This is a genomic window from Micromonospora sp. NPDC005171 (assembly GCF_040608575.1).
Lineage (GTDB): Bacteria > Actinomycetota > Actinomycetes > Mycobacteriales > Micromonosporaceae > Micromonospora.
In genome coordinates this window covers 1-56936 of the sequence record NZ_JBEXIM010000029.1, presented here as the reverse complement: position 1 = coordinate 56936, position 56936 = coordinate 1, and the positions used below count along the sequence as shown (strand labels likewise).

Annotated in this window: 61 protein-coding genes and 1 riboswitch (1 of these 62 running past the window's edge); of the genes, 8 read left to right on the top strand and 53 right to left on the bottom strand. The window is 69.8% G+C overall.

Going from position 1 to position 56936, the window contains the following annotated elements; translation table 11 throughout:
• Positions 1-773, top strand: the 3' portion of a protein-coding gene (locus ABZU74_RS25890) for an ABC transporter substrate-binding protein (protein WP_355428744.1). 406 nt of this gene lie to the left of the window's left edge; 773 of the gene's 1179 nt are visible here — the last part of the coding sequence; the start codon falls outside the window, past its left edge; its stop codon occupies positions 771-773.
• Between the two features lie 216 nt (positions 774-989).
• Here the strand turns inward: ABZU74_RS25890 and ABZU74_RS25885 are convergent, their stop codons facing one another.
• Both ABZU74_RS25885 and ABZU74_RS25880 read right to left on the bottom strand, forming a co-directional pair.
• Positions 990-1847 (bottom strand): ABC transporter permease, encoded by an 858-nt coding sequence (locus tag ABZU74_RS25885; protein ID WP_355428742.1) that lies wholly within the window; start codon positions 1845-1847, stop codon positions 990-992.
• Between the two features lie 103 nt (positions 1848-1950).
• Entirely contained in the window at positions 1951-2982 is a 1032-nt protein-coding gene (locus ABZU74_RS25880) for an ABC transporter substrate-binding protein (RefSeq protein WP_355428739.1), read from the bottom strand.
• 270 nt (positions 2983-3252) lie between these two features.
• Between ABZU74_RS25880 and ABZU74_RS25875 the strand changes: the two genes are divergently transcribed.
• The 4 genes from ABZU74_RS25875 (at position 3253) to ABZU74_RS25860 (ending at position 8675) form a co-directional block, all read left to right on the top strand.
• Positions 3253-4038 (top strand): ABC transporter ATP-binding protein, encoded by a 786-nt coding sequence (locus ABZU74_RS25875; RefSeq protein ID WP_355428736.1) that lies wholly within the window; start codon positions 3253-3255, stop codon positions 4036-4038.
• A 2-nt stretch (positions 4039-4040) separates the two neighbouring features.
• Entirely contained in the window at positions 4041-4991 is a 951-nt protein-coding gene (locus tag ABZU74_RS25870) for an LLM class F420-dependent oxidoreductase (protein ID WP_355428733.1), read from the top strand.
• Positions 4988-5296: a cupin gene (locus tag ABZU74_RS25865; RefSeq protein ID WP_355428730.1), complete on the top strand. Its 309-nt coding sequence runs from the start codon at positions 4988-4990 to the stop codon at positions 5294-5296. Before ABZU74_RS25870 ends, ABZU74_RS25865 begins: the two co-directional genes overlap by 4 nt.
• A gap of 76 nt (positions 5297-5372) precedes the next feature.
• On the top strand, positions 5373-8675 hold the full coding sequence (locus tag ABZU74_RS25860; protein WP_355428727.1) for a hypothetical protein: 3303 nt from the start codon (positions 5373-5375) through the stop codon (positions 8673-8675).
• A 258-nt stretch (positions 8676-8933) separates the two neighbouring features.
• On the opposite strand, the gene thiC is transcribed toward ABZU74_RS25860, so the two are convergent.
• From thiC to thiE, 7 genes are all read right to left on the bottom strand, one after another.
• The gene (gene thiC, locus ABZU74_RS25855) at positions 8934-10526 is read right to left on the bottom strand and encodes a phosphomethylpyrimidine synthase ThiC (RefSeq protein WP_355428724.1); all 1593 of its coding nucleotides are present in this window, start codon (positions 10524-10526) and stop codon (positions 8934-8936) included.
• Between the two features lie 17 nt (positions 10527-10543).
• Positions 10544-11329, bottom strand: coding sequence for a bifunctional hydroxymethylpyrimidine kinase/phosphomethylpyrimidine kinase (gene thiD / locus ABZU74_RS25850; protein ID WP_355428721.1), 786 nt, complete (start codon positions 11327-11329; stop codon positions 10544-10546).
• The gene (locus ABZU74_RS25845) at positions 11326-12066 is read right to left on the bottom strand and encodes a thiamine phosphate synthase (RefSeq protein ID WP_355428718.1); all 741 of its coding nucleotides are present in this window, start codon (positions 12064-12066) and stop codon (positions 11326-11328) included. The genes thiD and ABZU74_RS25845 overlap by 4 nt, the downstream gene beginning before the upstream one ends.
• Positions 12063-12842, bottom strand: coding sequence for a thiazole synthase (locus tag ABZU74_RS25840; RefSeq protein ID WP_355428715.1), 780 nt, complete (start codon positions 12840-12842; stop codon positions 12063-12065). Before ABZU74_RS25840 ends, ABZU74_RS25845 begins: the two co-directional genes overlap by 4 nt.
• Complete coding sequence (gene thiS, locus ABZU74_RS25835; protein ID WP_355428712.1) at positions 12839-13039, bottom strand: sulfur carrier protein ThiS; 201 nt, start codon at positions 13037-13039, stop codon at positions 12839-12841. The genes ABZU74_RS25840 and thiS overlap by 4 nt, the downstream gene beginning before the upstream one ends.
• Positions 13030-14184: a glycine oxidase ThiO gene (thiO, locus tag ABZU74_RS25830; RefSeq protein WP_355428773.1), complete on the bottom strand. Its 1155-nt coding sequence runs from the start codon at positions 14182-14184 to the stop codon at positions 13030-13032. Before thiO ends, thiS begins: the two co-directional genes overlap by 10 nt.
• Positions 14181-14807 carry a thiamine phosphate synthase gene (gene thiE / locus ABZU74_RS25825; protein WP_355428709.1) on the bottom strand — a complete coding sequence of 209 codons (627 nt, stop codon included), beginning with the start codon at positions 14805-14807 and terminating at the stop codon, positions 14181-14183. Before thiE ends, thiO begins: the two co-directional genes overlap by 4 nt.
• A riboswitch (TPP riboswitch) is annotated at positions 14802-14911 on the bottom strand. (Overlaps the previous gene by 6 nt.)
• Positions 14912-15221: 310 nt before the next feature.
• Between thiE and ABZU74_RS25820 the strand changes: the two genes are divergently transcribed.
• Positions 15222-21041: a ThuA domain-containing protein gene (locus ABZU74_RS25820; RefSeq protein ID WP_355428706.1), complete on the top strand. Its 5820-nt coding sequence runs from the start codon at positions 15222-15224 to the stop codon at positions 21039-21041.
• 71 nt (positions 21042-21112) lie between these two features.
• Positions 21113-21661, top strand: coding sequence for a hypothetical protein (locus ABZU74_RS25815; protein ID WP_355428703.1), 549 nt, complete (start codon positions 21113-21115; stop codon positions 21659-21661).
• Between the two features lie 196 nt (positions 21662-21857).
• Here ABZU74_RS25815 and ABZU74_RS25810 read toward each other — a convergent pair whose 3' ends face one another.
• From ABZU74_RS25810 to ABZU74_RS25795, 4 genes are read right to left on the bottom strand one after another with little or no spacing between them, the layout of a single operon-like run.
• Positions 21858-22820 carry an aldo/keto reductase gene (locus tag ABZU74_RS25810; protein ID WP_355428700.1) on the bottom strand — a complete coding sequence of 321 codons (963 nt, stop codon included), beginning with the start codon at positions 22818-22820 and terminating at the stop codon, positions 21858-21860.
• A gap of 37 nt (positions 22821-22857) precedes the next feature.
• Positions 22858-23658 carry a nucleotidyltransferase domain-containing protein gene (locus ABZU74_RS25805; protein WP_355428697.1) on the bottom strand — a complete coding sequence of 267 codons (801 nt, stop codon included), beginning with the start codon at positions 23656-23658 and terminating at the stop codon, positions 22858-22860.
• Positions 23655-25334 carry an ATP-binding cassette domain-containing protein gene (locus tag ABZU74_RS25800; RefSeq protein WP_355428695.1) on the bottom strand — a complete coding sequence of 560 codons (1680 nt, stop codon included), beginning with the start codon at positions 25332-25334 and terminating at the stop codon, positions 23655-23657. The genes ABZU74_RS25805 and ABZU74_RS25800 overlap by 4 nt, the downstream gene beginning before the upstream one ends.
• A 41-nt stretch (positions 25335-25375) precedes the next feature.
• Positions 25376-25981, bottom strand: coding sequence for a methyltransferase (locus ABZU74_RS25795; protein ID WP_355428692.1), 606 nt, complete (start codon positions 25979-25981; stop codon positions 25376-25378).
• A gap of 102 nt (positions 25982-26083) precedes the next feature.
• On the opposite strand from ABZU74_RS25795, the gene ABZU74_RS25790 reads away from it, so the two are divergent.
• A complete protein-coding gene (locus ABZU74_RS25790) occupies positions 26084-27280 on the top strand; it encodes a hypothetical protein (protein ID WP_355428689.1) in 1197 nt (398 codons plus the stop codon).
• A gap of 12 nt (positions 27281-27292) precedes the next feature.
• Here ABZU74_RS25790 and truA read toward each other — a convergent pair whose 3' ends face one another.
• The 40 genes from truA to ABZU74_RS25590 all read right to left on the bottom strand — a co-directional run bounded on the left by truA (position 27293) and on the right by ABZU74_RS25590 (position 56790).
• Positions 27293-28123 carry a tRNA pseudouridine(38-40) synthase TruA gene (gene truA / locus ABZU74_RS25785; protein WP_355428686.1) on the bottom strand — a complete coding sequence of 277 codons (831 nt, stop codon included), beginning with the start codon at positions 28121-28123 and terminating at the stop codon, positions 27293-27295.
• 67 nt (positions 28124-28190) lie between these two features.
• Entirely contained in the window at positions 28191-28748 is a 558-nt protein-coding gene (gene rplQ, locus ABZU74_RS25780) for a 50S ribosomal protein L17 (RefSeq protein WP_196919806.1), read from the bottom strand.
• Between the two features lie 34 nt (positions 28749-28782).
• The gene (locus ABZU74_RS25775) at positions 28783-29805 is read right to left on the bottom strand and encodes a DNA-directed RNA polymerase subunit alpha (RefSeq protein ID WP_007465227.1); all 1023 of its coding nucleotides are present in this window, start codon (positions 29803-29805) and stop codon (positions 28783-28785) included.
• A 99-nt stretch (positions 29806-29904) separates the two neighbouring features.
• Entirely contained in the window at positions 29905-30531 is a 627-nt protein-coding gene (gene rpsD, locus ABZU74_RS25770; protein ID WP_030489600.1) for a 30S ribosomal protein S4, read from the bottom strand.
• 13 nt (positions 30532-30544) lie between these two features.
• On the bottom strand, positions 30545-30952 hold the full coding sequence (rpsK, locus tag ABZU74_RS25765; protein ID WP_030329919.1) for a 30S ribosomal protein S11: 408 nt from the start codon (positions 30950-30952) through the stop codon (positions 30545-30547).
• A gap of 87 nt (positions 30953-31039) precedes the next feature.
• A complete protein-coding gene (rpsM, locus tag ABZU74_RS25760; RefSeq protein WP_030329917.1) occupies positions 31040-31420 on the bottom strand; it encodes a 30S ribosomal protein S13 in 381 nt (126 codons plus the stop codon).
• 266 nt (positions 31421-31686) lie between these two features.
• The gene (gene rpmJ, locus ABZU74_RS25755) at positions 31687-31800 is read right to left on the bottom strand and encodes a 50S ribosomal protein L36 (RefSeq protein WP_043965539.1); all 114 of its coding nucleotides are present in this window, start codon (positions 31798-31800) and stop codon (positions 31687-31689) included.
• A 91-nt stretch (positions 31801-31891) separates the two neighbouring features.
• The gene (infA, locus tag ABZU74_RS25750; RefSeq protein WP_007073013.1) at positions 31892-32113 is read right to left on the bottom strand and encodes a translation initiation factor IF-1; all 222 of its coding nucleotides are present in this window, start codon (positions 32111-32113) and stop codon (positions 31892-31894) included.
• Between the two features lie 468 nt (positions 32114-32581).
• Entirely contained in the window at positions 32582-33133 is a 552-nt protein-coding gene (locus ABZU74_RS25745) for a DUF1707 domain-containing protein (RefSeq protein ID WP_355428770.1), read from the bottom strand.
• Positions 33134-33292: 159 nt separating this feature from the next.
• Complete coding sequence (map, locus tag ABZU74_RS25740; protein WP_355428682.1) at positions 33293-34144, bottom strand: type I methionyl aminopeptidase; 852 nt, start codon at positions 34142-34144, stop codon at positions 33293-33295.
• A gap of 87 nt (positions 34145-34231) precedes the next feature.
• A complete protein-coding gene (locus ABZU74_RS25735) occupies positions 34232-34885 on the bottom strand; it encodes an adenylate kinase (RefSeq protein WP_203148345.1) in 654 nt (217 codons plus the stop codon).
• Positions 34886-36214: a preprotein translocase subunit SecY gene (gene secY / locus ABZU74_RS25730; RefSeq protein ID WP_112584818.1), complete on the bottom strand. Its 1329-nt coding sequence runs from the start codon at positions 36212-36214 to the stop codon at positions 34886-34888.
• A 232-nt stretch (positions 36215-36446) separates the two neighbouring features.
• A complete protein-coding gene (gene rplO / locus ABZU74_RS25725) occupies positions 36447-36890 on the bottom strand; it encodes a 50S ribosomal protein L15 (RefSeq protein WP_030329906.1) in 444 nt (147 codons plus the stop codon).
• Positions 36890-37072 carry a 50S ribosomal protein L30 gene (rpmD, locus tag ABZU74_RS25720; protein ID WP_007465262.1) on the bottom strand — a complete coding sequence of 61 codons (183 nt, stop codon included), beginning with the start codon at positions 37070-37072 and terminating at the stop codon, positions 36890-36892. The genes rplO and rpmD overlap by 1 nt, the downstream gene beginning before the upstream one ends.
• Complete coding sequence (gene rpsE, locus ABZU74_RS25715; protein WP_074314587.1) at positions 37072-37686, bottom strand: 30S ribosomal protein S5; 615 nt, start codon at positions 37684-37686, stop codon at positions 37072-37074. Before rpsE ends, rpmD begins: the two co-directional genes overlap by 1 nt.
• 33 nt (positions 37687-37719) lie before the next feature.
• Complete coding sequence (gene rplR, locus ABZU74_RS25710) at positions 37720-38109, bottom strand: 50S ribosomal protein L18 (RefSeq protein WP_203148342.1); 390 nt, start codon at positions 38107-38109, stop codon at positions 37720-37722.
• Positions 38106-38648 carry a 50S ribosomal protein L6 gene (rplF, locus tag ABZU74_RS25705; RefSeq protein ID WP_124860508.1) on the bottom strand — a complete coding sequence of 181 codons (543 nt, stop codon included), beginning with the start codon at positions 38646-38648 and terminating at the stop codon, positions 38106-38108. The genes rplR and rplF overlap by 4 nt, the downstream gene beginning before the upstream one ends.
• Positions 38649-38664: 16 nt before the next feature.
• A complete protein-coding gene (gene rpsH, locus ABZU74_RS25700; RefSeq protein WP_007465270.1) occupies positions 38665-39072 on the bottom strand; it encodes a 30S ribosomal protein S8 in 408 nt (135 codons plus the stop codon).
• 116 nt (positions 39073-39188) lie between these two features.
• Positions 39189-39374: a type Z 30S ribosomal protein S14 gene (locus tag ABZU74_RS25695; RefSeq protein WP_007465272.1), complete on the bottom strand. Its 186-nt coding sequence runs from the start codon at positions 39372-39374 to the stop codon at positions 39189-39191.
• A 1-nt stretch (position 39375) separates the two neighbouring features.
• Positions 39376-39942 (bottom strand): 50S ribosomal protein L5, encoded by a 567-nt coding sequence (gene rplE / locus ABZU74_RS25690; RefSeq protein ID WP_354944330.1) that lies wholly within the window; start codon positions 39940-39942, stop codon positions 39376-39378.
• On the bottom strand, positions 39942-40262 hold the full coding sequence (rplX, locus tag ABZU74_RS25685) for a 50S ribosomal protein L24 (RefSeq protein ID WP_172899047.1): 321 nt from the start codon (positions 40260-40262) through the stop codon (positions 39942-39944). The genes rplE and rplX overlap by 1 nt, the downstream gene beginning before the upstream one ends.
• On the bottom strand, positions 40259-40627 hold the full coding sequence (gene rplN / locus ABZU74_RS25680; protein WP_007465279.1) for a 50S ribosomal protein L14: 369 nt from the start codon (positions 40625-40627) through the stop codon (positions 40259-40261). The genes rplX and rplN overlap by 4 nt, the downstream gene beginning before the upstream one ends.
• A 97-nt stretch (positions 40628-40724) precedes the next feature.
• Positions 40725-41003, bottom strand: a complete 279-nt coding sequence (rpsQ, locus tag ABZU74_RS25675) for a 30S ribosomal protein S17 (RefSeq protein ID WP_030489590.1) — start codon at positions 41001-41003, stop codon at positions 40725-40727.
• Positions 41000-41236 (bottom strand): 50S ribosomal protein L29, encoded by a 237-nt coding sequence (gene rpmC / locus ABZU74_RS25670; RefSeq protein ID WP_007465283.1) that lies wholly within the window; start codon positions 41234-41236, stop codon positions 41000-41002. The genes rpsQ and rpmC overlap by 4 nt, the downstream gene beginning before the upstream one ends.
• The gene (gene rplP / locus ABZU74_RS25665) at positions 41236-41661 is read right to left on the bottom strand and encodes a 50S ribosomal protein L16 (protein WP_053653940.1); all 426 of its coding nucleotides are present in this window, start codon (positions 41659-41661) and stop codon (positions 41236-41238) included. Before rplP ends, rpmC begins: the two co-directional genes overlap by 1 nt.
• 3 nt (positions 41662-41664) lie before the next feature.
• Positions 41665-42534, bottom strand: coding sequence for a 30S ribosomal protein S3 (gene rpsC, locus ABZU74_RS25660; protein ID WP_091402401.1), 870 nt, complete (start codon positions 42532-42534; stop codon positions 41665-41667).
• Entirely contained in the window at positions 42534-42992 is a 459-nt protein-coding gene (gene rplV, locus ABZU74_RS25655) for a 50S ribosomal protein L22 (RefSeq protein ID WP_007465297.1), read from the bottom strand. Before rplV ends, rpsC begins: the two co-directional genes overlap by 1 nt.
• A gap of 41 nt (positions 42993-43033) precedes the next feature.
• A complete protein-coding gene (gene rpsS / locus ABZU74_RS25650; protein ID WP_007465299.1) occupies positions 43034-43315 on the bottom strand; it encodes a 30S ribosomal protein S19 in 282 nt (93 codons plus the stop codon).
• Positions 43316-43327: 12 nt separating this feature from the next.
• Positions 43328-44167, bottom strand: a complete 840-nt coding sequence (gene rplB, locus ABZU74_RS25645) for a 50S ribosomal protein L2 (RefSeq protein ID WP_088950237.1) — start codon at positions 44165-44167, stop codon at positions 43328-43330.
• A 12-nt stretch (positions 44168-44179) separates the two neighbouring features.
• Entirely contained in the window at positions 44180-44482 is a 303-nt protein-coding gene (rplW, locus tag ABZU74_RS25640; RefSeq protein ID WP_007465304.1) for a 50S ribosomal protein L23, read from the bottom strand.
• Positions 44479-45129: a 50S ribosomal protein L4 gene (gene rplD, locus ABZU74_RS25635; RefSeq protein ID WP_007465305.1), complete on the bottom strand. Its 651-nt coding sequence runs from the start codon at positions 45127-45129 to the stop codon at positions 44479-44481. The genes rplW and rplD overlap by 4 nt, the downstream gene beginning before the upstream one ends.
• A complete protein-coding gene (rplC, locus tag ABZU74_RS25630) occupies positions 45126-45791 on the bottom strand; it encodes a 50S ribosomal protein L3 (protein ID WP_355428674.1) in 666 nt (221 codons plus the stop codon). The genes rplD and rplC overlap by 4 nt, the downstream gene beginning before the upstream one ends.
• A gap of 11 nt (positions 45792-45802) precedes the next feature.
• On the bottom strand, positions 45803-46111 hold the full coding sequence (gene rpsJ, locus ABZU74_RS25625; protein ID WP_007073037.1) for a 30S ribosomal protein S10: 309 nt from the start codon (positions 46109-46111) through the stop codon (positions 45803-45805).
• Positions 46112-46461: 350 nt separating this feature from the next.
• Positions 46462-47655, bottom strand: coding sequence for an elongation factor Tu (tuf, locus tag ABZU74_RS25620; RefSeq protein ID WP_030489585.1), 1194 nt, complete (start codon positions 47653-47655; stop codon positions 46462-46464).
• A gap of 212 nt (positions 47656-47867) precedes the next feature.
• On the bottom strand, positions 47868-49964 hold the full coding sequence (gene fusA, locus ABZU74_RS25615; RefSeq protein ID WP_196919810.1) for an elongation factor G: 2097 nt from the start codon (positions 49962-49964) through the stop codon (positions 47868-47870).
• 74 nt (positions 49965-50038) lie between these two features.
• Positions 50039-50509 carry a 30S ribosomal protein S7 gene (rpsG, locus tag ABZU74_RS25610; protein ID WP_007465317.1) on the bottom strand — a complete coding sequence of 157 codons (471 nt, stop codon included), beginning with the start codon at positions 50507-50509 and terminating at the stop codon, positions 50039-50041.
• A gap of 1 nt (position 50510) precedes the next feature.
• Entirely contained in the window at positions 50511-50885 is a 375-nt protein-coding gene (gene rpsL / locus ABZU74_RS25605) for a 30S ribosomal protein S12 (RefSeq protein ID WP_007465318.1), read from the bottom strand.
• Between the two features lie 508 nt (positions 50886-51393).
• Positions 51394-51774, bottom strand: a complete 381-nt coding sequence (locus ABZU74_RS25600; RefSeq protein ID WP_355428767.1) for a hypothetical protein — start codon at positions 51772-51774, stop codon at positions 51394-51396.
• A 665-nt stretch (positions 51775-52439) separates the two neighbouring features.
• A complete protein-coding gene (locus ABZU74_RS25595; protein ID WP_355428670.1) occupies positions 52440-52808 on the bottom strand; it encodes a hypothetical protein in 369 nt (122 codons plus the stop codon).
• Positions 52809-52902: 94 nt separating this feature from the next.
• Positions 52903-56790: a DNA-directed RNA polymerase subunit beta' gene (locus ABZU74_RS25590; RefSeq protein WP_355428667.1), complete on the bottom strand. Its 3888-nt coding sequence runs from the start codon at positions 56788-56790 to the stop codon at positions 52903-52905.
• Positions 56791-56936 lie beyond the last annotated feature (146 nt).

Sequence of the window (56936 nt, the reverse complement as noted above, 5' to 3'; positions counted from 1 at the left end):
CCGGCGCAATCGCCGCGCCAGCCGCAGAACGGCGTTACGTGTTCAAACTGGGCCCTAACGCCCCGGACAGCGCCGCCGCACTGACCACCGAACTGCGCCGCAACAACGTCCGCAAGGTGGGGATGCTGGTCAGCGACGACGACTACGGCCAGGAGGGCGCGACCGCACTCAAGAGCGAGCTCGACAAGGCCAACATCTCCCTCCGACAGCAGCGGATCAAGACCACCGACACCGACGTCAGCCAGCAGGTCCAGCAGCTCACATCGGGCAAGCCCGACGCGATGGTCTTCTGGACCCCGCCGGAGCAGGCGACACTGGCCGCCACCAGCGCCCAGCAGAGAAGCTTCCGTGGGTCGATCTACTTCGACGCGGGAGCGGCCGGGGACCTCTTCCTCGGCTCGGCGGCCAAGGCGACCGAGAAGGCCACGCTGATCTTCACGCAGACCATGGTGATCGACGACGTTATCGCGACCACGCCGGCCAAGGCGGCGCGGCGGCAGTGGTTCCAGGACTACACGGCACGCTTCGGTGGCTACAACGGGTCCTCGTCGTTCGCCGCGGACGCCGTCCAGCTGATCGCCGACGCCGAACTGCGCGCCGGTGGTGAGATCGGGAAGGTGGACCGCAACGGCATCCGGGACGTGCTGGAGACGTCCCAGATGGACGGCCTCTCCGGCCCGATCCGAATGACCCCGGACAACCACAGCGGCCTGATGCCGCAGGCGCTCACCACGCTGGTCGCCCGCAACGGTCGCTGGCGGTTGGCGGGGTAACGCTCGCTGGCCTTGTGGTTCTTTCCGGCGGGTTCGTCGGGGTGCCGGGTGGGGGTGTGGCCCACCGTGCCCGGCTCCGGGCGGTCAGGCTTGATCCCTCCGCCGGGCACGGTGGGCCACACCTTTTGCACCAGCAGCGTCGATGAGACGGGCCGGCCTCCCAGTTGGGGGGCCGGCCCGTTCGCGTTCCGGGGTTGACCTCTTTGGTGTGGATGGTCAGCGGCTGCTGGTGGTTTCTCGCACCCAGGGCAGCGCGATCCGCTCGATCAGCAGGAGCGCCGAGTACAGCAGGATGCTCACCAGCGCCACCAGCATGATCGCCGCCCAGGCGGTGGCGGCGTCGCCGATGCCGGCGTACTGCGTGATGACGTAGCCGAGGCCGCTCTCGCCGGCCTGGAACTCACCGATCACCGCGCCGATCGCGGCCAGTGGCATGGCCACCTTGAGCCCGACGAAGATCTGCGGCAGCGCGGCCGGGAAGCGCACCTTGCGGAACGCCTGCCAGCGGGAGGCGTTCCAGGACCGCACCAACTCGGCCAGGTCAGCCGGCGTGGTGGTCAGCCCGGTCGCGGTGGACAACACGATCGGGAAGAAGCAGAGCAGGAACACCATTGTCAGGATCGGCTTCTGACCCCAGCCGAGCGCCACCACCAGCAGCGGGCCCAGCGTGATCTTGGGCACCGCGTTCACCGCGACCAGCAGCGGCGTGAACATCCGCTCCACAGTGCGGGAGCTGGCCAGGGAGAGCCCGATCAGCACACCGGCGGCCACCGAGAGGGCGAAGCCGGTCAGGATCTCCAGCGTGGTGTCCCAGGTGTGCTCCAGCATCTGCGCGGGCTTCTCGACGAACGCGCTGAACACGTCACCGGGCGGCGGCAGCGCGACCGGGTGGACCAGTTCCAGTCGGGCGATCAGCCACCACGCCGCCAGCGCGATCAGGATGCCGACCACAGGGAGCGCCGCCCCGGCCCCGGCCCGGAGACCGGCACCTCGACCCGCGCGCCTCGCCTCGGGGCCGGCACTCGGGGGTGGGGATTCCGCCACCGCCGGGTCCGTTGACCGAACGTCGGTCATCTCTGTCCTCCTCGAAATCCCACGGCCCGCCGGGGTGCCGACGAGCGACGGGGGTACGCCCCACCGGAACGGCGGGACGTACCCCCTGATGACGACCGGACGATCAGGCCTTCGGCGCGAGGCTGAAGTCGATGATCTGCTCGGGGGTGATGTTCTGCTTCAGCGCGCCGGCGCCCTGCAGGATGGCGATGCTCTTGGCGACCCGACCGCTGTCCAGGGTGCCGATCGCGGTGCCGGTGTTGCCGGAACGGACGTACGCGGCCATCAGCTCCAGCTCGGCGGCGGCGGAGACCGGGTTGGTGGCGTCGACGTTCTTCTTCAGGATGTCGGCGGCCTCCTTGGAGTTCGCCAGGCTGTACTCCAGACCCTTGAGCAGCGCCGCGGTGAACCGCTTCACCATCTCGGGCTTCTCCTTGGCGATCTTCGAGGAGGTGATCAGCACGTTGCCGTAGAGGTCCTGCATCACGTTGCTGTACGGCAGCATGACGGCCTTCTTCTTGGTCACCCCCTCGATGGTCGGCTGACCGACGACGAACTGACCGATGCCGTCCACCGACCCGTTGGCCAGCGTGCCGATCAGGTTCTGCGCCTCACCGTTGACCCAGGTCACCTTGGTCGCGTCCACCCCGGCGAGCCGGGCGTACGTCGGGAAGAGGTTGCGGACCACGGACCCGGGGGTGTCGGCGAGCTTCTTGCCCTCCAGGTCCTTCGGCGAGCTGATGTTCTTGCCCTCGACGGTGGCGATGCCCGCCATGGTGCGCTGCTGGATCGCGGCCACCGCGGTGAAGTCCTTCGCCTGGCCATTACCGAGCTGGAGCAGACCGCCGGTGAGGTCGATCGGGCCGAAGTCGGCCTGGCCGCCGACGACGGTCTGGATCACGCCACCGGTGCCCTGACCAGCCTTGATCTCGACCTCGAAGCCGGCTTCCTTGAAGAAGCCCTTGTCCTTCGCCACCCAGGCGTAGGAGTCGCGACCGAAGTTACCGAACGAGGTGAGGTAGGTCACCTTGTCCAGCGCCTTGCCGTCGCCGCCCTTGGCATCGTCGGCCGAATCCGACCCGCTGCTGCAGGCCGAGACAAGGGCGAGGGCGGTGGCCAGCGCGGCCGTAGCGACCGTACGGGTCAGCCTTCTCATCAGTGCACCATGTCCTTTCCGACCGGGGCCGGCAGGCCACCGGAGGGGGTTGTCGTGACGGGCCGGCGGGAGGGGTGGAAGCCGGACGCCGCCGTCGTGGGGGGACTCTTCGCGGGCACAGCGTACGAGAAACCCACAGTTGCGACGCCAGGCGTATCGGGTTGCGGAACGGAAACAACCTGACGACCACCCCAGCCGGTGCCATACCTCGACAGGGCGGCTAGCCTTTGTCGGATTCCTGACCGTCGACTCAGCGGAGGTACGCCGGAGATGATCCGACTGTCCGGGGTGTCCCGTACCTTCGAGGGCCGATCCGGCCGGGTGGAGGCGCTGCGCGGCATCGACCTCGACGTCGCCGAGGGCGAGTTCGTCGCCGTGCTCGGCCGCTCCGGCTGCGGCAAGTCCACCCTGCTGCGGCTGATCGCCGGGCTGCTCCCACTGAGCGCCGGTGAGATCACCGTCGCCGGTACGCCGATCACCCGCCCCCGCCAGGACATCGCCATGCTGTTCCAGAAGCCGGCGCTGCTGCCCTGGCGCAGCGTGCTGGACAACGTCCTGCTGCCCGTGGAGGTCTTCGGCTGGAGCCGCGGCAAGCACCGGGAGCGGGCCCGGCAACTGCTCGACGTGGCCGGGCTGGCCGGCTTCGAGAAGCGGCTGCCGCACGAACTCTCCGGCGGCATGCAGCAGCGGGTGTCGCTGTGCCGGTCGTTGATCGGTGAGCCCCGGGTGATGCTGATGGACGAACCGTTCTCCGCGCTGGACGCACTCACCCGCGAGGAACTCTCCGGCGAACTCCAGCGCGTGCACATGGAGAACAAGCCGACAATCGTCTTCGTCACCCACTCGATCGACGAGGCGGTGCTGCTCGCCGACCGGGTGGTCGTCCTGAGCCCCCGCCCCGGCCGGATCCGCAAGGTCGTTGACGTGACCATCCCCCGGCCCCGCACCCTGGGCCGCAACGCCCACCTGGCCGACGTCGCCCAGGTCAGCGCCGACCTGCACGAACTGCTGATGGAACGCGAGCAGCCGGCCACCGCTGGCGCGGAAGGACACTGACAATGCGGGTGTCGGTCTTCACCGAGCCGAACCGTGGCGCCAGCTACGACACCCAGCTCCGGTTCGCCCGGCTGGTCGAGGCCTGCGGCTACGAGGGCTTCCTCCGCGCCGACCACTACCAGTCGATGGGTGCCGACCCGGGCCTGCCCGGCCCGACGGACGCCTGGCTGACCCTCGCCGCGCTGGCCCGGGAGACCGAGCGGATCCGGCTCGGCACCCTGGTGACGTCGGCCACGTTCCGCCTGCCCGGTCCCCTCGCCGTGATGGTCGCGCAGGTCGACCAGATGAGCGGTGGCCGGGTCGACCTGGGTATCGGCGCCGGTTGGTACGAGCGCGAGCACACCTCGTACGGCATCCCGTTCCCGGCGGTCGGCGAGCGCTTCGACCGGCTGGCCGAGCAGCTTGAGGTGATCACCGGTTTGTGGGCGACCCCGCCCGGCGAGACCTACAGCTACGCCGGCGACCACTACCGGCTGGTGGACGCTCCCGCCCTGCCCAAGCCGGTGCAGGTGCCCGGCCCGCCGATCATCGTGGGCGGGCGCGGGCCCAAGCGCACACCCGAACTGGCCGCCCGGTACGCCGACGAGTTCAACATGCCGTTCAAGTCCGTGGCGGACACCGCCCAGGCGTACGACCGGGTGCGCGAGGCGTGTGAGCGCACCGGACGGGCGGAGTCCGGGCGCGACCCGTTGGTGTTCTCCGCCGGGATCGTCGTCGCCATCGGGCGGACCGACGCCGAGGCCCAGCGTCGGGCCGCGCCCCTGCACGTGAAGAGCGCGCTGCCACCGGAGGACCCGGTGGTCGGCTCCCCCGCGCAGCTCGCGCATCGGATCGGTGAGTTCGCCGCGATCGGCGCCACGCGGGTCCACCTACGCCTGATCGACTTCGATGATCTCGACCACCTTGAGCTGATCGCCGCCGAGGTGCTGCCTCAACTGGACGGAGCACGATGACCGACGTGATCGACGGACCCGAACTCGGACCGGTGGGCCAGGAGATCGTGTTCGAGAACGACCGGGTCCGGGTCTGGCACATCCGGCTCGAGCCGGGCGAGCGGCAACCGCTGCACCGGCACGACCACCCCTACCTGGTGGTGGCGATCGAGGGCGCCAAGAACGTCGTACAGACCATCGACGGCACCCGGATCGACGCCGACGAGCCCACCGGCGGAGTGGTCTACCGGGACCCGGGCGCGGTGCACATGCTGACCAATGTCGGGGATACGACTTACCTGGCCCGGCTGGTCGAACTCAAGTAGACCCGCCGACGGCCACCGGCGTGCCGCGCGGCGCGCCGTTGGCGATCGGGTGTACCAGGTGCGTAACGTGCCGGACATGGCCTTTCGGACCTGGGGCAGACTGCTGCTCACGGCGCTCGGGGTGAGCGTGCTGGCCGGGGCCGGCCAGCTCGGCGTCGCGTACGGTTTCGGCATCGTCCGGCTGACCGGCGCATTCACCGGTACGACCGTCAACCAGTGGCCGGCTCAGCTTGTCTGGGTGGGCTGGTTCGCCGCGAACGCCGCCGTCGCCGGCGCCGTGCTGACCGGGCGACTCGCCCGTCGCGACGCCCCGGCGGCCAGCACCGGCCGGCAGTTGGCGGTCGGTGGCGCGGCGGCGCTCGGCGCCACGGTCATCGCCCCACTCTGCATGCAGCCCGCCCGCGCCGCGGAGCTGATCTCCGTCGACCCGGTCTGGGCGGTGGGCATCTGCGCCATGGTCGGTGCGGTGATCGGAGCGGGCGCGGCGATCGCCGTCCTGTTCCGGCCCGAGCTGGGCTGGAACGTGGCGGTCGTGGCCGGCGCGGTCTGGCTGCTGGCGCTGATCTCCGTTCTGCCGTCGCTCGGCACGGCCGGCCCACTGCCGACCGTCCGGCTCGGCGTACTGGAGCCGAGCTGGCTCGACGACGCCGCCGCACAGCGGCTGGCGCTGCTCCTGCTGCCCACCGTGGCGTTGCTGGCCGGCGCGGCGACCGCCGGGCTGGCTCGCTGGCGGGGCCAAGCCCCACTGGTCAGCGGGGCCACCGGGGTGGCCGGTCCGGTGCTGGTGGCGTTCGCCTACCTGACCGCCGGTCCCGGCGACGCGGTGGACCGCTACCAGGCTGCCCCCTATTACGGCTCGTTGATCGCGATCCTCGCCGGAGCTCTCGGCGCGGCGGCCGCCGCGCTGCTGCGGTGGCCGACGGGCACCCGTACCGCCGATCCACAGGCGATCGAGCCCACCGCCATCCTGCGTCCGCTGCCCGCCGGCCCGGCGCTGCCCGGCGCGGCGAACGACCGGGACACCACCGAACGCACCGACACGGAGACGACAAACGCCGGGCTGGCCACCGCGCAGCCTGGCGGCGTCGTTGCGGGTCCGTGGGGAGCGGGCGACTCGGATGGCGTACGCACCGTCCCGGCCCACTGGGACTGGCCGGAGACCACAGCGAGCGGCCAGCACGGTCCGACTCCCGCCGCTTCGACTCGGCCGGCGGCCTGGCTGACCGCGTCGACAGGTGAGTTCACCGCCGCAGGGCAGACTCCCCAGGTGTGCCGGGATGATGTCCCGGCCACGACCGAGCCCTCGGCCAGCACCGACGTCAGCGACGTCACCCCGGCCAGCGCCACGACCGGACGCGCCGACGCCGCGACCGCGACGGATGGCCGTGCGGTCGACGAACCGACCGGCAGCGCGACGACGGGCACCACCGGCAGTGCGACGGGCACGAGCGGCAGCGCGACGATGGGCACGAGCGGCAGCGCGACGGGCACGAGCGGCAGCGCGACGGGCACGAGCGGCAGGCCGACCGTGGGGCGCACCTCCGGCAATTCAGCCGCCACCGCCGTCCCGAGCAGCACGGATGCACCCGGTACCGGCACGACCAGCTCGGTTTCGCCCAGCGCGCCGGCCGGCTCGACCGCGCCCATCCCCACCACCAGCAGCACGGCCCGGACCAGCACAGCCGCGACCAGCACGGCCAGCGGCACGGAAGCGACCAGCACAGCCCCGACTGGCACGGGCGCCTCCAGCCCTGTCACCGCCGCCACGGCCACGGCCCCGACAGGCACGGGCACGAGCAGCACGGGCACGGGCACGAGCAGCACGGGCACGGGCACGAGCAGCACGGGCACGGGCACGGGAGCGAGCAGCGCGGGCACCGCCGACCATGGCATGGCCGAGACACCGCCGACGATCAAGCCGCGACGGACCCGTAAGTCGAAGGCCAACCCGGGCGCCACTGCCTCCGACGTGGCTGACGACACGTCCCCTGCCGATTCGGCAACCACCCTCGGGACGACCACCGACGAGACGGTCAGCCGCGAGACGACCACCGGCCGGGCTACGAAGGGCACCCGGCCAGGCGGGTCCGCCGGCAGCACCGGTTCCGACGCGACCACCGACACTCCGGTGCCCAGCCAGGGAAGCCAGGGCGGGCGGTCGAGCTCGGCCTCCGAGGTCACCTCGACTGCTGCCGCCGACACGGCGGCAGCCCGCACCACCGCTACCGGCGCGAAGCGAGCGCCGGCCACCCCCGTCACCGGCTCGAAGCGACCGCCGGCCGCCTCGACGACCGCCGGAACCGGCGCGACGCAGGTGCCGGCCAACACGGACTCCCCAACCACGGCAACCGACGCCACCCCGACTCCGACCGACGGGACCGGGACCGGGACCGGGACCGGGACCGGGACCGGGACCGAGGCGACACAAGCACCGACCACCGCGACCGGCCACACTGGCGCGGAAGCCACTGCATCCCCGCGCGTTCCGAAGGCCGGCACGGGCAGCAAGGCAGCGGCCGGCGCGGCCTCTCCCACCAGCGATTCTGCAATCGCCGGGCCTCGCGGCACGGACAGTGCGCGGACCACCGACGAGGGCGCTCCCACCGGCGGGTTGTTCGGGGCCACCGCCGCCAGTGACCCGGACGCCGGCCGCTGGACGCCCGCGCCGTCGAGCTGGCCGGTCACCTCGACGTGGACGGTGCCACCGCAGTCCTCCGAGCCGGGGGCAACGGCATCGGAGGGACCGAGCGCGCCCGACGAGTCTGCCGGGCCGACGCCCAGGTCCCGGCATCGGGCACCGTTGCCGGACCTGAGCCGGGCCGGCACCTGGAACGCGTTCGACACTTCTCGGCGTGGCGGGTCGGCAGGGCCGCAGGGCAGCTCGACGGCGCGCACAGCGCCGACCGGAGCCAGCGAGACGACCGCTCCGGCCGAGCGCCCGGGCGCGCCGGAGTTCCCGGGCCGGGGGGGCGCACCTTCCGGTGCCGCCACCGGCAGCGCCGCTACCGACAGCGCCACCGCCACCACCGACAGCGCCACCGCCACCGTCACAGGCACCGGCACCGGCACCGGCACCGGCACCGGCACCGGCACCGGCGATCTGACGCCTACCGACGCCACGTCGGCAACGCCGACGCCACCGAAGGTGGCCGAACAGTCCTCCCGGCGCGGGCGGCTCGGCGGGTTGTTCCGCCGCAACCGATCCCGCGCCGACGAGGAGAGCCCGAAGACGTCGGACGAAGCGGAGCCGCTGGCGACCCAGGACGAGGAATTCGTCGACTGGGTGGCCGGTCTGAGCAAGCCGGTGTCGGACAACGAACCCGAGCAGGAGAACGGCCGCCGGTCGTTGCGCTCCACCGGTCGACACCACCGCGACTGACCCGCCGCGCGACTGGTTCACCACGTAGCGCACAGCCGCACCGAACGGTCGACGCTGATCGACTCGGGTTCACTGATACCGGGCGGTCCCACGCAGCCGGACACCCCGACATCAATGAACCCGAGTCGATCACCCCACGCGGCACCCCGGCGCGGGCACGCGACACCCCGGCGCGGCACGCGACACCCCGCGCGGCACGAGACACCCCGCGCACCGGGCCACGCAGGCCGAACGCGCGAGGCCTGCGGCCGCCCGGGGTCAGGCGAGCGGTAGGTAGACCCGGCCGCCGCCGGAGACGAACTCCTCCGACTTGTCCTTCATGCCGCGCGCCGCGTACTCCTTGAGCTCTTGGGTGATCTTCATGGAGCAGAACTTCGGGCCACACATCGAGCAGAAGTGGGCGGTCTTCGCCGGCTCCGCGGGCAGGGTCGCGTCGTGGTACGAGCGCGCCGTCTCCGGGTCCAGCGAGAGGTTGAACTGATCCTCCCAGCGGAACTCGAACCGCGCCTTCGACAGGGCGTCGTCCCAGGCCTGCGCACCGGGGTGCCCCTTGGCCAGGTCCGCCGCGTGCGCCGCGATCTTGTACGCGATCACGCCCGCCTTCACGTCGTCCCGGTCCGGCAGGCCGAGGTGTTCCTTCGGGGTGACGTAGCAGAGCATCGCGGTGCCGAACATGCCGATCATCGCGGCGCCGATCGCAGAGGTGATGTGGTCGTACGCGGGCGCGATGTCGGTGGTCAGCGGACCGAGCGTGTAGAAGGGCGCCTCGTGGCACCACTCCTGCTGCAGGTCCACGTTCTCTTTGATCTTGTGCATCGGCACGTGGCCGGGGCCCTCGATCATCACCTGGACGTCGTACGCCCAGGCGATCTTCGTCAGCTCGCCGAGGGTGCGCAGCTCGGCGAACTGCGCCTCGTCGTTGGCGTCGGCGATCGAGCCGGGGCGCAGCCCGTCACCGAGGGAGAACGTCACGTCGTAGCGCGCGAGGATCGCGCACAGCTCCTCGAAGTTGGTGTAGAGGAAGTTCTCCTCATGGTGCGCCAGGCACCACGCCGCCATGATCGAACCGCCTCGGGACACGATGCCGGTGACCCGGTCCACGGCCAACGGCACGTACGGCAGGAGCACCCCGGCGTGCACCGTCATGTAGTCCACGCCCTGCTCGGCCTGCTCGATCACGGTTTCCCGGAACACCTCCCAGCTCAGCTTCACCGGGTCGCCGCCCACCTTCTCCAGCGCCTGGTAGATCGGCACCGTCCCGATCGGCACCGGCGAGTTCCGCACGATCGCCTCACGGGTCTCGTGGATCCGCTTCCCCGTGGACAGGTCCATCACGGTGTCCGCGCCCCAGCGGGTGGCCCAGGTCAGCTTTTCCACCTCCTCCGCGACCGACGAGCTGACCGCCGAGGTGCCGATGTTGGCGTTCACCTTGACCAGGAACGCCTTACCGATGATCGCCGGCTCGCACTCCGGGTGGTTCACGTTGAGCGGAAGCACCGCCCGGCCGGCGGCGATCTCGGCCCGCACGAGTTCCGGGTCGACGTTCTCCCGGATCGCCACGAACTCCATCTCCGGCGTCACCACACCGGCCCGCGCGTACGCGAGCTGGGTGGGCCGGCGACCGTCCACCCCGGCCAACGGCGTGCCCGCACCCCGCACTGGTGCCACGTCACCCCGCTCGGCGATCCACGGCCCGCGCAGCGGCGGCAGCCCCACCTCCGGGTCCGAACCAGGACCGGACGTGTCGTAGAGCCGCACCGGCGGCAGGTCCCCGGTCAGCCCCACCTCCGCGAACGGCACCCGGACATCCGGCCGCGAACCCTCGACGTACACCTTGCCTCGTGCGTGCATGACAGCCTCCCTGGTGATCAAGCGGACCAGCCGAAGTGGTTCAGCGGCCCGCGCCCCGCGCCCAGCTCCCAACCCCGCGCGCCGGTCAGCGCACGGAGCACGTACTCCTTGGCGGCCCCCACGGCGGCCGGCACCGGATCGCCCAGCCCGAGCCGCACCGCTATCGCCGCCGAGAACGAACACCCGGTGCCGTGGGTGTGCCGGGTCGTCACCCGGGGAGCCCGCAGCAGGGTGGTGACGCCGCCGCCGTGCAGCACGTCGACCGCCTCGCCCCCGTCCAGGTCACCGCCCGTGACCACCACGTACTCCGGGCCGCCGGCCGCGAGGGCCTCGGCGGCCACGACCATCGCGGCCACGTCGTCCACCGGGCGTCCGGTGATCGCCGCGGCCTCCGCGCAGTTCGGGGTCGCCACGGTGGCGTACGGCAGCAGCCGCTCCACCGCGCCCACCACGCCGAGCTGGTGACCACTCGTGGCGACAAGCACCGGGTCGACGACGAGCTGAGGCAGCCGACCGTCCCGGGCCGCCTCGGCCACCACGTCAGCGATCGCCGGGGTGCCGAGCATCCCCGTCTTGACCGCGCAGACGGCGAAGTCGGTGAGCACGCTGTCCAACTGTTCGGTGACAGTGCGCGGGGGCAGCGGCAGCACCGCGTCGACACCCCGGGTGTTCTGCGCGGTGACGGCCGTGAGGACGCTGGTGCCGTACGCGCCCAGCGCGGCGAAGACCTTGAGGTCGGCCTGGATGCCTGCGCCGCCGCCGGAGTCCGAGCCGGCGATGGTCAGCAGTGTTCGCGGGGTCATTGTTCTTCCCTGGTTACGGTTTGGGGCTGCGGCCGACCGTGCCCACTCCGGGCGGTCAGGCTTGATCCCTGCGTGGGCACGGTCGGCCGCAGCCCCCGTCGTGGGGACCTGGCTGACCCCGCGCCGGGTTCAAGAAGCTCAGGGGTGACCGCCTCGACATAAGCGCTGGTCAGGGTGGCGGCTGTTTCGGCGGGGTCTTTGGCTCGCATTAGTGCGCCCAGGACTGCTGCTCCGACGGCTCCCGCCTCGACGCAGGCGGTTACCTGTTCTGGTGTCTCGACTCCGCCGAGGGCGAGCAGGGGCACCGGGCTGGACTCGACCAGCTTTCGCAGGCCGTCCGGGCCCAGCGGAGGGCCGTAGCCGGGTTTTGTCTTTGTGGGCCAGACCGGGGAGATGGTGGCGTAGTGCTCGGTGGTCAGGCGGTTCAGCTCGGCCTGGTGGTGGCAGGAGCGGCCGACCAGGCCGTGGGGTGGCGGCGGGTACGGGCCGGCGGCGGGCAGGTGCACGGCGTCGCCGCCGAGCGGGTCGGGGCCGGCCACGATGAGGGTTCCGCCGACGTCGGCGAGGATCGCGCGCAGGTCGGCGGCGAGGGCGGCGCGTTCGGCGCGGGGCAGGTCCTTCTCCCGCAGCACCACCCAGCGCACTCCCCCGGCCACGGCTCCCGCCACCACCCGCTCCAGCCCGGCCCGCGCGACGAGCCGGTCGGTCAGCACGACAACCCCTGACGGCGGGGTCACAGCTCGGGTCTTCCCTCGTCGGGGGTGGAGGCGAGGGCGTGGAAACGGCGCTCGATCCGGCCCGCGCCGGCGGCCAGTCGGCCGGCCTCGACCGCGTACCGCATGGCGGTGGCCATCGCCACCGGATCGGCCGCCCGGGTGACGGCGCTCGCCAGCAGCACCCCGTCACAGCCCAGTTCCATCGCCAGCGCCGCGTCGGACGCGGTGCCGATGCCGGCGTCGAGGATCACCGGCACGTCCACACCCTGCCGGATGAGTCGAATGTGGTGCGGGTTGCCGATGCCCAGCCCCGAACCGATCGGCGAGCCGGCCGGCATCACGGCGGCGCAGCCCACGTCGGCGAGGCGACGGGCGAGAACCGGGTCGTCGCTTGTGTACGGCAGCACTGTGAAGCCGTCGGCGACCAACTCCTCGGCGGCGCGGAGCAGCTCCACCCCGTCGGGCAGGAGGGTCCGCTCGTCGCCGATCACCTCCAGCTTCACCCAGTCGGTGTCGAACGCGTCCCGGGCCAGCCGCGCCACCTTCACCGCCTCGGTGGCGGTGTGGCAGCCGGCGGTGTTCGGCAGCAGGCGTACGCCGCACCGGTCCAGCAACTCCAGCAGACCGCCGGTGGAGCCCGGCGCGGTGCCCACCCGGCGCAGCGCCAGCGTCACCAGCTCGGTGCCGGACGCTCGGATCGCCTGCTCCAACACGTGCAGGTTCGCTGCGCCGCCGGTGCCCAGGATCAGTCGCGAGGTGAAGGTCTGCCCGGCCAGCTCGAACGGCACGCCGCTCACCCACCCTGCGCCGCAGTGAGCACCTCGACCCGGTCGCCGTCGCGCAGCGTCCGGGCCGGCCAGCCGGTCCGGGGCACCACCTCGCCGTTGACCGCGACCGCCACCCCACGGGACTGCGGCACGAGGTCGCCGACCAGGTCCGCAACGGACGCGCCGGCAGCGACGCTGCGCCCGGCCCCGTTCACAGTCAACTCCACCGGTCCCCCTTCATCGTCGGTTCAGGTCCGCCCAACACGGCACCGCCGAAGCGGTCGGCCCGCAACGGCGCGAGCAGCGGGTCGGGTACGCCGCCGAGCACCAGATCGGCGACCAGGTCGGCGGTGATCGGGGTGAGCACGATGCCGTGCCGGTGGTGCCCGGTGGCGGCCAGGACGTCCGGTCGGTCGGGCAGCGGCCCGAGGATCGGCGCGTTGTCCGGGGTGCCCGGGCGCAGCCCCGCAACCGCCTCGACCAGGTCGTACTCGGCCAGTTCGGGCATCAGGTCGACCCCGGCGCGCAGCAGCCGCTGCACGGCGCCTGCGGTGACGGTGGTGTCCGAGCGCTCCTCGACCGTCGCGCCGAGCACCACCTCACCGTCGGCGCGGGGCACCAGGTAGACGTGCTCGCCGTCGGCGTACCCCCGGATCACGTGCCGGAAGCCCGGCGCGACGCCGTCGGGCGCGCGGAGCCGGAGGATCTGGCCCTTCACCGGCCGCACGGGCAGGCCGGTGAGCGCGGCGGCCCCGCAACCGGCGGCGACAACGGTGACCCTCGCGTCCACGTCGGACAGGTGCCGAACCGGCTGCGGCACGAGCACCGCGCCGGCCCGCTGCGCGGCCGTGCGCAGCGCCGGCACCAGCAGCCTGGGGTCGACCTGGTGGTCGGTGGGCGCGAGCGCGCCGCCGCGCACCCGCGGGGCGAGCGCCGGTTCGCGGTCGCGCAGCTCGCTGGGACGCAGCGGCGTCACGGGCAGGCCCAACCCCTGCTGGTACGCCCACAGCCGGCGCGCCTCGGCCAGGTCGTCGCCGGTGAGCCCGACCATCAGTGTGCCCTCGGCCCGGTAGCCGATCTCGACTCCGGTCGTCTCGGTCAGCTCGGCGGCGAACGCCGGCCAGCGGGCGGCGGACGCCAGCAGCAACCCGGTCAGCTGCCGCTCACCGAAGTACGCCTCGGCGACCGGGGAGAGCATGCCGGCGGCCACCGCCGACGCCCCCGAGCCGGGTGCCGGATCGTGCACCACCACCCGCAGCCCTCGCGCGGCGCAGCGCCAGGCGATCGCCAGCCCGATCGGTCCCGCCCCCACCACTGCCACGTCCGGCCGGACCCGGTCGCTCGACGGCGGTGACGGAGACCGGCCGGTCAGCACGTCAGGGCCTCGATCAGCTCGGCGGTCGCCCGGGCCGGGTCTGCGGCGGTGGAGACGGCACCTACCACCGCCACCCCGTACGCCCCGGCGGCGCGCAGCGCGGGCACCCGGGCGGCGGTCACTCCGCCGATCGCGATGACCGGGACGTCGACCGCGTCGACCACGGCGCGTACCCCGGCGGGTCCGATGGGGTCCGGCAGGCCGGTCTTGGTGCTTGTGGTGTGGCACGGCCCGACGCCGAGGTAGCTGGCGCCCGCCGCGACTGCCTCGCTCGCCGTGCCGGGCGCGCGGGCGGTGGCGCCCAGCACGCCGGTGGGGCCGAGGACCCGGCGGGCGGCGGCGACCGGCAGGTCGTCGGCGCCGACGTGCCCACCGGCGGCGCCCACCGCCAGCGCCACGTGCAACCGGTCGTTGACCAGGCAGGTCGCCTGGTAGGACGCGCAGAGCGCCAGCACCCGCCGGGTCAGGTCGTACGCCTCGCGGTCGGTGGCGGAATCCTCGACCCGGACCTGCACCACCAGGTCGGCGTGGGCCACGATGAGGGCGGCGCGGACCACTGCGAGTGGGTCGCGACCGGGTCGGGTGTCGGTGATGAGATGCAATCGCCCCAGGGACGGCACGGCAACGCTCCTCCCTGCGCCGGCATTACCCGGATCAGGTTCGACGGTCGGGGGCTGTCAGCCCCCCTCTCAGCCCGGTACACCGGGCTCCCGTGGGTTACTTGCGTGTCACCGTACGACAGATCCGCCGGCCTGCCAAGGCGCGGGGTCGGCGGCGGCCGGTGGGCCGGACCGCGTCAGAACGACCAAGATCCATGGGCACTTCATACGGTCCTGTTCGGAATGTCGCCCGCCGTTGCAGAACCGTTACCCGTCTGCATCTTGCCCGACATCGAGCGAGCCGAATTAATTTGTTCAGCGATTCGACAAAATGCCGGTGGGGGCACCTGACACGGTGTGACCACCGGCTCCATCAGGGACGGCCTTCGGCGAGCCGACTCCCGCGAGCTCTGTCACTACGACACAGGAGGCGGCGTGTCCCGTTCTCGTCGTGCCCGCGTACCCATCACCGCAACCCTGATCTCCCTGGCCATGGCCTCGACCACCCTGTTCGGCACGCCTGCACAGGCGGCCCCGCAGGAGGCGCCGGCCGCAGCCCCGGCAGCCCAGGCTGCACCGAAGGCGGCACAGGCCGCCGACGATCCCTTCTCCGTCCTGATCTTCTCCAAGACCGCCGGTTTCCGGCACGACTCCATCCCCACCGGCATCGCCGCTATCCAGCAACTCGGTGCCGCCAACGGATTCACAGTGGACAACTCCGAGGACGGCGCCGTATTCAACGACGCCAACCTGGCGAAGTACAAGGCGGTGATCTGGCTCTCCACCACCGGTGACGTGCTCAACGCCGACCAGCAGGCGGCGTTCGAGCGGTACGTGAAGGCCGGTGGCGGTTACGTCGGCATCCACGCCGCATCGGACACCGAGTACAGCTGGGCCTGGTACGGCGACCTGGTCGGCGCGTACTTCGCCAACCACCCGCAGAACCAGCAGGCCACGGTCAAGGTGGAGGACCACGCGCACCCGTCAACGGCCGGGTTGCCGGACCGCTGGTCCCGGTTCGACGAGTGGTACAACTTCCAGACCAACCCCCGGCCGGACGTTCACGTGCTGGCCAGTCTGGACGAGAAGAGCTACACCCCGGGTGCCGGCGCGATGGGGGCGGACCACCCGACCTCCTGGTGTCAGGACTTCGACGGTGGTCGCTCCTGGTACACCGGCGGCGGACACACCCGGGAGTCGTACGCCGAGCCCGAGTTCCTGTCCCACCTGCTCGGCGGCATCCGCACCGCGGCGGGCGTCGAGAACGCCGACTGCGGCGCCTCGAAGACCTCGAACTTCGAGAAGGTCTCCCTGGACAGCAACACCAGCAACCCGATGGAGCTGGACATCGCCCCCGACGGGCGGGTCTTCTACATCGAGCGCGACGGTCGCGTGCAGATCATCAAGCCGGACACCGGCAACACCGTCACCGCCGTCGACCTGGACGTCTTCACCGGCAACGAGGACGGCCTGATCGGCATCCGGCTCGACCCGGACTTCGCCACCAACAAGTGGGTGTACCTGTACTACGCCCCGAACGACGGGGTCACCCGTAACCTGCTGTCCCGCTTCACGGTGACCGGTGACACCATCGACCCGGCCAGCGAGAAGCAGGTGCTGCGGGTAGACACCCAGCGCAACACCTGCTGCCACGCCGGAGGCAGCATGACCTTCGACGGCAACGGCAACCTGTACCTGGCCACCGGTGACAACACCAACCCGTTCGAGTCGAACTCGTACTCGCCGCTCGACGAGCGGCCGGGCCGCCAGGACTACGACGCGCAGCGCACCTCGGCCAACACGAACGACCTGCGCGGCAAGGTGATCCGGATCCACCCGGAGGACGACGGGACGTACACCGTTCCGGCCGGCAACCTCTTCGCGCCGGGCACCGAGAAGACCCGTCCGGAGATCTACGCGATGGGCTTCCGCAACCCGTTCCGGATCGGCACCGACCCGAAGACCAACACGCTGTACGTCGGCGACTACGGGCCGGACGCCAACTCCGACAACCCGAACCGGGGCCCCCGTGGCCTGGTCGAGTGGAACATCGTGACGCCCGGCAACTACGGCTGGCCGTACTGCACGGGCACGAACGAGGCGTACAACGACTACACGTTCCCGTCCGGCCCGAGCGGCGCGAAGTTCGACTGCGCAGCGCCGGTGAACAACTCGCCGAACAACACCGGCCTGACCAACCTCCCGCCGGTCGTGCCCGCGACCGTCGACTACGGGTACGCCGGTGACGCGCGTTACCCGGAGATCGGCGGCGGTGGCGCCCCGATGGGCGGCCCGGTCTACCGCTACGACGCCGACCTCAACTCCACCCGCAAGTGGCCGGCGTACTACGACGGCAAGGCTCTGCTCGGCGAGTGGAACCAGAACAAGATGTACACCATGCAGGTGACCCCCGACGGCAAGTCGTTGGTGGACATCAACCAGCTGCTCACCGGCATGAGCATGATCCGGCCGATGGACTTCGAGTTCGGTCCGGACGGCGCGCTGTACCTGATCGAGTGGGGCAGCGGCTTCGGCGGCAACAACGACAACTCCGGCGTCTACCGGATCGACTACACCGCCGGTGACCGCGCGCCGATCGCGGCGGCGTCCGCCACCCCGACCTCGGGTGCGGCGCCGTTGACTGTCACCTTCTCCAGCGCCGGCTCCCGGGACCCGGACGGTGGCACGCTCACCTACGCCTGGGCCTTCGGCGACGGGCAGACCTCGACCGAGGCCAACCCGACGCACACGTACGCGACGGCGGGCAACTACACCGCCCAGCTCACCGTGACCAACCCGAAGGGTCGTACCGCGGTGGCCAACGTGCCGGTCACCGTGGGCAACACGTCCCCGACGGTGACCATCGAGTTCCCGCCGGACGGCGGGTTCTTCGAGTGGGGTGACCAGGTCCGCTACACGATCAAGGTGACCGACCCGGAGGACGGGGAGATCGACTGTGACCGGGTGAACCTCCAGGTGCTGCTGGGTCACGACGAGCACGCCCACCCGCTGGAGCAGCACACCGGCTGCACCGGCACCGTCCAGACGTCGCTCGCCTCCGGGCACGGCGCCGAGGCGAACGTGTTCGCGGTCTTCGAGGCCACCTACACCGACGACGGTGGCGCCGGCGGGGCCAGCCCGCTCACGGGCCGGGTGATCGAGGTGCTGCAGCCCAAGCGCAAGCAGGCCGAGTTCTTCACCGCCACCGGGCGCGCTCCGGTGAGCACCGGCGGCGGCGACGCCGGCGTGCAGCGGGAGACCACCACCGACACCGCCGGCGGCGGGCAGAACATCGGGTTCATCGAGGACGGCGACTGGTGGTCGCTCGCCCCGGCGAACCTGACAAACATCACCGAGATCCGGTTCCGGGCCGCCTCGGCCGCCGCTGGCGGTCGGATCGAGGTCCGCGCGGGTGCGGTCGACGGACCGGTGGTCGCCACGGCCACTGTGCCGGCGACCGGCGGGTGGCAGACGTACACGGACGTGAGCGCACCGGTCACCGGTGCCGCGAGCGGTTCGCTGTACTTCGTGGCCCGCGACCCGAACGGCGGAACGGGTTCGCTGTTCAACGTCAACTGGATGGACTTCGTCGGCCGCGGTGTCACCGAGAACGGGCCGCCGACGGTCAGCGCCACGGCCACCCCGGCCACCGGCACCGCGCCGGTCACCGTCGCCTTCGACGGCACGGCCACCGACGCCGAGGGCGACACCCCGTTGACGTACGCCTGGGACTTCGGTGACGGAGGCACGGCGACCACTCTGGACGCCAGCCACACCTACACCAGCCCGGGCACCTTCACGGCCACCCTCACGGTGACCGACAGCAAGGGCGCCAAGTCGTACGCCACAGTGCCGGTGCGGGTCGACGCGCCGGACACGTCCTGCTTCGGGGCGCGATCGGACGACTTCAACGGCAACACCCTCGACAAGGACCGCTGGACCAGCGTGATCCGGGAGAACCAGCTCTACTCGCTCAGTGGCGGCGCGCTGCGGCTGCCCACCGGCGTGGGTGACCTCTACGGCGCACGCAACGACGCCACCAACCTGGTGCTACAGGCGGCCCCGACCGGCGCATGGGAGATGACCACCAAGGTCACGCTCCCGGTGACGGCCAACTACCAGCAGGCCGGCCTGCTGGTGTACGGCGACGACGACAACTACGCCAAGCTGGACCTGCTGTACAACGGCAGCCGGCGGGTGGAGTTCATCCGGGAGACGGCGGCCACGCCTCGCAACGAGTCCGCCGACAGCGCCGCCGCACCGGCGGGTGACACCGTGTACCTGCGGATCACCAGCGACGGGACGAACCTGACCGCGTCCGCCTCGGGCGACGGGCAGACCTTCACCCCGGTCGGCCGTTCGGCCGCGCTCGCCGGCATCACCAACCCGCGGATCGGGGTCTTCGCGCTCAACGGAGGCACCGAGGCGCCTGTTGTCGACGCCGCGTTCGACTCGTTCCAGGTCACGCCGGACGCCCCGGCTGGCCCGGTCGACCCGTCGGACGAGTTCACCGGCAGCACGCTGGACAAGTGCCGGTGGGACGCGATCCTGCGGGAGGACCCGACCGGTTACCGGGTCACCGGTGGCGCGCTGCGCATCGACGTGCCCAACGGTGACATCTACGGCACCGACAACACCGGGCCGAAGAACTTCATCCTCCAGACCGCGCCGTCCGGCGACTGGACCCTGGAGACGAAGGTCGACGGCAGTCTGCTGAACGAGCAGTACCAGCAGGCCGGTCTGCTCGTGCAGGCCGACGACGACAACTACCTCAAGTTCGACTTCATCGCGGACAACCAGGCCGGCTCGGCGGTGACGCGGCGGATCGAGTTCCGCAGCGAGATCGCCGGGGTGGTGCAGAACCCGCAGCCCGAGGCGGGCAACCTGACCGATTCGGTGTGGCACCTGCGGCTGGCCCGCACCGGTGACACGTTCACCGCGTCGTACTCGGCCGACGGGACGACCTGGACCGCGTTGACGGCGCTGACCAACAGCGCTGTCGGGGCCACCCCGAAGGTCGGGCTGTTCACCCTCGGCGCCAACCAGACGGCGTCGAAGACCGCCTCGTTCGACTACTTCCGGCTCAGCACGGAGGTGGCCGACGAAACCGCGCCGGTGACCACGGCGGCGGTCTCCGGCACCCCGACCGACGGGTGGTACACCGGGCCGGTGACGATCACGCTCACCGGTGCCGACGAGGCCGGCGGTAGCGGGCTCGCCAGCACGGAGTACCAGTTGGACGGGGCCACCACCTGGACGGCGTACACCGCTCCGGTGGCGGTCAGCGGGGACGGCGAGCACGAGCTCCGGTTCCGCTCGACGGACAAGGCCGGCAACGTGGAGGCGACGAAGACCGTCTCGGTCAAGATCGACGCCACCGCGCCGGTGACCTCGGCGACGTTCGCTCCGGCGAACGACGCCGGCTGGCACAACGGGACCATCCCGGTCGTGCTGGCCGCGACCGACGCTGGTTCCGGCGTCAAGACGGTGGAGTGGTCGCTCGACGGTGGCGCGTGGACGCCGTACTCGACGCCGGTCGAGGTGACCGGTGACGGGCAGCACGAGCTGCTGTTCCGCTCGACGGACAAGGCTGGCAACGTCGAAACGCTCAAGTCGGCGATCCTGAAGATCGACGGCACCAAGCCGACGCTGCTGGTCTCCGGTGTCGCCGATGGCCAGCTCTACGGCGACAGCCAGGACGTCCGGGTGGCCTGGCAGGCCGTCGACCCGACCTCGGGCATCGCGAGCGTGGTCGGCCAGCTGGACGGCCAGGCGTACACCAGCGGCACTCTGCAGGCCATGTACGACCTGTCGCTGGGCCTGCACGAGCTGACCGTGACCGCGACCGACAAGGCGGGCAACAAGACCACCTCGACGGTCCGGTTCTTCGTCACCACCTCGTTCCGGGACATGCAGAGTCTGCTGGACCGGTTCAAGGCGACGGGGCGCCTCTCGACCAAGGCGCACAAGCAGCTGTCGAACAAGCTCGACGCTGTTCGTGCGTCCGAGGCGGCCGGCGACGACAAGGCGGCCGTCCGGCAGCTGACCGCGTTCCGGACACTCGCCTCCGACGCCACGCTGGTGCCTGAGGCGGAGGTTCGTAACGTCCTGATCCGGGACGCCGACGCCATGATCGTTCGGCTCGGCGGCGCGGCCAGCAAGGCCGGGGTCAAGGCGAACGACGGCGACTCGGTCAAGGGCACCGGACGGCTTGGTGGCGACGCCACCCGGCTGGCACCCGGTCGCCAGCTCTGATCCGACGAGGCCCCTCCCCGGCGCTGCGGCGTCGGGGAGGGGCCTCGCTCATCGGTAGTGAGGAGATGTCCGTGACGGGTATCCGCAAGGTGTTGGCCGCCGTGTTCGTCGGACTGGCCCTGACCCTGTTCGCCGCCGCCCCGGCGGCGGCTCAGGCCACTCAGGCCGCCCGGGCGGGGCAGGCCGACAAGCTCAAGCTCACTGTGGCCGGCGACGGGGCCGAGGGCGTCACCATCCAGGCCACCCACACCGACGGCCGCCGGCTGGAGCAGGTGGTGCGGTTGGTCCTTACCGCCACCGGCCCGGACGGGCAGCGGATCGGGCCGGTGCAGCTGGAGCCGCAGCCTGAGGGGCACGGCTTCTACAGCAGCGGCCCGCTGCTCTCCGCCGGCAAGTGGAAGGTGACTGTGAAGTCCCCCGCTCCGCTGCAGAGCGAGGCCACCGCCACGGTGCAGGCCCGGGCGGCGCAGTCACCGCCGGCGCCCGAGCCGGTCGCGGTGACCAAGCCGGCGGACGACGGGGCGGGTGCCGGCTGGTGGCCGTTCGCGGCGGCCGGTCTCGTGCTCGTCGCCGCGGCGATGGGGGTGGCCATGCTGTTCGGCCGCCGCCGCGCCGACTGACCAACCAACGCGCCGACGCGCATTCAACGACCGGGCCGGGCCGCGACGAGCGGCCCGGCCCGTTGTCGTCGGACTGGCTCGTGATCGAGTCGACTTCCCTGAAGTCGGGGTGTCCCGCGCGACAGGTCACCCCGACTTCAAGGAACGCGAGTGGATCAAGCGCGGCGCGCACCCTCGATCACCGGCCCTGCCGCGCTCAGAGGACGGCGCGCAGCGCGGCCAGATCGTCGTCGCTGGGTTCCCAGGTGCCGGCGGCGGCGTTGGCCCGCACCTGTTCGGGCGTGGTCGCACCGGCGATCACCGAGGTCACCGCCGGCTGGGCGGCCAGCCCGCCGATCGCCACCCGGAGCATCGTCAGACCCCGCTCGGCCGCGTACGCCTCGATCGCCTCGATGGTGTCCCAGTCGGCCGCCGCGAGCCGTTCCGCGTACCGGCCACCACCGGAGAGCCGGCTGCCGGCCGGCGGCTGGGCCTCGCGCTTGTACTTGCCGGTGAGCAGACCGTTGGCGAGCGGGAAGAACGGCAGCATGCCGAGGCCGAACCGCTCGCACGCCGGGATCACCTCGGCCTCCACCGAGCGCTCCACCAGGCTGTAGTGGTTCTGCGCGCTGATGAAGCGGGACCGACCGTTGGACGAGGCGACCCAGTCCGCGTCGGCGATCTGCCAGCCGGCGAAGTTGGAGTTGCCCAGGTAGCGCACCTTGCCGTCACGGACCAGGTCGTCCAGGGCGGCGAGGGTCTCGTCGATCGGGGTGCCCGGGTCGGGTTCGTGCATCTGGTACAGGTCGATGTGGTCGGTGCCGAGCCGACGCAGCGACGCCTCCACCGCACGGGCGATGTAGCGCCGCGCACCCCGCGCTCCGAAGTCCGGCCCGTTGAGGCCGTTCATGTCCATGCCGAACTTGGTGGCCACCACCACGTCGTCCCGGCGGCCCTTGAGCGCCTGCCCGAGCAGCTCCTCGGAGCTGCCCTGCGGCTCGCCGTAGATGTCGGCGGTGTCGAACAGGGTGATCCCGGCGTCCAGGGCGGCGTCCACCACCGCCCGGGTGCCGTCGAGGTCGAGCTTGCGGCCGAAGTTGTTGCAGCCGATGCCGACCACGGACACCACGAGCCCGGAGTCGCCCAGCCGGCGATAGGTCATGTCAGTCACGAGATCCACCCTATGCCGGCTCGGTGCGGGCCACCTCGGCGGCGGCTCAGCCGACCACCTCGGTGACCAGCTCACGGGCGGCGTCGATGGTCGCGGCCAACTCAGCCGGACTGCGCCCGACGCCACCGAGCAACGCCTGCGCCCGCTGCGCGAAATGCGGGGGTGCCCCCGGCAGCAGCCCCGCTGCGGCGATCATTCCCTTCTCGTTGACCAGCCACCGGCCTTCTCGCGCGTGCAGCACCTGGGCGAGCACCCCGACCACCCGGAACAGACAGCCGGCGACGTACCCGCCGTCCCCGGCAACGGCAGCCTTGGCCGCTCCGGCCAGCAAAAACCCGGCCTCCCAGCCGCCGGCCACCAGCGCGTCGGCCAACGCGGGCGGATAGTCCCGGCTCTGCTCCTTCAGCCAGGTCAGCTGGCCGGTCGGATCCGCCAGCACCTGGCACAGCGCCACCTCGCCGACATAGGCGGACGAGTAGAACCCGAGCGGGTGCCCGGCCTGCACCCCGATCTCGTACCGACCGGCCCGGCAGTCCGTCCAGGCGCGGCGCACCCGATCGAGGTCCCGGTAGATCCAGTCCACGGCGACTCCGCCGATCCGCAGCCAACCACCGCCGTCGACCCAGGGCCCCCAACCACCGGGTGCGGTGAGCACCACACCGGGGTCGTCGGCGACCGTCGCGGCCACCGCCCGCAAGGCCGGTAGGTCCAGCTCACCCTGGTAGTACAGGCCCAGGTCCCAGTCGGAGTCGGGGCGGTGCTGACCGCGCGCCCGGCTACCACCGAGCGCCACGGCGACCACCCCGTCGACGGCGCACAGGCGGTCGGGCAGGTCGGTGGGGATCACCCGACGTCCCAGACCGGTTCCGGGGTCTCCACCACCTCGCTGTCACCTCGGAACAGCACGAACCTGTCAAAGGAGCGGGTGAACCAGCGGTCGTGGGTGACCGCGATCACCGTCCCCTCGAAGGCGTTCAGACCCGCTTCGAGGGCTTCCGCGCTGGCCAGGTCGAGGTTGTCGGTGGGCTCGTCGAGCAGCAGCAGGGTCGCCCCGGACAGCTCCAGCAGCAGCACCAGGAAACGGGCCTGCTGCCCGCCGGAGAGCGTGCCGAAGCGCTGGTCCCCCTGCGCGGCCAGCTCGTAGCGACTGAGCACACCCATCGCCGCGTGCCGGTCCATCCCGGTGCGGTGCTCGTCACCCCGCCAGAGGATCTCGACGAGCGTCTTCGACATCAGCTCCGGCCGGTCGTGGGTCTGGGAGAAGTGCCCGGGTCGCACCCGGGCGCCCAGGCGGGCCACGCCGTCGTGCGCCACCGGCGCGAGCGCGCCCGCGCCGTCGACCGGCCCGTTCGCCGGGTCCGGGTCGGTGCCGCCGCGGGCCAGCAGCCGCAGGAAATGTGACTTGCCGGTGCCGTTGGCACCGAGCACCGCCACCCGGTCGCCGTACCAGATCTCCAGGTCGAAGGGGAAAGTCAGGCCGTCGAGCTCCAACTGCTCGCAGACGACCGCGCGCTTGCCGGTCCGCCCGCCGCTGAGCCGCATCCGGATGTCCTGGTCCTTCGGGGGTACGGGCGGCGGCCCGGCCTCCTCAAACTTGCGCAGCCGGGTCTGCGCGGCCTGGTAGCGCGAGGCCAACCCGTCGTTGTACGCGGCCTTCTGCTTGTACATGAGCATCAGCTCGCGCAGCTTCTGGTGCTCCTCGTCCCAGCGTCGGCGCAGCTCGTCGAGGCGGGCGTGCCGAGCCACCCGAGCCTCGTGCCAGCTGGCGAAGCCGCCCGGGTGCACCCAGGCGCTGCCACCCTCGACGGCAACCACCCGGTCGGCGCTCTGGGCCAGCAGCTCGCGGTCGTGCGAGACGTAGAGCACCGACTTCGTCGACTCGCGCAGTCGCGCCTCCAGCCAGCGTTTGCCGGGCACGTCGAGGAAGTTGTCCGGTTCGTCGAGCAGCAGCACCTCGTCCGGGCCGCGCAGCAGCAACTCCAGGGCGAAGCGCTTCTGCTGGCCGCCGGAGAGGGTGCGCACCGGCCGGTCCCGTACGGCGTCCCAGGGCTGACCGAGCACGATTGTCGCGACGGTGTCGAAGAGGACCTCGGCGTCGTACCCGCCGGCCTCGCCCCAGGCGCCGAGCGCATCGGCGTACGCCAGTTGGGCCTTGCCCGCGGCGTTGCTGAACTTGCCGTGCGCCTCGGCCGCCCGCATGGCCACCTCGGTCTCGCCGAGCCGCCGGCCGGCGTCGCGCAGTGCCGGCGGGGCCAGCGACAACGCCAGGTCGGCGACTGTCGACTCGTCGCCGATCATGCCGATGAACTGGCGCATCACGCCCAGCCCGCCGGCCCGCGCGACGACGCCGCTGCGCACCGGCAGGTCGCCGGCGACCATCCTCAGCAGCGTCGTCTTTCCCGCGCCGTTCGGCCCGACCAGGGCGACCTTGCTGCCCTCACCGACCCGGAACGACACGTCGGCGAAGAGTTCCCGACCGTCGGGCAGGATGTGCCCGACCGCTGCCACGTCCACGTATCCCACGCCGGGATCCTGCCCCAGTGAGGGTCGGGGGGTACATCCAATTACCGGGTGACGCGCAGCACCCGGAAGCCCTTCTGGCTGGCGTACCGCTCGACCTGCCAGCTCTGCTCGGTGAGCCAGCGTTGCAGTGAGTCGCCGCCGAGGTGCCGGGCGACGACCAACCAGCCGACGCCGTCCGGGGCGAGTCGGGGCAGCCACCGCAGCAGCAGGTCGTGCAGCCCGTCCTTGCCGATCCGGATGGGTGGGTTCGACCAGAGCTGGGCGAAGCGGATGCCGTCCGGAACGTCGTCCGGCGCGCTGACCCGGACCCGGTCGCCGGCGCCGATCCGGGCCGCGTTGGCGGCGGTCAGCTCGCGGGCCCGGGCGTTGACGTCGACGGCCCAGATGGTGCTGGTGGGCGCGAGGTCGGCCAGCACGCAGCTGATCGGCCCGAACCCGCAGCCGAGGTCGAGCAGGTCGCCGGTGGTGTCGGCGGCGGGCAGCTCGGCCTTGCGCAGCAGCACCGCGGTGCCCGGGTCGAGCCGGCTGGCGGAGAAGACCCCGCCGGCCGAGGTGAGCCGGTAGTCGCGGTCGGCGACGGAGAAGTCGACCTCGCGCGCCGGGGCGTCGCTGGTCGGCTGAGCAGTGAAGTAGTGGTCGCCGGTCACCCGGCAATTCTCGCACCGGTCCGGGGCGGGCCTGACACGGCCCACACGTACATTTCCCCGATATTACCCCCTAAAGGGACAATAACTCCTACTCTAGGCGACATGGTGTATCGGTACCAGTCCGATGAGGACGCTTTCGAGGAGTACCCGGAGCCCGGGTCCGACCTGTCGGTGCTCGGCGCCGGTCCGCCCCCGCCGGCCGGACCTTCTCCGTCACGCTTCCCCACGCCGTCGCTGCCCCGGCCGAACCAGCTCTCGCTGCCCTCGTCGCAGCCCGCGCCGACGCGTGCCGATCTGCCGCAGCATGCGCCGACGCGCGGCGCTGAGCCGCAGCCCGCGCCGACTCGTGCCGATGTGCCGCAGCACGTGCCCTCGCGTGCCGATGTGCCGCAGCACGTGCCGACTCGCGGCGCTGAGCCGCAGCCCGCGCCGACTCGTGCCGACATCCCGCCCGCCCCGCCCCGCAGCCAGATCTACACCTCGGCGACTCCTGTGGAACCGTCCGCCCGGCGCGGCGGCGGCCGGCTCTGGCAGGTACTTATCGGCGGCGCAGCGGTCCTGGTTCTGCTCGCCCTCTGCGGCCTCGGTGCCGCCGCGCTGCTCATCGACCGCAACGAGCAGCCGCAGAGCAACCCGACGTACCAGCCGAACGCCGCACCGACGGCGGCACCGCCGGAACGGGTGGCCCTCGACTCCCGGGACACCGACCAGGCCCCGCTCACCGCCAAGGAACTCTTCCCCGGCAAGGAGCTGAAGCTCACCGACGGCCAGCCGAGCTACCAGGTGCTCAAGACCCAGTCCAGCGGCAGTTGCGCCGTCGCCGCCACCGACGAGGTCGCCGACCTGCTGGTCCGGCTCGGCTGCAACCAGGCGGTCCGGGCCACGCTGAGAACGCCCGACGGCAACCACCTGGTCACCGCAGGCCTGTTCAACCTCACCGACAAGGTCAGCGCGGAACGAGCCCGCGACCGGCTCCGGCAACTGCTCGACGAACGGCAGGGCCGATTCCGTGGCCTCACCGCCGACGAGGGCGACGGCACCGATGTCCTGGCCAGCGCTCCGGCGCGGGTTGGTTGGCAGGTCCGAGGCCACTACCTGGCCTACGCGCTGGTGGTCCGCAAGGACGGGGCGGCGGTCAAGGCGGGTGACGCCAAGATCCGCGAGATCCTGTTCGACATGATCGAGCTGCACCTCAGCCGGGGCGTGCTGCAGAGCCGGGCCGACGGTGGCACCGCTGCACAACCGACGGCGGCTCCGACCGGCAGCAACGCCGACCAGGGCGGCCTGCCGGGCGACTGACCGCGCAGGCGGTCAACCCTCGATCGGGACCCGCAACCGGCGGGTGAGGGTGGCGCGGTGGGCGTACTCGGCCGGATCGGCCGGGTAGCCGACGGCGACCAGGGTCAACCCGCGCGCGGGGGCCACTGTCACCTCGCTGGACCGCTCCCGCTGGGTGAGCAGAGTGCCCGGCCACTCGACCGGGCGGCGGCCGTCACCGGCCACCAGCATGGCCCCCACCAGGCTGCGCACCATGGCCTGACAGAACGCGTCGGCCTGCACGGTGGCGACCAGGATGCCGTCCGGGTCGCGACGCCAGTCCAGCCGGGTCACCTCGCGCAGCGTGGTCGCGTGCTCCTTGCGCCGGCAGTACGCGGCGAAGTCGTGCTCCCCCACCAGCCCGGCCGCTGCGGTGTTCAGCGCAGCCAGGTCCAACGGTTTCGGCCAGGCCAGCACCTCGTGGCGGCGCAGCGGCTCGGCGCCGAAGGGCGCATCGGTGACCCGGTACTCGTAGCGTCGGAAGGTGGCCGAGAACCGGGCGTCGAAGTCGGCCGGCACCTCGGTCATCGCCCGTACGCGCACGTCGGTGGGGAGCAGCCGGGCCAGCCGACGCAGCAGTTGTCCCTCGTGCTGCCGCCACACGTCCACCGGCAGGTCCAGGTGGCACACCTGCCCCGTGGCGTGCACCCCCGCGTCGGTCCGTCCGGCCACCGTCAGCCCGGTGGCCGTGCCGACGCCGAGGACCAGGGCCAGGGTCTCGACGAGCACCCCCGCGACGGTGCGCCGGGTCGGCTGGGCTGCCCAGCCGGAGAAGTCGGTGCCGTCGTACGAGACGTCCAGCCGCAGCCGGATCCGCTCGTCCACCTCGTACCTCCTGTTACGGGTCGGGCCCGGCACCCCGATGGGGTGCCGGGCCCGACAATGCCCTTGATCAGGCCTTGTTCTCGGTGGCCTCGTCGCTGTCCTCGCGGGCGGCGGCGGTGTCACCGGACGCCGACACCGGCGCCTCGGAGTCCTGGTCAGCCGGAGCCGACTTCGGGGCCTCGTCGGCCGGGGCGAGCGCCTCGACCTTGTCCTGCTGCGCAGCCTTGCGGGCCGCGGTCTTCTTGTTCACCTTGGGCTCGGCGACCTGAAGCTCCTCGACCAGCTCGATGATCGCCATCGGCGCGTTGTCACCCTTGCGGGGACCGGTCTTCACGATCCGGGTGTAACCGCCGGGGCGGTTGGAGTACCGGGGCGCGATCTGGTCGAACAGGGCGTAGACCACGTCCTTGTCCTTGACGACACCCAGCACCCGCCGCCGCGAGGCGAGGTCACCGCGCTTGGCCTTGGTGATGAGCTGCTCGGCCAGCGGGCGCAGCCGCCGGGCCTTCGTCTCGGTGGTCTGGATCTTGCCGTGCTGGAACAGCGCGGTGGCCAGGTTCGCCAGCATCAGCCGCTCGTGCGAGGGGCTGCCGCCGAGGCGGGGGCCCTTGGTGGGCGTGGGCATTTTTGGTGCTCCTCAGTTGTGGCGGCAGCGCGGACTAGAGCTGCTCGGTCTCGCGGTAGTCGTCGGTGTCGTAGTCGGCCTCGCCGAAGGTGTCCACGACGTGCGCCGGGTCGAAGTTCGGGGCCGAGTCCTTCAGCCCGAGACCCATCCCGGCGAGCTTCATCTTGACCTCGTCGATCGACTTCTGACCGAAGTTGCGAATGTCGAGGAGGTCGGCCTCGGTACGCCCGATGAGCTCACCAACGGAGTTGATGCCCTCGCGCTTGAGGCAGTTGTAGGAGCGGACGGTGAGGTCCAGCTCCTCGATCGGCAGGGCAAGGTCCGCCGCCAGTTGGGCGTCCTGCGGGGACGGCCCGATGTCGATGCCCTCGGCGGTCTCGTCCAGCTCCCGGGCGAGCCCGAACAGCTCCACGAGCGTCGAACCGGCGGAGGCCAGCGCGGTACGCGGACCCATCGACGGCTTGGTCTCGACGTCGATGATCAGCCGGTCGAAGTCGGTGCGCTGCTCGACACGAGTCGCCTCGACGCGGTAGGTCACCTTCAGCACCGGCGAGTAGATCGAGTCGACCGGGATCCGGCCGATCTCCGCGCCGGACTGCTTGTTCTGCGCCGCCGTCACGTAGCCCCGGCCCCGCTCGACGGTCAGCTCCATGTCGAGCCGGCCCTTGCCGTTCAGGGTGGCGAGCTTGAGGTCCGGGTTGTGCACCGAGACGCCGGCCGGCGGCTGGATGTCGCCCGCGGTCACGTCGCCCGGGCCCTGCTTACGCAGGTACATGCTGACCGGCTCGTCGTGCTCGGAGCTGACGCACAGCTCCTTGATGTTCATGACGAGCTCGACCACGTCCTCCTTGACACCGGGGATCGTGGTGAACTCGTGCAGCACACCGTCGATCTTGATCGAGGTGACGGCCGCGCCCGGGATCGACGACAGCAGCGTACGCCGCAGCGAGTTACCCAGGGTGTAGCCGAAGCCCGGCTCCAGCGGCTCGATGGCGAACCGCGACCGGGTCTCGTTGATCGACTCCTCGGAGAGGGAGGGTCGCTGGCTGATGAGCATCTTTTCTCTTCTCTTCCGGGGCGCCCGCTATTTGACGCCCACGACACAAACTGTTCCGGTGGCCCGCCCCGGAGGGCGGGCCACCGAACCGAGCTCGGACTACTTGGAGTAGAGCTCGACGATCAACTGCTCCTGGACCTGCGTGTCGATGACCTGCCGGGCCGGGAGGGAGTGCACGAGCACCTTCATCTGGCTCGGGATGGCCTCAAGCCACGCCGGAACCGTCTTCGAGCCGGCCTGGGCCTGCGCGACGATGAACGGGGTGAGCTCCTTGCTCTTGCCCCGAACCTCGATGATGTCGTGCTCCTTGACGCGGTACGACGGGATGTCGACCTTCTTGCCGTTCACCGTGAAGTGACCGTGCTTGACCAGCTGGCGGGCCATGTCCCGCGAGTGGGCGTAGCCGGCCCGGTAAACGACGTTGTCCAGCCGCGACTCGAGGATCTGCAGGAGGACCTCACCGGTCTTGGCCTGCTTGCCGACGGCTTCCTCGTAGTAACCGCGGAACTGCTTCTCCAGCACGCCGTAAACCCGGCGGGCCTTCTGCTTCTCACGGAGCTGGAGCAGGTACTCCGTCTCCTTGGTGCGGCCGCGGCCGTGCTGCCCGGGCGGGAACGGCCGGGACTCGAACGGGCACTTCGGACCATCGCACTTGCTGCCCTTGAGGAACAGCTTCATCTTCTCCCGCCGGCAACGGCGGCAGTCTGCACCGGTGTAACGAGCCATCTCTCTCTACCTCTCAGACCCGACGACGCTTAGGCGGACGGCATCCGTTGTGCGGCTGCGGGGTGACGTCGGCGATCTGGCCGACCTCCAGCCCGACGGCCTGCAGCGAACGGATCGCGGTCTCCCGGCCGGAGCCGGGGCCCTTGACGAACACGTCGACCTTGCGCATGCCGTGCTCCATGGCCCGACGCGCGGCGGCCTCGGCGGCCAGCTGAGCGGCGAACGGAGTCGACTTGCGGGAGCCCTTGAAGCCCACCTGGCCAGCGGAGGCCCAGGAGATGACCGCACCGGTCGGGTCCGTGATGGACACGATGGTGTTGTTGAAGGTGCTCTTGATGTGCGCCTGCCCGTGGGCGACGTTCTTGCGTTCCTTGCGCCGGACCTTCTTTACAGCGGCTCCGGCACGAGCCTTCGGTGGCATAAGTCTGTGCGCTCCTAGTTGACTTTCCGGATTGGGTTGCGGCCTGGCCCACCTCGGTGGCGGCCGACCCCGTCATCCGGTTAAGAACTACTTCTTGCCGGGCTTCTTCTTGCCGGCGACGGTCCGCTTCGGGCCCTTGCGGGTCCGGGCATTGGTCTTGGTCCGCTGGCCACGCACGGGCAGGCCCCGGCGGTGCCGGATGCCGGCGTAGCAGCCGATCTCAACCTTGCGGCGGATGTCAGCGGCGACCTCGCGGCGCAGGTCGCCTTCAACCTTGTAGTTGCCCTCGATGTGATCGCGGAGCTGCACGAGCTCCTCGTCCGTGAGGTCCCGAGCGCGCTTGTCCGGCGAGATGCCGGTGGCGGCGAGTGTCTCCAGGGCGCGGGTGCGACCGACCCCGAAGATGTAGGTGAGCGCGATCTCCAACCGCTTTTCGCGGGGGAGATCCACGCCGACTAGACGTGCCATGTGCGGGCGTACTCCTCGTGATGTGTGGCGGAGGTGTGGACCCGTCCCACCCCGCTACCGGCCGTCCCGTCCTTCCGACGCGGTGAGCGCCGGCGACCGGGATCGGTCGCTGCCCGAGCGGGCCCCGGCCTCCGACCGGGGGTCAGCCACGCAGAGGTACGTCTGGCGTACCGCTCGCGGCTGGGACGAGCATGTGTGATGTGTGTGTCGCTGGGGATCTGCCTGGCCAACGCCACCCGGCCGTGTTCCGGCCGGGACGGGCTGAGTCAGCCCTGGCGCTGCTTGTGGCGCGGGTCGCTGCAGATGACCATGACCCGGCCGTGCCGGCGGATAACCCGGCACTTGTTGCAGATCCTCTTGACGCTCGGCTTGACCTTCACGGTTGCCTTACTTCCCATCTGGCCCGGGGACGCGCTCTGCGCGACACCGGACGTCGAAGACGGACACGGGACTTCCCGGCCGTCGTCAGGACTACTTGTAGCGGTAGACGATGCGCCCGCGGGTCAGGTCGTACGGCGAGAGTTCGACGACGACCCGGTCCTCCGGAAGGATGCGGATGTAGTGCTGCCGCATCTTGCCGCTGATGTGAGCCAACACCTTGTGGCCGTTCGCGAGCTCCACCCGGAACATGGCGTTCGGCAGGGGCTCGATGACCCGACCCTCGATCTCAATGGCTCCGTCTTTTTTCGGCATGTCCTCCGCTGTCCTGACGTCGATTGCTCCGGGCGGCCCACAACGTCTTACACGGAAATCTGATCAGAATCAGAAGCCCGCGCCAGCCGCGGCTCCAGCTCCCACCGAAGCGCAGGGTGGGCATGCCGGAGTGGACGCTGTGCGCCGATCTGAAAGTGTACGCCGGCCCGCGGTCCCCCGCCAAACCGACCACCCACCACCCCGCGCGCCGCCCCAAATACCCCCACCCCCATCTCCGTTGATCATGAAGTTATTGCCACGACACGCCGGAGCCGGCGGCAATGATTTCATGATCAACGGGGGCCGCCCGGGGGCGCGGGCCGGGCCCGAGGGGGCGGAGTCCGGGGGTCCAGGGGTGGGGTCCGAGGGCCGGGACCGGGTCCGGGGGGCCGGGCCGGGCGGCGGGGTCCGGGGGCGGGTCGGGGCGGGGTCCCGGGGGGCGTCGGGGTCCGGGGTCGGCGGGGCGGGTTAGGGGGTTGGTGGGGGGTTGTTCGGCCTGAGGGCTCGTTTTGCCTGCTTGCGCTCCCGACGGCGTTGGCGATTGACGGCCTGGCGCTGGGGCTCCTTCGCGGCCAGGCCGCCGACCGTGCGGACCACCAGCACCGCGCCCCACGGCCCCGCCACCCAGCCCGGCCAGAAGTAGAGCAGGTCCTGGCTCAGCAGCGACGTCACCGCCCAGATGGTCACCACGATGGCGATCACCCGCAGGTACGGGAACCACACCTCGGCCAACCAGCGGGCCGTGACGCCCCCGGTGGGTGCCGGACCGAGCTGGTCACCCAGCGGGCTCACCGTCGACCCCGCGGCCGGCGCCAGGCCCGACCGCTGCGCTGGCGTCACCGGCGGCAGGTCGGTGAGCAGGACATCAAGGTCGGCGTACGTGCGTGCCGCGTAGGCCCGCTGCAACCGCTCGTCGTACTCGTGCAGATCCAGTCGGCCCTCTTCGAGGGCGACCCGCAACCGGTCGGCCACCGCCGCACGGTCCGAGTCCGCGGCTCGCATCCCGTCGCGCCCGTCCATGCCGGCAAGCATGCCACCGTCGCGCCAGTCTGCCCGACCCCTCACCTTGGTTGATCATGAAGTTATGGCCCTGACACGCCGGTGAGGCTGGCAATAACTTCATGATCGACCGGGATGGGCCGAGGGGCCAAGGGGGCCGAGGGGGCCGAGGGGGTGGGGTCAGGGGGTTTTGGTGGCTGCGGGTTGGCGGGCTGTTACCAGGTCGCCCAGGCGGGCCCGGCCGCCGTCGAACGCGGTCAGCACCCAGACCCCGTCGGGCAGCAGAGCCATCGAATGCTCGACGTGCGCCGCCACCGAGCCGTCGCGGGTGACCACCGTCCAGCCGTCGGACAACTCGACAGTACGCGGGGACGCCATCGTGATCATCGGCTCGATGGCCAGCGCCATGCCGGGGACCAGTCGCGGACCCTTGCCCGGTCGGCCGTGGTTGAGCACGTGCGGGTCCTGGTGCATCTCGGTGCCGATGCCGTGCCCGCCGTAGCCGTCGACGATGCCGTACCGGCCGCCCTTGCGGACGGCGGTCTCCACGGCGTGCGAGATGTCGGTGAGGCGGCCCTTGCCGCTGGCCGCGCCACGTGCGGCGGCGGCAATGCCGGCCCACATCGCGTCCTCGGCGACCTCGGCCATCTTCAGCAGCGCCGGGTCGACGTCACCGACCCCGACGGTGATCGCGGAGTCGCCGTGCCAGCCGTCCAGCACCGCGCCGCAGTCGATGGAGATCAGGTCACCGGCCTCAAGCACCTGCTTCGGCGACGGGATGGCGTGCACGATCTGCTCGTTGACCGAGGAGCAGATCGACGCCGGAAAGCCGTGGTAGCCCTTGAACGACGGAACGCCGCCCGCCTCACGGATGGTCGCCTCGGCGATGGCGTCCAGATCGGCGGTGCTCACACCGGGGGCGACAGCCTCCCGCATCCGGCGCAGCGCCTCGGCCACCACCAGTCCGGCGGCCCGCATCTTCTCGATCTGGTCAGGGGTCTTCAGCTGGATGTCCAGCTGGGGACGACGCATGGAGCGGTTACCTTTCGTTGCCGAACAGCGGGGCACATAACGCGTACCCCGCTGTTCGCACTCTATCCGCCGCGGCCCGGCCGGACCTCAGCCGCCGTACGACCGCAACGCGTCGATGGCCCGGGTGGTGACGTCCTCCACCGGCCCGGTGGCGTCGATCCCGACCAGCTTGCCCTGAGCGCCGTAGTAGTCGACCAGGGGTGCGGTCTTCTCGCTGTATTCACGAAGCCGCGTGGCGATCGTCTCCGGCTTGTCGTCGTCGCGCTGGAACAGCTCGGCGCCGCACCTGTCACAGACGCCGGGCCGGGTGGTGGCGTCGAACTCGACGTGCCAGATCTTGCCGCAGCCCCGGCAGGTACGCCGACCGGAGAGCCGCCGGATCACCTCGTCGTCGTCCACGACCAGCTCCAGGACCAGATCCAGGGCGGTGCCCAGATCGGCGAGGAGCTTGTCCAGAGCGGCCGCCTGCGGAGTCGTCCGCGGGAAGCCGTCGAGTAGGAAACCCTCGCTGGCGTCGGGCTCGGCCAGCCGGTCCCGGACCATGTTGATGGTGACCTCGTCCGGGACCAGCTCGCCCGCGTCCATGTACCGCTTCGCCTCGACACCGAGCGGCGTGCCCTGGGTGACGTTCGACCGGAAGATGTCTCCGGTCGAAATCTTCGGCACCGAGAGGTGCGCGGCGATGAACTCGGCCTGTGTGCCCTTGCCCGCGCCCGGCGGGCCAACCAGAACGAGTCTCATCTACCGCAGGAACCCTTCGTAGTTCCGCTGCATGAGTTGGCTCTCGATCTGCTTCACGGTCTCCAGACCGACGCCGACCATGATGAGCACAGCGGTGCCGCCGAACGGGAAGTTCTGGTACTGCTGGTTGTCCAGCCAGATGAAGAAGAAGTTCGGCAGGATCGAGATGACGCCGAGGTAGAGCGCGCCCGGCAGGGTGATCCGGCTGAGGATGAAGTCGAGGTAGTCGGCGGTCGGCTTGCCCGGGCGGATGCCCGGCACGAAACCGCCGTACTTCTTCATGTTGTCCGCGACCTCGGTCGGGTTGAACGTGATCGAGACGTAGAAGTACGTGAAGAAGATGATCAGCAGGAAGTAGACCGAGATGTAGATCGGGCTGCTCGGGTTGACCAGGTTGTTCTGGATCCACGACTGGGTCTTGCCCGGGTCGGTCTGGTCGAAGAACTGCAGCGCCAACTGCGGCAGGTAGAGCAGCGACGACCCGAAGATGACCGGGATCACACCCGCCTGGTTCACCTTGAGCGGGATGTAGGTCGAGGTGCCGCCGTACATCCGCCGGCCGATCATCCGCTTGGCGTACTGCACCGGGATCCGGCGCTGCGCCTGCTCGATGAAGGTGACCGCGGTGATGACCACCAGGACCAGCGCGATGACCAGGGCGAACATGTCCCAGCCCTTGCTGGTCTTGATCTGCCAGCCCTCGCTGGGCAGCCGCGCCGCGATCGAGGTGAAGATCAGGACGGACATGCCGTTGCCGACGCCGCGGTCGGTGATCAGCTCACCGAGCCACATGACCATGCCGGTGCCGGCGGTCATCGTCATCACCAGGATGGCCAGGGTCAGCCAGTCCGGGATGCCGGTGCCGGTGGGGATGATCGGGAACTGGTCGCAGCGGTTCTGGAACAGCTGGCCCGAGCGGGCCAGGGCCACGAACGCCGAGGCCTGCAGCACACCGAGACCGAGGGTCAGGTAGCGCGTGTACTGGGTGATCTTCGCCTGACCGGCCTGGCCCTCCTTGCGGAGCTGCTCCAGGCGGGGGATCACGACGGTCAGCAGCTGCAGGATGATCGACGCGGTGATGTAGGGCATGATGCCCAGCGCGAAGACCGAGAGCTGTAGCAGCGCTCCGCCGGAGAAGAGGTTGAGCAGGTTCACCACCCCGGTGGTGTCACCCTGGATGGTGTCGAGGCACTTCTGCACGTTGCCGTACGAGACGCCCGGGCTGGGGAGCGTTGCACCCAGCCGGTAGACCGCGATGATGCCTACTGTGAACAGCAGCTTCTTGCGCAGGTCAGGCGTACGGAACGCACTGAGAAAGGCGGACAGCAACTTCTTCCTCCTGCGCGAGGCGGGCCGCCGGTGATCCCTGGCGGGTCGGGGTGGATCACGGGCGAGTGCCCGCAATCCATGGCTGGGATGGGACTCTAACAGCCTCACCCCGGTCCGGGCAGATGCGCCCGACTACATAAATCGATTCCGATATTACCGGGCGCTCAGGCCCCAGGCAGACCATGGCGCCCGCCAGTTGCTCTCAACTGGACGGGCGCCATGGTCGTACGCCTTACAGCTCGGTGACGGAGCCACCGGCGGCAGCGATCTTCTCCTTGGCCGACGCACTGAACGCGTGCGCAGACACCTGGAGCGCCACACCGCCGAGATCCCCGGTGCCGAGGACCTTGACCGGGTGACCCTTGCGGACCGCGCCGGACTCAACCAGCTCCAGCGGGCCGACCTGACCACCGTTCGGGAACAGCTCAGCGAGTCGGTCCAGGTTGACCACCTGGAAGACCACCTTGAACTTGTTCTTGAAGCCCTTCATCTTCGGCAGGCGCATGTGGATGGGCATCTGCCCACCCTCGAACGCCGCCGAGATGTTCTTGCGGGCCTTGGAGCCCTTGGTACCGCGACCAGCGGTCTTGCCCTTGGAACCCTCACCGCGACCCACACGGGTCTTCGCGGTCTTGGAACCGGGCGCCGGGCGCAGGTGATGCACCTTGATCGTCATTACTCGACCTCCTCGACCTTCACGAGGTGGCTCACAGTGAAGATCATGCCGCGGATCTCGGGCCGGTCCTCCTTGACCACCACGTCGTTGATCCGCTTGAGACCGAGCGAACGCAGCGACTCACGCTGGTTGTGCTTGGTCCCGATACCGGACCGGAGCTGGGTGACCTTCAGGCGTGCCATCAGTGCGCCACCCCCGCACGCGACGCCAGCATGGCGGCCGGCGCGACGTCCTCCACCGGCAGACCACGACGCGCCGCGACCTGCTCGGGGGACTCAAGCCCCTTCAGGGCCGCCACGGTGGCGTGCACGATGTTGATCGGGTTCGACGAGCCGAGGCTCTTGGAGAGCACGTCGTGGATCCCGGCGCACTCCAGCACGGCACGCACCGGTCCACCGGCGATGACACCCGTACCGGCCGAGGCCGGCTTGAGCAGCACCACGCCAGCGGCGTCCTCACCCGTCACCGGGTGCGGGATCGACTGACCGATCCGCGGAACCTTGAAGAAGTGCTTCTTCGCCTCCTCGACGCCCTTGGCGATGGCCGCGGGCACCTCCTTGGCCTTTCCGTAGCCCACGCCGACCGTGCCGTCGCCGTCGCCCACGATCACCAGGGCGGTGAAGCTGAAGCGACGACCACCCTTCACGACCTTGGCGACGCGGTTGATCGCGACGACCCGCTCAAGGTGCGGGGTCTTCTCGACGGGCGCGTTTCCGCGGCCGCCCTCACGGCGGTTGTCGCGGCGACCACCCTCGTTGCCACCGGACCCGCCGCCACGGCGCTGTTGACCTGGCATCAGCAGCCTTCCTTATCTCTCGTGACGGGGTTGTTAGAACTCGAGCCCGGCTTCGCGGGCGGCGTCGGCAAGCGCGGCTACTCGCCCCGCGTACCGGTTGCCACCGCGGTCGAAGACGACCTTGGAGACGCCGGCGGCCTTGGCCCGCTCGGCGAGCAGCGCGCCCACCTTGCCAGCGAGGGCGCTCTTGTCGCCCTCCGCACCGCGCAGCGAGGCGTCCAGGGTCGACGCCGACGCCAGGGTGTGACCCTTGGTGTCGTCGACGACCTGGGCGACCATGTGCCGCAGCGAGCGGGTGACGACCAGGCGCGGACGCTCGGCCGTACCGGTGACGTTCTTGCGGACGCGGAAGTGTCGACGCGCACGCCCAACGGCGCGCTTGGCGGCGACACCGCGGCGGCGCTTGAGCAGCGTGGCGCTCACTTCTTACCTGCCTTTCCAGCCTTGCGGCGGATGACCTCGCCCTGGTACTTGACGCCCTTGCCCTTGTAGGGCTCCGGCGGGCGGATCTTCCGGATGTTGGCGGCGACCTCACCGACCTGCTGCTTGTCGATGCCAGCCACGTGGAACAGGGTCGGCCGCTCCACCGTGAAGGTGATGCCCGCCGGGGCGGGGACGACCACCGGGTGGGAGAACCCGAGCGCGAACTCGAGGTCCGAACCCTTGGCGGTGACCCGGTAACCGGTGCCGGCGATCTCCAGGCTCTTGCGGTAGCCCTCGGTGACCCCGACGATCATGTTGGCAACCAGCGTACGGCTCAGGCCGTGGAGTTCCTTGGCCTTGCGCTCGTCGTTCGGCCGGTTGACGCTCAGCTGCCCATCCTCGGCGCGCTCGATCGTGATCGGCTCGGCGAGGGTGTGCTGGAGCTGGCCCTTGGGGCCCTTGACCTTGACGGTCTGCCCGTCGATCGTGATGTCGACGCCGGCTGGTACCGGGATCGACTTACGTCCAATTCGCGACATTTCTACCTGTCTCCCGTTACCAGACGAAGGCGAGGACTTCCCCGCCAACACTCCGCTTGCGGGCCTGCCGGTCGGTCAGCAGCCCCTGGGACGTCGAAATGATCGCCACGCCCAGCCCACCGAGCACCCGCGGGAGCCCGTCCGACTTGGCGTACACCCGGAGACCGGGCTTGGACACGCGCTTGATGCCGGCCAGGCTCCGCTCGCGGTTCTGGCCGTACTTCAGCTCGACGACCAGTCGCTTGCCGACGGCGCCCTCCTCGGGCTCCTCGACCGACCAAGTGGCGATGTAACCCTCGGCCTTCAGGACCTCGGCGATGTTCGCCTTGATCTTGGAGTAGGGCATCTTCACCTGATCGTGGTACGCCTGGTTGGCGTTACGCAGACGCGTGAGCATGTCTGCGATCGGGTCGGTCATCGTCATGGATTTCGTCAGCCTTTCTCGCCGGGGTTCCCGGGGCATCAGCCCCGGGCCTACGGCGAAGAGCAATACCTAATCGGTGCAGGAGTTCCCGGCCGACGGCCGGGACGCGGTCGCCCTTACCAGGAAGCCTTGGACACGCCCGGCAGCTCACCGCGGTGAGCCATCTCCCGGATGCAGACCCGGCAGAGCCCGAACTTGCGGTAGACCGCCTTCGGACGCCCGCACCGCTGGCAGCGGGTGTACGCGCGAACCGAGAACTTCGGCTTCGCGGCCGCCTTGATGATCAGCGCCTTCTTGGCCATCTCAGTTCTCCTTGAACGGGAAGCCCAGGAGCTTGAGCAGCGCCCGGCCCTCGTCGTCGGTCGTGGCGGTCGTGACCACCGTGATGTCCATGCCCCGCTGGCGATCGATCCGGTCCTGGTCGATCTCGTGGAACACCGACTGCTCGGTCAGACCGAACGTGTAGTTGCCGTGCCCGTCCAGCTTGCGCCCGTCGAGGCCGCGGAAGTCGCGGATACGCGGCAGCGAGATGGACAGCAGCCGGTCCAGGAACTCCCACATCCGGTCGCCGCGAAGGGTGACCTTCGCACCGATCGGCATGCCCTCGCGGAGCTTGAACTGCGCGATGGACTTGGTCGCCCGCCGCACCTGCGGCTTCTGGCCGGTGATCGTGGCGAGGTCGCGGACCGCGCCGTCGATCAGCTTGGCGTCGCGAGCAGCCTCGCCGACACCCATGTTGACGACGATCTTGACCAGCCGCGGCACCTGCATGGGGTTGCCGTAGCTGTGCTGCTCACGCAGCTGGGCCACGATCTCGTTGCGGTACCGCTCCTTGAGGCGCGGCAGGGTCTTTTCGGTAGCCGTGGTCATCACAGGTCCTTACCGGTGCTACGCGCGATGCGGACCTTCTGGCCGTTGTCGTCGATCCGGTAACCGACGCGGGTCGGCTTGCCGTCGGAGTCCAGGACCTGCACGTTCGAGACGTGGATCGGGGCCTCCTGAGTGACGATGCCGCCGGTCTTGGCGCCACGCTGGGTGGTGCTGATGCGAGTGTGCTTCTTGACCCGGTTCACGCCCTCGACCAGGACCTTGTCCTGCCGCGGGTAGGCCTGAATGACCTTGCCCTTGGCACCCTTGTCCTTGCCGGCGATGACGACGACCGTGTCGCCCTTCTTGACCTTCACGGTCACAACACCTCCGGCGCGAGGGAAATAATCTTCATGAACCGCTTGTCCCGCAGCTCCCGGCCCACCGGGCCGAAGATACGGGTTCCACGCGGGTCCCCGCCGTCCTTGATGATGACGGCGGCGTTCTCGTCGAAGCGGATGTACGAGCCGTCCGGACGACGCCTCTCCTTGGCCGTGCGAACGACGACAGCCTTGACGACGTCGCCCTTCTTCACACCGGCACCCGGGATCGCGTCCTTGACCGTGGCCACGATGACGTCGCCGATGCTCGCGTAGCGCCGACCCGAGCCGCCGAGAACCCGGATGCACAGGATCTCCCGAGCACCCGTGTTGTCGGCGACGCGCAGTCGCGACTCCTGCTGAATCACGTCTATCTCCTATGTCTGCCGGTTCTCCGGCCGCCGTAGCGGCCGGAGCCTGGCGGAACCTACGCCCGACGCAACGCCGGGCGAGCTCGAGCCTTCGCTACTTGGCCTTTTCCAGGATCTCCACGATCCGCCAACGCTTGGTGGCGCTCAGCGGCCGGGTCTCCATGATGAGAACCCGGTCACCGGTGCCAGCGGCGTTCTGCTCGTCGTGCACCTTCAGCTTGGCCGTACGGCGCATGATCTTGCCGTACAGCGCGTGCCGAACCCGGTCCTCGACCTCGACAACGACGGTCTTGTCCATCTTGTCGCTGATCACCAGGCCCTCGCGGACCTTGCGGCGCGACCGCGCGGCGGCGGTGGCGGTCTCTTCGGTCATGATGCAGTCACCTCAGTCGGCGCGGCCGAGAGCCCCAGCTCGCGCTCACGCATGATCGTGTAGATCCGGGCGATCTCCCGACGGATGACCTGCAACCGCCGGTTGTTGTCCAGCTGCCCGGTTGCGGCCTGCACGCGGAGGTTGAACAGCTCCGCCTTGGCCTCCCGCAGCTTCGTGACCAGCTCCTCTTCGGAGAGCTCACGCAGCTCGGTCGCCTTAACGCCCGCTGCCATCAGGATTCACCCACTTCGCGCGTAACAATGCGGCACTTCATCGGGAGCTTGTGGATCGCGCGACGCATGGCCTCTCGCGCGGTCTGCTCGTTGGGGAAGGACATCTCGAAGAGAACCCGCCCCGGCTTGACGTTGGCGACCCACCACTCGGGCGAACCCTTACCGGAACCCATCCGGGTCTCGGCAGGCTTCTTGGTGAGGGCCTGGTCCGGGAAGATCGTGATCCAGACCTTGCCACCACGCTTGATGTGGCGAGTCATCGCGATACGTGCCGACTCGATTTGCCGGTTCGTCACGTACGCCGGCTCGAGAGCCTGGATCCCGAACTCGCCGAACACCACCCGGTTACCACCCTTGGACGCGCCACTGCGGTCCGGGTGGTGCGGCTTGCGGAAGCCCTTCGGGGGCTTGCGCGGCATCAGCATCTGTCAGCCCTCCTGCTGCGTTTCTGCCGGAGCAGCAGTGGCGGCGACAGCTGCGCTGTCCACCGGCTCGCCGCTCGGCGTCTCGGCCTGCTGCGCGATGGTGGTCGCAGCAGCCCGACCGGCCTCGGTGCCACCAGCCGTGGTGCCGGACGAACCCGACCGGCCACGGCGCGGACGCTCGGGACGGTCGCCGCGCTCACCACGACGCGGGCGGGACGGACCGGCCTCGGCCGGAGCCTCCCGGCCCGGGACGGCGTCGCCCTTGTAGATCCAGACCTTCACACCGATCCGACCGAACGTGGTACGGGCCTCGAAGAAGCCGTACTCGATGTTGGCCCGCAGCGTGTGCAGCGGAACCCGGCCCTCACGGTAGAACTCGGTCCGGCTCATCTCGGCGCCGCCGAGGCGACCCGAGACCTGAACCCGGATGCCCTTGCAGACCGGGTTCTTCATCGCCGACTGCATGGCCTTGCGCATCGCCCGACGGAAGCTGACCCGGCTGGACAGCTGCTCGGCCACGCCCTGCGCGACCAGCTGAGCGTCCGACTCGGGGTTCTTCACCTCGATGATGTTCAGCTGAACCTGCTTGCCGGTGAGCTTCTCAAGCTCTCCGCGGATCCGGTCGGCCTCCGCACCCTTACGGCCGATGACGATGCCCGGCCGGGCGGTGTGGATGTCGACCCGGACCCGGTCGCGGGTGCGCTCGATGTCGACCTTGGAAATCCCGGCACGCTCGAGGCCCTTAGACATCATGCGGCGGATCTTGACATCCTCGCCGATGTAGTCCTTGTAGAGCTTGTCCGCGAACCAGCGGGACTTCCAGTCGGTCGAGATGCCGAGCCGGAACCCAGTGGGGTGAACCTTCTGACCCATTACTCGGCGTCCTCCGTCTTGCTCTGCGCTTCGGCCGGTGCGGCCTCCGTGGCCGGGGCGGCCTTCTTCGCCGCGGCCTTCCTCGGCGCTGCCGGCGCGACCGCTTCGACCGCCACGGTGATGTGGCAGGTGCGCTTGCGGATTCGGTACGCCCGACCCTGCGCCCGCGGCTGGAACCGCTTCATCGTCGGGCCCTCGTCCACGAAGGCCTCGCTGACGAGCAGCGCGTCGGGGTCCAGCCGCTCGTTGTTCTCCGCGTTGGCGATCGCGCTAGCGAGCACCTTGTACACCTGCTCGCTCGCAGCCTGCGGCGCGAACTGCAGCACCGTTAGCGCCTCCTTCGCGGGCAGGCCGCGGACGAGGTTGACCACCCGGCGCGCCTTCATCGGCGAGATGCGCACGTGCCGCGCAACCGCCCGCGCGCCCGGAAGCACCGGAGCGTCGCCCTTTCCTGGCATCGCTGTAACCCCTTGTTCCCTCTATCCGTATGCCCGCGGCGTCAGCGCCGACGGCTCTTCCGGTCGTCCTTCTCGTGACCCTTGAACGTGCGGGTCAGCGCGAACTCGCCGAGCTTGTGCCCGACCATCGCCTCGGTCACGAACACCGGGACGTGCTTGCGTCCGTCATGCACGGCGATCGTGTGCCCCAGCATCTCCGGGATGATCGTCGAGCGCCGCGACCAGGTCTTGATCACGTTCTTGGAGCCCTTGTCGTTCTGAACTTCCACCTTCTTGAGCAGGTGGTCGTCTACGAACGGGCCCTTCTTCAGGCTGCGAGGCATGTCTTATCTCCCTCAGCCGCGCTTACGCGTGGCGTAGCGGCGGCGGACGATCAGCCGGTCACTCGGCTGGCCCTTACGGCGGGTGCGGCCCTCGGGCTTACCCTGCGGGTTGACCGGGTGGCGACCACCGGAGGTCTTACCCTCACCACCACCGTGCGGGTGGTCGACCGGGTTCATGGCGACACCACGGACGGTCGGGCGCTTGCCCTTCCACCGCATCCGGCCGGCCTTACCCCAGTTGATGTTCGACTGGTCGGCGTTGCCGATCTCGCCGACGCTGGCGCGGCAGCGCACATCCACACGCCGGATCTCACCGGACGGCATACGCAGGGTCGCGTACGCGCCCTCGCGGCCGAGCAGCTGGATGCCGACGCCTGCGGAACGGGCCAGCTTGGCCCCGCCACCCGGACGCAGCTCCACGTTGTGGATCGTGGTACCGACCGGGATGTTGCGCAGCGGAAGGTTGTTACCCGGCTTGATGTCGGCGCCCGGGCCGGACTCGACGCGGTCGCCCTGCTTCATGTCCTTCGGCGCGATGATGTACCGCTTCTCGCCGTCGGCGTAGTGCAGCAGCGCGATACGCGCCGTGCGGTTCGGGTCGTACTCGATGTGAGCGACCTTCGCCGGCACGCCGTCCTTGTCGACCCGCTTGAAGTCGATCAGACGGTACTGGCGCTTGTGACCGCCACCGTGGTGCCGCGTGGTGATCCGGCCGTGGGCGTTACGCCCGCCCTTCTTCGGCAACGGAGCCAGCAGCGACTTCTCCGGCGTGGACCGGGTGATCTCGGCGAAGTCAGCGACACTCGAGCCACGTCGGCCCGGCGTCGTCGGCTTGTACTTACGGATAGCCATTGTCTACACCCCTCAGCTGACCGGGCCGCCGAAGGCCTCGATGCGGTCACCGTCAGCCAGCTTCACGATCGCCCGCTTGGTCGCCTTGCGCTGACCGAAGCCGGTCTTGGTGCGCTTGCGCTTACCCTGGCGGTTGAGCGTGTTGACCGTCAGGACGCGGACGTTGAAGATCTGCTGGATAGCGATCTTGATCTCGGTCTTGTTCGCGTCCGGGTGCACCAGGAAGGTGTACCAGTTCCGGTTCAGCTCGCTGTAGCTCTTCTCCGAGACGACCGGCGCCACGATGATGTCGCGCGGGTCGGCGATCGTGCTCACTTGCCACCCTCCTCGGTGGTCTCGGCTGGCACGCCCAGGAACTCGTCCAGGGCGTCCTTGGTGAAGACCACGTCGTCGGCCACCAGCACGTCGTACGTGTTCAGCTGGCCGGACTCGATCAGGTGCACGCGCGGCTCGTTGCGCAGCGACACCCAGTTCAGTTCGTCGGTGCTGCTCAGCACGACCAGGACCCGACGGGCCTCGGTGAGCTTGGTCAGCGTGGCCAGGGCCGCCTTGGTCGACGGCTTCTCGCCCGAGACGAACGCCTCGACGACGTGCACCTGCCCGGCGCGGGCCCGGTCGGAGAGGGCACCGCGCAGCGCGGCGGCCTTCATCTTCTTCGGGGTCCGCTGGCTGTAGTCGCGCGGCACGGGACCGTGCACGACGCCACCGCCGGCGAACTGCGGCGCGCGGATCGAGCCCTGCCGGGCGCGACCGGTGCCCTTCTGCTTGTACGGCTTCTTGCCGCCACCGGCGACCTCGCCGCGGGTCTTGGCCTTGTGCGTGCCCTGTCGGGCCGCCGCGAGCTGGGCCACCACGACCTGGTGCATCAGCGCGACGTTGGCCTGCACGTCGAAGATGTCCGCCGGCAGCTCTACCGAGCTGCTGGTGGTGCCTTCGACGGTGCGCACGTCAACGGTGGTCACTTGGCCGCACCGCCCTTCTTCACCTTGCTCTTGGCCGCGGTCCGGACCAGAACGAGCGCGCCCTTCGGACCAGGAATGGCACCCCGGACGAGCAGCAGGTTGTTCTCGGTGTCGACCGCCTGGACGGTGAGGTTCTGCACGGTGTACCGCACGCCACCCATGCGGCCGGCCATCCGGGTGCCCTTGAAGACACGACCCGGAGTGGCGCAGGCGCCGATGGAACCGGGCGAGCGGTGCTTACGCTCGACACCGTGGCCGGCGCCCAGGCCGTGGAAGCCGTGCCGCTTCATCGGGCCGGCGTAGCCCTTGCCCTTGGTCTTGCCGGTGACGTCGATGGTGACGCCGGCCGGGAACTCATCGACAGTGACTTCCTGGCCGAGCGAGTATTCCCCGGCGTCCGTGGTGCGCAGCTCGACGATGTGCCGGCGCGGCGCCACGTCCGCCTTGGCGTAGTGCCCGCTGATCGGCTTCTTGACCTTGCGCGGGTCGATGGTGCCGTAGGCCAGCTGGACCGCGGAGTAACCGTCCTTCTCGGCGCTACGAACCTGGCTGATGACGCACGGGCCGGCCTCGACCACGGTCACGGGAACAACACGGTTGTTGTCCCAGACCTGGGTCATGCCGAGCTTGGCGCCCAGGATCCCCTTGACTTGCCTGTCCATTTGTCCGGTCCCTACAGCTTGATCTCGATGTCGACGCCAGCCGGCAGGTCGAGGCGCATGAGCGAGTCGACCGTCTTCGGGGTCGGGTCGATGATGTCGATCAGCCGCTTGTGCGTGCGCATCTCGAAGTGCTCGCGCGAGTCCTTGTACTTGTGCGGCGAGCGGATAACGCAGAAACGGTTGATCTCCGTGGGCAGCGGCACCGGGCCCGCGACCTGCGCCCCGGTGCGCGTCACCGTCTCGACGATCTTCCGAGCCGAGGAGTCGACGACCTCGTGGTCATAGGCCTTGAGCCGGATGCGGATCTTCTGTCCCGCCATGGTGGCTTCTGTTCCTTCTCTCGATGCCGCTGTGTTGCGGGCGCCTGCACCGGCTGGTGCAGGCCCACTTCGCCGACCCCCGCGGTCGGGCGTGTCGCGCCCTCGGGCCGGGCTCCGCCCCGTGGTTCCGGAGTGGTGCTGACCGCGCGGTGGGTCAAGGCGCCGATCGCATTACCGCGACCTGAACGCCGTGCGAGGGTGGTTGGCGACTGGGCCGCCAACCACCCTACGCTCGACTGACTCGCCACCCGGAGGTTCAGCGAAAGCCGAACACAGGCGACGAACTGTCGTTACGCAACCTGACTAGTATGCCGCACGACCGGCGGCGGGTCTAATCGGGGTTACCTAGCTCACTTGTTGATCTTGGTGACGAACCCGGCGCCGACGGTGCGGCCACCCTCGCGGATCGCGAACTTGAGGTTCTCCTCCATGGCGATGGGCTGGATCAGCTTCACCGACATCGAGGTGTTGTCACCCGGCATGACCATCTCGGTGCCCTCGGGGAGGGTGACGACACCGGTGACGTCCGTGGTCCGGAAGTAGAACTGCGGACGGTAGTTCTGGAAGAACGGGGTGTGGCGGCCACCCTCCTCCTTGGAGAGGATGTAGACCGTCGCCTCGAACTCCGTGTGCGGGGTGTTCGAGCCCGGCTTCACGACGACCATGCCGCGCTCGACCTCGTCGCGCTTGGTACCGCGCAGCAGCAGGCCGACGTTCTCGCCTGCGCGGGCGTCGTCCAGGGTCTTCCGGAACATCTCGATCGCGGTGACCTTGGTCTTGAAGCTCTTCTCCTTGATACCGACGAGCTCAACATCCTCGTTCGGCAGGAGAACGCCGCGCTCCACGCGACCGGTGACGACGGTGCCACGACCGGTGATCGTGAAGACGTCCTCGACCGGCATCAGGAACGGCTTGTCAACCTCGCGCTCCGGCTGCGGGATCGAGGTGTCGACAGCGGTCATCAGGTCCAGCAGCTTGCCGGTCCACTCGGGGTCACCCTCGAGGGCCTTCAGCGCCGAAACCCGAACGACCGGCAGGTCGTCACCCGGGTACTCCTGCGAGGAGAGCAGCTCACGGACCTCGAGCTCGACGAGCTCCAGGAGCTCCTCGTCATCGACCATGTCGCTCTTGTTGAGCGCCACGACGATGTACGGCACACCGACCTGACGGGCCAGCAGCACGTGCTCGCGGGTCTGCGGCATCGGGCCGTCGGTCGCCGCGACCACCAGGATCGCGCCGTCCATCTGCGCGGCACCGGTGATCATGTTCTTGATGTAGTCGGCGTGACCAGGGCAGTCGACGTGCGCGTAGTGCCGCGACTCGGTCTGGTACTCGACGTGCGCGATCGAGATCGTGATGCCGCGGGCCTTCTCCTCCGGCGCCTTGTCGATCTCGTCGAACGGCGTGTAGGGGTTCAGGTCCGGGTACTGGTCGTGCAGGACCTTGGTGATGGCCGCCGTCAGCGTCGTCTTACCGTGGTCGATGTGACCAATGGTGCCGATGTTGACGTGCGGCTTAGTCCGCTCGAACTTAGCCTTCGCCACTGGTGTCCTCCTGTGGACTTCTTGGTTCGTACGCCCGGCGCGCCGGTCGGCGCTTAGGACTCTGTCGACAGCCTTTCCGGCCTGGAGGCCGGAGAGCCTTTGTGGGTTCTGCGGCGATGAAGCCTACAGGCCCGGTCTCACGCGATCCGATCGTGGTGGCCGCGGGCGGGTGAACCCTCCCGCGACCAACCACGAATCACCAGCTCAGGGCGTTACTCGCCCGTTGCCTTGGCGATGATCTCCTTCGCGACGCTCTGCGGAACCTCGGCGTAGGAGTCGAACTGCATGCTGTAGCTAGCCCGGCCCTGGGTCTTCGACCGCAGGTCGCCGACGTAGCCGAACATCTCCGACAACGGCACCAGGGCCCGGACGATGCGGGCGCCGCTGCGCTCCTCCATCGCCTGGATGATGCCGCGGCGGGAGTTGAGGTCACCGATGACGTCACCCATGTTCTCCTCAGGAGTGGTGACTTCAACGGCCATCATCGGCTCGAGCAACGCAGGGTCGGCCTTGCGGGCCGCGTCCTTCATCACCATCGAGCCGGCGATCTTGAATGCCATTTCCGACGAGTCGACCTCGTGGTACTGGCCGTCCAGCAGGGTCAGCTTGACGCCGACCAGCGGGAAGCCCGCCAGGATGCCGTACTGCAGCGCGTCCTGCGCACCGGCGTCCACCGAGGGGATGAACTCCCGGGGGATGCGGCCGCCGCTGACGGCGTTGGCGAACTCGTAGGTCGGCGAGTCGTTGTCCAGCGGAAGCGGCTCGACGCTCACGATCACGCGGGCGTACTGGCCGGAACCACCGGTCTGCTTCTTGTGGGTGTACTCGACCTTGTCCACCTTGCGGCGGATGGTCTCGCGGTACGCCACCTGCGGCTTGCCGACGTTGGCCTCGACGTTGAACTCGCGGCGCATCCGGTCGACCAGGATGTCCAGGTGCAGCTCACCCATGCCGGAGATGACCGTCTGACCGGTCTCCTCGTCCAGCTGGACGCGGAAGGTCGGGTCCTCCTCGGCCAGGCGCTGGATGGCGGTGCCCAGCTTCTCCTGGTCGGACTTGGTCTTCGGCTCGATCGCCACCGAGATGACCGGCTCCGGGAACGTCATCGACTCCAGGATGACCGGGTTCGCCGGGTCGGAGAGAGTGTCGCCGGTGGTGGTCTGCTTCAGACCCTGCACGGCGATGATGTCGCCGGCCTGCGCCGACGGACGCTCTTCCCGCTTGTTGGCGTGCATCTGGTAGATCTTGCCGATCCGCTCCTTGCGGTCCTTGGTGGAGTTGACCACCTGGGAACCGGAATCGAGCGTGCCGGAGTAGACCCGCACGTAGGTGAGCTTGCCCAGGTGCTTGTCCGTCTGGATCTTGAAGGCCAGGCCGGAGAAGGGCTCCGAGTTGGACGGCTTACGCAGCAGCGGGGTCTCGCCGTCGGTGGCCGTACCCTCGATCGCCGGAACGTCCAGCGGCGACGGCAGGAAGTCGACCACGGCGTCGAGCATGGGCTGGACGCCCTTGTTCTTGAACGCCGAGCCGCACAGCACCGGGTTGGCCTTGCCGGCGATGGTGGCACGCCGGATGGCGGCCTTGATCTCCTCGACGGAGACCTCTTCGCCTTCCAGGTACTTCTCCATCACCGAGTCGTCGACGTCGGCGAGGGTCTCCATCAGCTTCTCGCGCCACTCGGCAGCGGAGTCGGCCAGGTCGGCCGGGATCTCCTCGACCGCGTAGTCCTCACCCTTCTGGGTCTCCCCGCGCCAGGTGAGTGCGCGCATGCCGATCAGGTCGACAACACCGATGTGGTCGCCCTCGAGCCCGATCGGGATCTGGAGCACCAGCGGGGTGGCGTTCAGCCGGTCGATCATCATCTGCACGCAGCGGAAGAAGTCGGCGCCGGTCCGGTCGAGCTTGTTGACGAAGCACATGCGCGGGACGTTGTACTTGTCGGCCTGCCGCCAGACGTTCTCCGTCTGCGGTTCCACGCCGGCGACACCGTCGTAAACCGCGACCGCACCATCCAGGACCCGCAGCGACCGCTCGACCTCGACCGTGAAGTCGACGTGGCCAGGCGTGTCGATGATCTGGATCGTGTGGTCTTTCCACTCACACTTGGTAGCAGCGGAGGTGATGGTGATACCACGCTCCTGCTCCTGCTCCATCCAGTCCATGACGGCAGCGCCCTCGTGGACCTCACCGATCTTGTACGTGATGCCGGTGTAGAACAGGATTCGCTCGGTGGTCGTGGTCTTACCGGCATCGATGTGCGCCATGATGCCGATGTTGCGTACCTTGGCGAGCGCGTCTGCGGCGGCCACTTCAATCCCTACTTATCGTCGTCTCGACTCAACTGGTGGCGGTTCCGGCGCCCGAAGGCGCCGGAACCAGGGTGTTACCAGCGGTAGTGCGCGAAGGCCTTGTTGGACTCGGCCATCTTGTGCGTGTCCTCGCGCCGCTTGACGGCGGCACCGAGGCCGTTGCTCGCGTCCAGCAGCTCGTTCATCAGCCGCTCGACCATGGTCTTCTCGCGCCGGGCGCGGGAGTACGTGACCAGCCAGCGCAGGCCCAGGGTGGTCGCCCGGGTCGGGCGGACCTCGACCGGAACCTGGTAGGTGGCGCCACCGACACGGCGGCTGCGCACCTCGAGGGTCGGCTTGACGTTGTCCATCGCCCGCTTGAGGGTGACGACCGGGTCGGTGCCGGACTTCTCGCGGCAGCCCTCGAGGGCCGCGTACACGATGGACTCGGCGAGCTGACGCTTGCCGCGGAGCAGGATCTTGTTCACCAGCTGGGTGACCAGCGGCGAGTTGTACACCGGGTCAGCGACCAGTGGCCGCCGCGGAGCGGGTCCCTTACGCGGCATGTCAGCTCTTCTCCTTCTTCGCGCCGTAACGGCTGCGCGCCTGCTTGCGGTTACGGACACCCTGGGTGTCCAGCGAGCCGCGAACGATCTTGTAACGCACGCCGGGGAGGTCCTTCACCCGACCACCGCGGACGAGCACGATCGAGTGCTCCTGCAGGTTGTGACCGACGCCGGGGATGTAGGCGGTCACCTCGATCTGGCTGCTGAGCTTCACGCGAGCGACCTTGCGCAGCGCCGAGTTCGGCTTCTTGGGGGTGGTGGTGTACACGCGGGTGCACACGCCGCGCCGCTGAGGAGAACCCTTCAGCGCCGGGGTCTTGGTCTTGGTCGTCTTCGCCTGGCGGCCCTTTCGGACCAGCTGCTGGATCGTGGGCACCGGGTTTCTCCGCTCCCTTCGGCCGCGTTGGCGGCCGCGCCGTCTGCTCGTTAGCCGGCCTGATGACCGGCTCTCCTACATTCCGACCAGGGTCGCCTTGCGGAGACCCCGGCACCCGCGGTCGGGCGTGTCGCCCTCGTCACGGCCCCGTTGCGACGCTCTCGCGTGCGAACCGGGTTTGTGTCACCGGCACGCGGATCGCCCCGCCCCGGATCCTTGACTTGTCGTGCCGCCGCCCGCAAGCCGGAAACAGCGCACGCACGAGTTGCCCGGGCATGCCCGGGCACAAGGGGAAAGAGTACCTACCACAACCGCCCAGGTCAAAACGGAATGGCCCGGCGACTGTCTCACACCCGCCGGCCGGATCTCGTCCTGCCCCGTCGCCCGCGATGGGCACCTACGAATACAAGTGTACCGGCTCCCCCGCAGAAGCACCCATCGCCCCCGGAGGGACCGAGGGCCCTCCGCGGGAAACCCCCGTCAGGTGCCGGAGTATCGGTGATCACCCTCAGGTCAGGACGAGAAGCAGGGCCAGGCTCAGGCCCAGCAGGCTGAGCAGTGCCCCGGCCGCGCCGCAGCTGATCCCGGTCATCGCCAGCCCGCGGCCGGTGAACTGGACCGCGGAGGGCGCGGCCGGCCGGCGGATCTGCCGCCGGCCGAGCAGCCCGACGACGACCGCCGCGCCGCCGGCCAGCACACCCAGCGCGGCGAACGCTCCGGAGGCCCAGGCCCCGCCGTCGTTCTTGAAGGCCACTCCGAAACAGATCACCAGCAGCGAGACCAGGACCGACGCGATCCCCGCCACCAGCGCCCCGATGGCCAGCCCGGAGGTGACCGGCGCCACGTCCAGGTGCACGACGCCGAACGGCGTACCGGAGACCGTCTCCACCCGCTTCGGCGGTCGGCGTTGGTCGTCGGTGGGTGGCGGCACCGAACGCCCCGGCGTGCCACCCCACCCGGGGCCGTGCCCAGGCGGACCCCACCCGGGCGGCGCTCCAGGCCCGGACGACGGCGGACCCCACCCGGGATGCGCTCCAGGCCTGGACGACGGCGGACCCCACCCGTACGGCACACCCGGCCCAGCTGCCGGAGGGCCCCAGCCGGGCGGCACACCGGGACCCGACGGGGGTGGGCCCCAGCCGGGCGGCGGCACACCGGGCCCGGACGAGGGCGGACCCCAACCCGGCGGCATGCCAGGCCCCGACGGGGGCGGACCCCAGCCCGGCGGCGGCATCGGGGCCGGCGCGTTGGAGACCGGGTACGGCTGCGCGGAGTCGGGTGCCGTGGTCATTCCCGAGTGCGGCGCCGGAGGCGGCGGGCTCGGGGTGGACACCGGTGGCTGTGGCTCGTCACCCGGGCCGGGTCGCGCCCAGTCACTCTGCTCGGACGGAGGAACCGGCGGGTCCGCCGGGCCAGCCGGTTCGTCAGCAGGGGGCCGCGCCGGTTCCGTCACGAGGTCCTCCTGTCGAAAGGCCGCCACCGCCACACGGCGGACACCGGCCAGGCTACCGCCGCGAGCGCCGCCGCCCGCGCCGGGCGCGGCCACCGGCGGGCTCAGTCCATGTTCGCCGGGTAGTCGTGGCCGAACGGGGCGCCGGCCAACCGGACCACACCGACGACCACAGCGGCCACCACGCTGACCGCGACCAGCACCAGGCCGGTCCAGGCCATCCACTCCCCCCGCCGCAGCCAGACGCTGCCGGTCAGGAAACCCCCTGAGGCGTACGCCTCGCGGCGCGCCTGCCGGGCCAGTTGCAGAGCCACCGTCGCCGGCACCACGCCACCGATGAACAGCCCGGTCAGCATGCCGAGCAGGCCCAGCGCGAAGACCGCCCGTGCCTTCGTGGCGCGGGCCGGGTCCGGGTCCAGCGGGTGGCGCAGGCCCGGCTGGGCGACCGACACCTGGCCGGGTGCTGTCGTCATCCCCCCATCATGCCGAACCCGGCCCGGGGGTGGGTGGGCACGGACACGACGAGGCCCCCGGCTTTCACCGGGGGCCTCGTCGTGTGACTGGTGCTTAGCGGTACGACCCGAAGTCGAAGTCGTCCAGCGGCACTGCCTGCCCGCTGGCCGGCCCGAACCCGTAGTCGGTCTCCGGGTAACCGGTCATCGAGTAGACCTTGGCCTTGGCCTCCTCGGTCGGCTCGACCCGGACGTTGCGGTACTTGCTGATGCCGGTACCCGCCGGGATGAGCTTTCCGATGATCACGTTCTCCTTGAGGCCGACCAGCGAGTCGCTGCGCGAGTTGATCGCAGCGTCGGTCAGCACCCGGGTGGTCTCCTGGAAGGAGGCCGCCGAGAGCCAGGAGTCGGTGGCCAGCGAGGCCTTGGTGATACCCATCAGCACCGGACGACCGGCGGCGGGCTCGCCGCCCTCCGAGACGAGCCGGCGGTTCTCCGACTCGAACAGCGCCCGGTCGACGAGCACACCCGGCAGGAACTCGGTCGAGCCGGAGTCGATGACCGTCACCCGCTTGAGCATCTGGCGGATGATGATCTCGATGTGCTTGTCGTGGATGAGCACACCCTGCGAGCGGTAGACCTCCTGGACCTCACTGGTCAGGTGGACCTGGACCGCCCGCGGACCCATGATCCGCAGCAGCTCGTGCGGGTCGATGGTGCCCTCGGTCAGCTTCTCGCCGACCGCGACGTGACCGCCGTCGTGGGTACGGAGCTTGACCCGCTTCGAGATCTTGTCGTAGACGATCTCTTCGCTGCCGTCGTCCGGCACCACGATGATCTTGCGCGAGCGCTCGCCGTCCTCGATCCGGATCCGACCCGGGGTGTCGGCGATGGGCGCCTTACCCTTCGGGACCCGAGCCTCGAAGATTTCCTGAACACGCGGCAGACCCTGGGTGATGTCCTCACCCGCGACACCACCGGTGTGGAAGGTACGCATCGTCAGCTGCGTACCGGGCTCACCGATGGACTGGGCGGCGATGATGCCGACCGCCTCGCCGATGTCGACCGACTTGCCGGTCGGCAGCGACCGGCCGTAGCAGGCCGCGCAGACGCCCAGCTTCGACTCGCAGGTGAGCACGCTGCGCACCCGGACCGTCTCCACACCAGCGGCGACGATCTTGTCGACCCCGATGGAGTTGATGTCCTGACCGCGCTCGGCGACCACGGTGCCGTCCGGCCCCTTGATGTCGTCGGCGAGGGTACGGGCGTGCACGCTCGTCTCGGCGTGGGTGTGGACGACGAGCTTGCCGTCCAGCTTCTCGCCGATCTGCATCGGGATCGCCCGGTCGGTGCCGCAGTCCTCTTCGCGGATGATGACGTCCTGCGAGACGTCCACCAGACGACGGGTCAGGTAACCCGAGTCGGCGGTCCGCAGCGCGGTGTCGGCAAGACCCTTACGGGCACCGTGCGTGGAGATGAAGTACTCCAGCACGGACAGACCCTCCCGGTAGCTGGCCTTGATCGGCCGCGGGATGATCTCGCCCTTGGGGTTGGCCACCAGACCACGGATCGCCGCGATCTGCCGGAGCTGGAGCAGGTTACCGCGAGCACCCGAGTTGATCATCTTCCACAGTGGGTTCTCCTGCGGCAGCGCGGTGTCCATCTCCTTGGCAACCTCGTTGGTCGCCTTGGTCCAGATCTCGATGAGCTCGCCGCGACGCTCCTCGGCGGTCATCAGACCACGCTGGTACTGCTTGTCGATCTGGTCGGCGTCCTTCTCGTACTTCGCCAGGATCTCCGCCTTACGCGGCGGCGCGATGACGTCCTCCATGCCGATCGTCACGCCGGACCAGGTGGCCCAGTGGAAACCGGCCTCCTTGAGCCCGTCCAGGGTGGCGGCCAGCGCCACCTTGGGGAAGCGCTCGGCGAGGTCGTTGACGATCGCGGAGAGCTGACCCTTGCGGATCTCGTAGTTCACGAAGCGGTAGCCCTGCGGCAGTGTCTCGTTGAACAGCACCCGACCCAGGGTGGTCTCCACGGTCAGCGGGTCACCCTCGACCCAGCCCTCCGGGGCGGTCCACGCCTCGGAGCCGGCGCCGTTGTCGACACCGACCACGCCACGCAGGCGGATCTTCACCGGCGCCTGCAGGTGCAGCTCACCGTTGTCGAAGGCCATCCGCGCCTCGGCGTCCGAGCTGAACGCCCGGCCCTCGCCCTTCTCACCGGCGGTGAGGTGGGTGAGGTGGTACAGACCGATGACCATGTCCTGGGTGGGCATGGTGACCGGCTTACCGTCGGCCGGCTTGAGGATGTTGTTCGACGACAGCATCAGGATCCGCGCCTCGGCCTGAGCCTCAGCGGACAGCGGCACGTGGACCGCCATCTGGTCACCGTCGAAGTCGGCGTTGAACGCGGTGCAGACCAGCGGGTGGATCTGGATCGCCTTGCCCTCGACCAGCTGCGGCTCGAAGGCCTGGATGCCCAGGCGGTGCAGGGTCGGTGCACGGTTGAGCAGCACCGGGTGCTCGCCGATGACCTCTTCCAGCACGTCCCACACGACCGGGCGCTGACGCTCGACCATCCGCTTGGCGGACTTGATGTTCTGTGCGTGGTTGAGGTCGACCAGCCGCTTCATCACGAACGGCTTGAACAGCTCCAGCGCCATCTGCTTGGGCAGACCGCACTGGTGCAGCTTGAGCTTCGGGCCGACCACGATGACCGAACGGCCGGAGTAGTCGACGCGCTTGCCCAGCAGGTTCTGGCGGAACCGGCCCTGCTTGCCCTTGAGCATGTCGGACAGCGACTTGAGCGGGCGGTTACCCGGACCGGTGACCGGCCGGCCGCGACGGCCGTTGTCGAACAACGCGTCGACGGCCTCCTGGAGCATCCGCTTCTCGTTGTTGACGATGATCTCGGGAGCGCCGAGGTCGATCAGCCGCTTGAGGCGGTTGTTCCGGTTGATCACGCGGCGGTACAGGTCGTTCAGGTCCGAGGTCGCGAAGCGGCCACCGTCGAGCTGCACCATCGGGCGCAGGTCCGGCGGGATGACCGGGACGCAGTCCAGCACCATGCCGAGCGGCGAGTTGCGGGTGTTCAGGAACGCCGCGACGACCTTGAGTCGCTTGAGCGCCCGGATCTTCCGCTGACCCTTGCCGGACCGGATGGTCTCGCGCAGGCTCTCGGCCTCGGCGTCGAGGTCCATGTTCTGGACCAACGCCTTGATCGCCTCGGCGCCCATCGAACCGGTGAAGTACTCACCGAACCGGTCGCGCAGCTCGCGGTAGAGCAGCTCGTCGGTGACCAGCTGCTTCGGCTCCAGCTTGCGGAAGGTGTCCAGCACCTCGTCCAGGCGGTCGATCTCGCGCTGGGCCCGGTCGCGGATCTGGCGCATCTCGCGCTCGCCGCCCTCCTTGACCTTGCGCCGGACGTCCGCCTTGGCACCCTCGGCCTCCAGCTCGGCCAGGTCGGCCTCGAGCTTGGCGGCCCGCTTCTCGATCTCCGAGTCGCGGCTGTTCTCGGACTGCCGCTTCTCGGCCAGGATCTCGTTCTCGATCGTCGAGAGGTCACGGTGACGCGACTCGGCGTCAACGCTCGTCACGACGTACGAGGCGAAGTAGATGATCTTTTCGAGGTCCTTGGGGGCGAGGTCCAGCAGGTAGCCCAGCCGACTCGGAACGCCCTTGAAGTACCAGATGTGGGTCACCGGAGCGGCGAGCTCGATGTGCCCCATCCGCTCACGACGGACCTTGGAGCGAGTCACCTCGACGCCGCAGCGCTCACAGATGATGCCCTTGAACCGAACGCGCTTGTACTTACCGCAGTAGCACTCCCAGTCCCGCTGCGGACCGAAGATCTTCTCGCAGAAGAGCCCGTCCTTTTCCGGCTTCAGGGTGCGGTAGTTGATCGTCTCAGGCTTCTTGACCTCGCCGTGCGACCACTGACGGATGTCGTCGGCGGTGGCGAGACCAATGCGCAGCTCGTCGAAGAAGTTGACGTCGAGCACTATGTCCCCTATGTCGTCGTCTGTACTGCTAATTCTCGGGTGGCGTCGGGGGCCGGCGAGCCGGCCCCCCCACCCAAAACAAAGAACACAGAGACCGAAAGAAGAGCGACCCCGCGAGAGAGACTTACGAAAACCACAAGGCCCCC

Coding starts and splice junctions, on each gene's coding strand:
- ABZU74_RS25885 (WP_355428742.1), bottom strand. CDS start 1,847: ATGACCGACGTTCGGTCAACGGACCCGGCGGTGGCGGAATCCCCACCC.
- ABZU74_RS25880 (WP_355428739.1), bottom strand. CDS start 2,982: ATGAGAAGGCTGACCCGTACGGTCGCTACGGCCGCGCTGGCCACCGCC.
- ABZU74_RS25875 (WP_355428736.1), top strand. CDS start 3,253: ATGATCCGACTGTCCGGGGTGTCCCGTACCTTCGAGGGCCGATCCGGC.
- ABZU74_RS25870 (WP_355428733.1), top strand. CDS start 4,041: ATGCGGGTGTCGGTCTTCACCGAGCCGAACCGTGGCGCCAGCTACGAC.
- ABZU74_RS25865 (WP_355428730.1), top strand. CDS start 4,988: ATGACCGACGTGATCGACGGACCCGAACTCGGACCGGTGGGCCAGGAG.
- ABZU74_RS25860 (WP_355428727.1), top strand. CDS start 5,373: ATGGCCTTTCGGACCTGGGGCAGACTGCTGCTCACGGCGCTCGGGGTG.
- thiC (WP_355428724.1), bottom strand. CDS start 10,526: ATGCACGCACGAGGCAAGGTGTACGTCGAGGGTTCGCGGCCGGATGTC.
- thiD (WP_355428721.1), bottom strand. CDS start 11,329: ATGACCCCGCGAACACTGCTGACCATCGCCGGCTCGGACTCCGGCGGC.
- ABZU74_RS25790 (WP_355428689.1), top strand. CDS start 26,084: ATGGTGTATCGGTACCAGTCCGATGAGGACGCTTTCGAGGAGTACCCG.
- rplQ (WP_196919806.1), bottom strand. CDS start 28,748: ATGCCCACGCCCACCAAGGGCCCCCGCCTCGGCGGCAGCCCCTCGCAC.
- ABZU74_RS25775 (WP_007465227.1), bottom strand. CDS start 29,805: ATGCTCATCAGCCAGCGACCCTCCCTCTCCGAGGAGTCGATCAACGAG.
- rpsD (WP_030489600.1), bottom strand. CDS start 30,531: ATGGCTCGTTACACCGGTGCAGACTGCCGCCGTTGCCGGCGGGAGAAG.
- rpsK (WP_030329919.1), bottom strand. CDS start 30,952: ATGCCACCGAAGGCTCGTGCCGGAGCCGCTGTAAAGAAGGTCCGGCGC.
- rpsM (WP_030329917.1), bottom strand. CDS start 31,420: ATGGCACGTCTAGTCGGCGTGGATCTCCCCCGCGAAAAGCGGTTGGAG.
- infA (WP_007073013.1), bottom strand. CDS start 32,113: ATGCCGAAAAAAGACGGAGCCATTGAGATCGAGGGTCGGGTCATCGAG.
- ABZU74_RS25745 (WP_355428770.1), bottom strand. CDS start 33,133: ATGGACGGGCGCGACGGGATGCGAGCCGCGGACTCGGACCGTGCGGCG.
- map (WP_355428682.1), bottom strand. CDS start 34,144: ATGCGTCGTCCCCAGCTGGACATCCAGCTGAAGACCCCTGACCAGATC.
- ABZU74_RS25735 (WP_203148345.1), bottom strand. CDS start 34,885: ATGAGACTCGTTCTGGTTGGCCCGCCGGGCGCGGGCAAGGGCACACAG.
- rplO (WP_030329906.1), bottom strand. CDS start 36,890: ATGACGATCAAGGTGCATCACCTGCGCCCGGCGCCCGGTTCCAAGACC.
- rpmD (WP_007465262.1), bottom strand. CDS start 37,072: ATGGCACGCCTGAAGGTCACCCAGCTCCGGTCCGGTATCGGGACCAAG.
- rpsE (WP_074314587.1), bottom strand. CDS start 37,686: ATGCCAGGTCAACAGCGCCGTGGCGGCGGGTCCGGTGGCAACGAGGGT.
- rplF (WP_124860508.1), bottom strand. CDS start 38,648: ATGTCGCGAATTGGACGTAAGTCGATCCCGGTACCAGCCGGCGTCGAC.
- rpsH (WP_007465270.1), bottom strand. CDS start 39,072: ATGACGATGACCGACCCGATCGCAGACATGCTCACGCGTCTGCGTAAC.
- ABZU74_RS25695 (WP_007465272.1), bottom strand. CDS start 39,374: ATGGCCAAGAAGGCGCTGATCATCAAGGCGGCCGCGAAGCCGAAGTTC.
- rplE (WP_354944330.1), bottom strand. CDS start 39,942: ATGACCACGGCTACCGAAAAGACCCTGCCGCGCCTCAAGGAGCGGTAC.
- rpsQ (WP_030489590.1), bottom strand. CDS start 41,003: ATGACCGAAGAGACCGCCACCGCCGCCGCGCGGTCGCGCCGCAAGGTC.
- rpmC (WP_007465283.1), bottom strand. CDS start 41,236: ATGGCAGCGGGCGTTAAGGCGACCGAGCTGCGTGAGCTCTCCGAAGAG.
- rplP (WP_053653940.1), bottom strand. CDS start 41,661: ATGCTGATGCCGCGCAAGCCCCCGAAGGGCTTCCGCAAGCCGCACCAC.
- rpsC (WP_091402401.1), bottom strand. CDS start 42,534: ATGGGTCAGAAGGTTCACCCCACTGGGTTCCGGCTCGGCATCTCGACC.
- rplV (WP_007465297.1), bottom strand. CDS start 42,992: ATGCCAGGAAAGGGCGACGCTCCGGTGCTTCCGGGCGCGCGGGCGGTT.
- rpsS (WP_007465299.1), bottom strand. CDS start 43,315: ATGCCTCGCAGCCTGAAGAAGGGCCCGTTCGTAGACGACCACCTGCTC.
- rplB (WP_088950237.1), bottom strand. CDS start 44,167: ATGGCTATCCGTAAGTACAAGCCGACGACGCCGGGCCGACGTGGCTCG.
- rplC (WP_355428674.1), bottom strand. CDS start 45,791: ATGGACAGGCAAGTCAAGGGGATCCTGGGCGCCAAGCTCGGCATGACC.
- rpsJ (WP_007073037.1), bottom strand. CDS start 46,111: ATGGCGGGACAGAAGATCCGCATCCGGCTCAAGGCCTATGACCACGAG.
- rpsG (WP_007465317.1), bottom strand. CDS start 50,509: ATGCCGCGTAAGGGACCCGCTCCGCGGCGGCCACTGGTCGCTGACCCG.
- ABZU74_RS25595 (WP_355428670.1), bottom strand. CDS start 52,808: ATGACGACAGCACCCGGCCAGGTGTCGGTCGCCCAGCCGGGCCTGCGC.